Source organism: Shewanella sp. GutCb (assembly GCF_002836135.1).
Lineage (GTDB): Bacteria > Pseudomonadota > Gammaproteobacteria > Enterobacterales > Shewanellaceae > Shewanella.
Map to the genome: position 1 here is coordinate 57,672 of NZ_PJBL01000022.1, position 57,671 is coordinate 115,342.

The window sequence follows — 57,671 nt, forward strand, 5'->3', positions numbered from 1 at the left end:
GAGCCGTCAGATTTACAGTCTGATCCCTTTGGCCACTCGGGAACCCCTCCACATTTTTCTTACTTTCATTCTGTCCACAATATTGGCCTACTGTGGTTAACTCTTAACTCTTTAAAGTAAAGTGGTGGAGGGAGAAGGATTCGAACCTTCGAAGGCTGAGCCGTCAGATTTACAGTCTGATCCCTTTGGCCACTCGGGAACCCCTCCACATTTTACTTTAATCTTACCCACAATATTGGCCTACTGCGGTTAACACTTAACACTTAACACTTAACACAAATCGTAAATAGAAATGGTGGAGGGAGAAGGATTCGAACCTTCGAAGGCTGAGCCGTCAGATTTACAGTCTGATCCCTTTGGCCACTCGGGAACCCCTCCACGAATATCTTTCTACTAACTAATTGTGCGCAAATGGTGGAGGGAGAAGGATTCGAACCTTCGAAGGCTGAGCCGTCAGATTTACAGTCTGATCCCTTTGGCCACTCGGGAACCCCTCCTCAATTGCGGCGGCAATAGTAGTCAGATTTTTTTCCTGTGTAAAGCTTAAATTTGAAATAATGTCTAAAGTATTTGGTTAAGTGGTCGATTAACTATCAACAGGTTGTTTTGTAGGTTTTTTTTTATGCTAATCGAGTGTTATGCAAGCAGTTAACCCTTTAGTTAATGAATTACAGTTAGGCTCACGTCTTAACAGTGCTGTCGAGTCGAATCGTCGTGGTGAGTTTGCTTTATTGCTTTCTTTGCTATCTGCCGATGCTAGCGATATGGCACAGTTCCAAACACCTGAGTTTAAACAGGTAGATTTACGCGCTAAATTCAACTTAGGCGAAAGCCAGCCGTTGATAAACCTACTTAACAGTGACACCCACATTACCAATAACAGTTCTTCATTCCAAAGTGGTGGCACAACTTCCTTTAGACTCGCCAATGCTATTCATGAAGAAGCGCTGGTTATTCGGCGTAAAGAACCGCTAGAGATGGAAGAGGTTATTGCAAACTGCGAGCTCAACACACGCCTTCGTTATCAAAACATACCCACAGAACAGCCCGTAAAACTGAACCATTTTGTAGATCAACTGGTTATGCAACGTCAAATGAGTGAATTAATTGCTCAAGTTTGAGAATGATCCCTTTGTCGCACGTTAAGCTGATATATAATCTGAACATATATCTTGTGTAGGAAAGAGGCTTAACATGAAAAATATTCAAAAGGCACAATCTGATCTAGTTAATGACACGTGTAATGATTGTGGTAGCTTTGTTGACGTTGGTGCAGTGATCGATGAACATGACACGGTATTAGAATTAGCGTTTTCTAGCGAAGATGCAGCTAAAGTCGTTGCAGAGAAAGCAACCAAACGTTTTGTTGATGTTGGTAGCGAAATATCAATAACGGGTAATGATGTTAATTTGGTGCTAACCTTCTCATTTAGTGCAGAAAAGATGATTTTTCAATTAGAGAATAGTTTGTAAGCAATAACGGTATGTCTTGCTGGTATCACTGTTTTTCGGTATCTTCTTTGCTATAAAAATTAGTCGCAAGTATGAAGCTAATTTCTCCGACCATTTGGTGAACCCTTTGTTTGCCTTGCTTTAGGATATCGAGTGAAGAAACATAGATACCAGAAACTTTTAGAACAGATTGTTAACTCAGAGGCAAAGCAAGTAGGCGACTTTCACGCCACGGCTAAAATGTCTACGGAGTTACTTTTTGAACAGCTCGAGGTCTCTCGAGTTGTTATTTCTGGTTTAAGTGAACTCACTAATACGTTAGAAACGGTATACACCGAACCTGCTATTGCGCTAAATGTCGCCCTCCAATCTCGCCCTCAACCATTAGCTTGCCCTATCTTTGTTGAAGAACTTAGAGTGAACAGACATGTTGCTTCCGACCACTGTGTTGAAGATTGTCGCCTTATAGAGCTCAATGGCTATTATCAGCAACACGACGTCAAAGCCGCTTTAGAAGTTGCAATAAGGATCAATGGTCACTTAGAAGGTGTATTGAGCTTAGAGCGTCATACAGGAACTCCTGCCTGGCAAGACTCAGAGATCCAATTAGCCTCTCAAGTCGCCGACCAACTCGCGCTCACATTGGCAACCCAATACTCTTATGATAAAGATGAGCGCTTAAAGCTATTTTTGTCTGCAACCGAGCAGTCTGACCAGATTATGATGGTGGTGAACCTTTCGTCAGCCTGTATCGAATACGTCAATCATGCCCATTTTGAGCTGACTCACATCCCCAAAGATCAAATCATTGGGCGTCCTGTTCAGGCGCTAGATTTTTTTAAACAGTTCCCTCAAAAAGCAGAGAGTGTGCTTGCAAAAGCACGGGCTGGAGAAAGCTCTGAAGAGGAGATGAAACTCGTTCGTCGTGATGGTTCAGATTATTGGGTTCGGCTCAGCGTAAAGCGGTTTATCTCAGAAAGAGGCAATCACTTTGCGTTAATTAATGCAGACAACTGTACCGAACAGCACCTTCATCAGAGCGAATTAGAAAGGTTGGCGTGGCGCTGTACTTTAACCGGCTTATATAATCGTACTCATTTTAGCTGCGTATTAGATAAGGCCAAAGAGGGTCACCTAGTACTCATCGATCTGCGTGGTTTCAAACGTTTTAATGATACCTATGGTCATGCTAATGGCGATTTGATGCTGATTGAAGTCGCTAGGCGAATTCGACACTTCGCCGATATTAACCATATTACAGAGATTGCGCGTATTGGCAGTGATGAGTTTGCTGTGTTAATCGCTGATTCGTGTGATGTTAACGTCATTAACGCCTTAATTGAACGTCTATATCGTCAAGTAGAGCTCCCCGTCAGTATCGGTACCGAGCAGATAGAACCCAAACCCGCCTTAGCCTCTGTTGATATCGCCTCGATTGAACAACTTTTTCCGGCACTGACTTGCGCTGATATTGCTTTGCAGTATGCAAAAAATAAGCAAGGCGATGCCATTCAAGTCTTTAACTCTGCATTACTTAATGCATTTAAAGAGGATGCTCAAATAGAGAGAGATTTAGCGGTGGCAATAAAAGGTCGCCAGTTTGAACTTTACTATCAACCGTTAAAAGATTTGCAGAAACAAACTTACATCGGTGCAGAAGCACTTATTCGATGGCATCACCCTAAAAAAGGCGTGTTGTATCCAGGTGCTTTTATTGATATTGCAGAACAAACGGGGCTTATCACCGATATAGGGGCATGGGTTTTAGAAGCGGCATGTAAACAGCTAAATTTATGGCAGCATCGTCAAATAGATATTTCAATGCACGTCAATGTCTCTGCGAGACAGTTTTTTAGCGGGACGTTGTTTGAGCAGGTTTGGGAACTAATTGGCCGTTATAAGTTGACTCCACAGAGTTTAATTCTGGAAATTACAGAGACAGAATTGATGGAAGATATTCGTTTAGCCACCAATTTATGCAATGAGTTAGCAGAGTTGGGTGTCGGTTTAGCCATAGACGATTTTGGTACAGGCTACAGTTCAATGCGGTATTTGAAACAGTTCCCCATTAGTAAGCTTAAGATCGACCGCTCATTTATCTCGGATCTAAGCGTCAGCCATGAAAGCCGAGAAATTGTTAGCGCGATTATTGCAATGGCGTCTGCGCTAAATATTTCTCTTACTGCAGAAGGTGTTGAGACAAAAGAACAGGAGCTTTTCTTAGCTGAGCACCATTGTCACCAAGCACAAGGCTTTTTATACAGCCCAGCGTTAAGAGTCTCTGAGTTTGGCGATTTTTTAGCTAAATCGACCTTGGTACATTAAGTACTCCATATTTCCACGCTGTGTGACAATATTTCATTCTAAATGTCCCCATTATTAATATCCCAATTTTGAGGAGGTTATAAGCAGCACTGCTTAAACTTCTTACCGCTACCGCAGACACACAACGCATTTCGTTTGGGATACACAGGATCTTGTTGTAGGCCCTCAGTGTAATACCAGCGACCGTCTTCTTTTATAAAATCTGAACATTCATGTATTGCATCCAGCTTGTTGTCGTCAAGAAACCAAGCTTGGAAGCTAACTTTACCTTGGTGACCCAGTTCTGAAAACGAAATAATATCTAACGTTAACCAATTAGGTTGCGGGCCATCACTTAATGCTTGCTGTGTTAAGCCCGATAGGTAGTTTTTATGGTGAGTGTCGATGAGGTAAGGAAAGTGCCCCAAATAAAAAGCACAAAAACGTGAACGCATAAGCTGTTCAGGGCTTAGTGCTGCTTTGACACCTAAATGCAGTGGTTGGCAACAGTGACTATAGGTCTTACTTGAGCAGCAAGGGCAGGGACTCTCGGGATCAATGTTCTGGTTCATCATGAGTTTTGGGTTTTATATTGCTGTTTAACGCTGAAAATTGACGTCCATAATAAAGGTTTGAAGTGGGTTTAGCATTAAAATAAAACGAGGCTTCAGCACGATTATTAGTGTCTACCGTTAAGTACCATTTGCCGTTCTCTTTCTTTTGAGACACGGTAACAAATTTCCCCGCAAATTCGCTAACAGGCTCACCGGCATCGATTGAAGGGTGAAAACGAATAAGGTAGTAGCCGATATCCGTTGCACTCGTGCCTTCAAGGTTTCTTTCGATCACTCTGAAGTCCACTTCAATTTTGGCATTTTTATGTTTGATTTTGCCAAAAAATGTTTTATAAAGCGCAACAATATTGTCTCGCCCAAGGGTAATTTCTTCGCCTTGGCTTTCAGGGATATAGCAGGCATCTTCCGAATAAATTGATTGGATCCTACTGATATCCAATTCGTCAAATGCTTCGTTAAAATGAGTATAAAGTTCGTTTAACGCTTCGTTATCATTAGCGAAAGCTAAATGCATAGCGGCGAGGTACAGACATACTGTTAACGCCAAACGATTTGCTGCTTTTTTAAACATGTATTACTTCAAAAAAATAATTCCTAGTATCACTATAATAGACACCTTAATTGAACTAAAGAATTAGATCTTTACAAGATGTGTAAAAATAGCGGTTTGTTCATTATTTAAGCCGCCAAGTCGACTCTTTGGCATATTTTTAAAGGCGATACCCAGATTACTTCAACATGCTGGCGCAATTGACGAGTTTGAACTTTGTCACTTATCAACATGCTAAATGCTGCATTTCGAGGAGTTTTGGAAATGAGTAAGATATAAAAAAGCCATTCTTCCCCTAGAGAAAAATGGCTTTTAGATACTCGGTTAAGACGAGTATGTTAACGTGACTTCAGTTTTACCAACCGCATTGACGATTAGCCGTTTTGTTTTGTTGGTCTAACCATGTTTGCAGTGGAGCAAAATAATCAAGTACGGCTTTGGCATCCATCTCTTTAGTGCCTGTCACCGCCTCCAACGCTTCTGGCCAAGGTTTGCTTTGTCCCATCTCGAGCATGGTATTAAGCTTAGCGCCGGCTTCTTTATTACCATATATACTGCAACGGTGAACTGGTCCGGTATCGCCTGCAATTTCACAGAGTGATTTATGGAACTGGAATTGAAGTATATGGGCTAAGAAATAGCGTGTGTAAGGCACATTTCCTGGCACGTGGTATTTAGCGCCGGGGTCAAAGTCGTTTTCAGTGCGCGCGATAGGCGCTTTTACACCTTGATATTTTTCGCGTAAATCCCACCACGCTTGGTTATATTGCTCAGGTGTGATCTCACCACTAAATACTTTCCAACGCCATTGATCGATCATTAATCCGAATGGCAGAAAAGCAACTTTATCTAACGCTTGCTTTAGGAGTAAACCGATATCCTTTGATGCATCAGGGACTTCGTCGAGCAGACCAATTTGTTTTAAATAATTTGGTGTGATCGACAGCGCTATCGTGTCACCGATTGCTTCATGGAAGCCATCGTTTGCGCTATTTTTAAAGATAAATGGCTGTTCTTTGTAAGCGCGCTGATAGAAATTGTGTCCCAGCTCATGGTGAATGACCGTAAAGTCTTCGGCTGTTTTTTGAATACACATTTTTATGCGTAAATCGTCGAGGTTATCCAGATCCCAGGCTGAGGCATGGCAAACAACGTCACGATCTTCAGGTTGAACAAAGAGAGAACGTTCCCAAAAGGTATCGGGTAACGCATCAAAGCCTAACGAGGTAAAAAAGCTTTCGGCTTGTTTTACCATCTTTACTTCATCGTAATTATGTTTTGCGAGTAGCTCTGTGACGTTGTAGCCAGGATCTGCATCTTGTGGTGCAACTTGATCATAAACATTGCCCCAACTTTGTGCCCACATGTTACCTAAAAGGTGAGCGGGTATTGGGCCAGATGCTGGCGCTACAGATTCCCCATACTGTTCGTTTAACTCACCACGGACATAACAATGCAAAGAGTCATAAAGTGGCTTAACTTGCCCCCAAAGTCGGTCTAACTCATTTGAAAACGCGTCAGGCTTCATATCATATTGGCTGCGCCATAATTCAGAAAGATTTGCATAACCAAGATCTTGTGCACCTTCGTTTGCAAGTTCCACTTCTCTTTCAAACAGAGGACGCATTGGTTTTGCTATTTCACGCCAGCCTTGCCAAACTTCAAGTAACTCAGCAGGGTCTTTTGACTCAGCCATAATCGCCGATAGCTCCGGCTGGGTTAAACAGCGTCCATCTTCAAAGCAATATTTCCCCTTACCGTATAGACCGTTCAATTCGGCACTGATGTTAGCCAGCTCAGTATTCTTTGCGGGATCTAAAGGTGCAGGGAGGACGATAGAACTACGTAAAATATTTAACTTTCTTTTATCGGCATTGTTTAGTGGTAGGTCAGCGTATTGAGCGGATTGAGTCGCAAGCTTAACAGATGTACCTGTGTACTTTTCTGAGATACTCGCTGATAGGGCTGCTGTGTCTTCGGTGATGAAGTTACTGTAAATCCACTCTGAACGATTGATCTCTATCGATAAGTCAGCCATTTGAGCTTCAGCATCTGCAATGAACTTTTGCGCTTCAATCGTTTTATCAACCGTTTGAGTGCTGACGGCTGCTGTTTCATTACATGCCGTTGCGCCGAGTGAAATGGCAATCAAAGCGGATAACTTAGAAACCTTAGTAAAGGTCATGTTCATCTGTCAAAATCCTTTGTTATTTTTGTGTTGCTTATTTTACTTATTTTGTTGCTGATTGATAGTGATGAGACTTAGATGGATAAAATAGTGTACATATGTAAGGTAAACGGGGTTTTTGTTTGACAAAAAGCAAGCGAGTGTTTAATTTAAACGAGTGTTTTAAATTGAATGACTAAAGGCAACGGAATGGCAAATCGCTCCGATACAAAAACAAGAATACTGGATGCAGCAGAAAAGCTATTTGCTGAGAGAGGGTTTTCAGAAACGTCTCTTAGATTAATAACCAGTAAAGCTGAAGTAAACCTAGCATCGGTAAACTACCATTTTGGCTCAAAAAAAGAGTTGATAAGAGCGGTTTTAGCACGTTATCTCGATGTCTTTATGCCGGCGGCGGCAGATGCTATTGTGGCAGTGCGCTCTGCAGATGCGAATGCATCGCTAGATGATATCTTTTCAAGCTTGGTTAACCCATTACTAGAGCTAAACAAATTAAGATCTGAAGGCACGACGACCTTTTTGCAACTATTAGGGCGTGGCTATATAGAAAGCCAAGGCCATTTGCGCTGGTTTATTACGACCCATTATGGCAAGTATTTGAGCCTATTTGTCAAAGCTGTTGGCGAGAGTACCCCACATATTCCTCCCGCTGAGATGTTTTGGCGCTTACACTTCACCTTAGGTACAGTCGTGTTCACTATGGCGTCAGCTGACGCATTAACCGAGATTGCAGCAGCAGATTTTGGCGAACACAATGATATAGAAGCGGTTATTCGAAAAGTTATCCCTTATCTATCGGCGGGGGTATCGGTTCCTGTGAACAAGGATGCAATGTAGAAATTATGTTTATGACGTTATTAATACTCTTTATTATCGGCGTAGTGGTCATTTTTAGTGTGAAGAACATTAGAATGCAACTGGTTACGCGGCCTGTTTTTAGTTTCTTTAAGAAAGTACTGCCTCCTTTATCTGACACCGAAAAAGAAGCAATGGAAGCGGGCGATGTTTGGTGGGAGGGGGAGCTTTTTAAAGGTAAACCTAACTGGCAAACTTTACACAGTTACGGCAAACCTACGCTAACGTCTGAAGAACACGATTTTATAAATAATCAAGTTGAAACAGCGTTATCTATGATTGACGATTATGACATCGTTACCAATAGAAAAGATCTCCCGCCAGAACTGTGGGAATACTTTAAAAAAGAGGGTTTCTTTGCCCTGATCATTCCGAAAAAATACGGTGGTCGCGCCTTTTCTGCTTATGCAAACTCAACGATTGTGAGTAAAATTGCCAGCAGAAGTGTGAGTGCCGCTGTCACTGTCATGGTGCCCAACTCATTAGGTCCTGGAGAGCTATTAACCCATTACGGTACAACCGAACAAAAGGATTTTTGGTTACCTAAACTTGCAGATGGACAAGCGATCCCTTGTTTTGCATTAACAGGACCTGAAGCTGGCAGTGATGCTGGCGCAATTCCTGATACTGGCATTGTTTGTCGTCAAGAATTTAATGGTGAAGAAACCTTAGGCTTAAAGCTCAATTGGAATAAACGCTATATAACGCTTGCTCCCGTCGCTGATGTGTTAGGGCTAGCGTTTCAAATGCATGATCCAGACGGACTGCTTGGAGAGCAAAAGCATATAGGCATTACTTGTGCATTGATCCCAACAGATCATCCCGGTGTCGAGATTGGCCGTCGTCACAACCCATTACATTTAGCCTTTATGAATGGTACTACGCAAGGAAAAGAGGTCTTTATTCCACTTGACTGGATCATTGGTGGACCGCAATACGCCGGTCGCGGCTGGCGGATGCTGGTTGAGTGTTTATCTGCTGGGCGCGGAATTTCACTGCCTGCACTGTCAACGGCTTTAGGGCATATGGCCACTAAAACGACCACTGCATACAGCGCAGTAAGGCAACAATTTGGTATGCCAATCGGTCAGTTTGAAGGTGTACAAGAAGCCTTGGCGCGGATCATTAGTAACACTTACCAGCTCGAAGCGGCCAGACGCTTAACGACTACGGGTATCGACCTTAACGTTAAGCCCTCAATTGTGACTGCAATTGCGAAATATCATATGACTGAATTGGGTCGTCAGGTTATTGATGATGCGATGGATATTCAATCGGGTAAAGGCATCCAATTAGGACCTAAAAACTATCTAGGGAATGCCTATATCGCACTTCCTATCTCTATTACTGTAGAAGGTGCCAATATTCTTACGCGTAGTTTAATGATTTTTGGTCAGGGAGCGACACGTTGCCATCCTTATGTACTGGCTGAAATGGAAGCTGCTGGTATGGAAGATAAAAGTGCAGGGCTTGAACGATTCGATGATCTATTAACGGGTCATATTGGTTACGCTGCCCGCAATGCTTTCAGTGCTTTTAGCCACGCACTGTCGGGAAGCATATTTGCAGCATCTCCAGTCAGTGGCGAAACGAAGAAGTACTATAAGAGCATGACGCGGATATCTTCTGCATTAGCAATCATGACCGATATGTCTATGTTGATGCTCGGCGGCGAACTGAAGCGTAAAGAGATGTTGAGTGCGAGAATGGGGGATGTACTCAGCCAGTTGTATTTGGCATCTGCAACGTTAAAGTTGTTTGAAGATAATGGTCGTCAGTTTGATGATTTACCCACGGTTAAGCATGTGATGGCGACAAGACTACATTTGGCTGCGAAAGCACTCGATGAAGCTATCCGTAATTTCCCTAACCGTATTGTCGCAGCACTATTACGTGTCATGATCTTCCCTCTGGGAAATCACTTTAATCAACCTGATGATAAATTATCAATTGAAGTGGTTAAATCGATGAGTACCCCAGGTCCAGCTCGCGATAGATTGACATTTTTGTGTCCTAACATTAAAGATGACAATAGTGGCATTGCTGATGTTGAGAATGCTTTTATTGCAAAGCATGAGTGCAAAGTGCTCTTTAGTCGATTAAAACAGGCTCAAAGAGAGGGAGGTTTACCGCGTAAACTTGCGCCGCAAGCGTTGTTTGATTCAGCCCTTGAGCTTGACCTCATTAATCAAGATGAGCACCTACAGCTTAGTGAGGCTAATCAATTACGGTTAGCGGCGATAAATGTTGATGACTTTGATGCATTGTAAAAGTGACGCTAGGCTATAAATCACTTGATAATGAATTAATATTTCGTTGGTAAATATGTATACGCTTTAAAATGAAAATCCGTTGAATTAAGTTCAACGGATTTTTTTATGCCAACCACACAGTACTGATACCAATTGCATTAAGTATTTGACCAATTCAGAGCTACTCACCTAGTGGGCCGACGTTTAAAGCAAATGGCAAAGCCCTTTAAGCTTTGTTGTGGGCTTTGGATATAGAATAACGATTAGCTTCAATCCTCCATCTTGCCTACAGGGCTTTGAATTCCCGCTGAATGATCAAACTTTTAATGCAATTGGTATGAATTCAAAATTAACTTGTCGATGACTAATTATCCATGACAAGTAATGCCAATGAAGAAGAGGGAAGTAGGACTAAACTAAATTGGCTATAGACTGATGCGTTAAGGGACCACACATTTAGGCTAAGATGCTGGAATTAAAACGGAATGAGAATATTAAGTGTAGATACAAAAAATGCACATCAGTAATTAGCTGACATGCATTTTATTTAAGACGCTTTAGTATGGCTCAAACGAGCAATAAACTAAGCGACAATGACAACCTTGCTGGTGTTAGTGCCACCAACGGTTTCCATTGCATCGCCTTTAGTCATCATCGCCATGTCACCACTTTTTAGGTAACCGGCAGCTGCTAACGTTTCTAGTGCTTTTTGAGCAACAAACTCAGGAGCGTAAGCCGTAGAGTCGAAATAAACAGGTTGAACACCACGGTAAAGCGCCATTGTAGCAAGAGTGACTTCGTGACGTGACAGCGCGAAAATAGGCAGCCCCGAACTGATACGAGACATCATTTGCGGTGTAGCACCAGACTCAGTCAATGCAACAATGGCTTTAATTCCACCTAGATGGTTTGCAGCGTACATTGTTGAAAGAGCAATCGTCTCTTCAATCGTAGTGAACTGTTGATCAAGTCTATGCTTTGATACCTGTACACTTGGGTGTAACTCAGCACCTAAACAAACCTCAGCCATTGCTTTTACGGTTTCTTCAGGGAAGTCACCAGCAGCGGTTTCAGCAGAAAGCATTACAGCGTCCGTACCATCAAGTACTGCGTTTGCAACGTCCATGACTTCTGCACGAGTAGGCATTGGACTTGTTATCATTGACTCCATCATTTGAGTCGCAGTAATAACAGGCTTATTAAGTTGGCGAGAGCGGCTAATCAGTTTCTTTTGAACCGCAACAAGTGCTGGATCACCAATCTCAACACCCAAATCACCACGTGCAACCATCACGACATCTGAGGCAAGGATAACATCATCCATGGCTTCATCAGAAACAACGGCTTCAGCACGCTCAACTTTAGACACTATCAGCGCGTTACTACCGGCTTCTAATGCTAAAGCACGAGCATAATCAAGGTCAGCGCCACTACGTGGAAAAGACACTGCTAGAAAATCAACTTTAATCTCTGCAGCTGTAATGATATCGCGTTTATCTTTTTCAGTTAATGCAGCAGCGGATAAACCACCACCTTGCTTGTTGATGCCTTTATTATTAGATAAAGGGCCAGCAACAGTAACAGTAGTGTGAACTTTATTACCGTCTACTTTTTCAACTCGCAGCTGAACACGACCATCATCTAGCATTAGAATGTCGCCTAAGCTGACATCATTTGGTAGCTCTTTATAATCGATACCCACTTGGTTCTCGTCGCCTTCACCTTTTTCAAGATCAGCATCTAAAGTATAAGTTTGCCCTAGGGTTACCTGTACCTTTTTGTTGTCTTTAAAAGTTGAAATGCGAATTTTAGGACCTTGTAGATCACCGAGTACGGCAACATGTACGCCAAGCTCTTTTGCAATAGCTCGCGTATCTGCTGCGCGTTTTTTGTGATCTTCAGGTGCACCGTGAGAAAAGTTTAGGCGAACAACGTTAGCACCGGCAATAATAATGCGGCGTAGGTTGTCATCACGATCAGTGGCTGGGCCCAATGTTGTTACAATCTTGGTTCTGCGGAACATGACATACTCCGTTAAGTTTTAAAAATTCTGACACTATATTAACAGACAATACCCATAAATGTAGTAAAGTTACGAACATAATGATCTATCTCAAGTTTTAAATTTTGTGACCTATTGCAACATTATGGACTAAAAAGGACAGTCAAGCATTGGCTAAACTGTCCTAAAGTATGCCGAAAGCCACTTACAGAATGGGATCTTTGTCTATTCTAGATTCTTTCAATACTTCTTTAACTCGCTTCAAGTTCTCACGGAAACGAGGACCTCGTCTCAATGTAAATCCTGTTGCTAGTACATCAATTATAACCAACTGTGCTAAACGTGAAGCCATAGGAAGGTACATATCGGTGTCTTCAGGGACTTCCATTGTGACAGGCAGTGTACAAACGGTTGAAAGTGGTGAGTTACGGGCGGTAATACCAATCACTGCTGCGCCATTCTCTCTAGCCAACTTTGCTACATCTATTAGTGACTTAGTTCTACCAGTATGTGAAATAAGTACCACTACATCGCCTTCATTACTGTTGATGCAACTCATGCGTTGCATAAGAACATCGTCGAAGCATATGACAGGAACATTAAAGCGGAAAAATTTGTTTTGAGCGTCATGAGCTACAGATGCCGATGCACCAAGACCAAAGAAGGAGATTTTTTTTGCTTGGGTAAGCACATCAACGGCTTTATTAATCGCGGTGGTATCTATGCTTTGTCTCGCGGTATCAAGCGATGCCATAGATGATTCAAATATTTTTGTGGTATATGAGTCAGGGGTATCATCTTCTTCGACGTGACGACTTACGTAGGGCGTACCATTGGCAAGGCTTTGGGCAAGGTGCAGCTTAAAGTCTGGAAAGCCTTTAGTATCAAGCCGGCGGCAAAAACGGTTTACCGTTGGTTCACTGACATCTGCCATTTTGGCCAGTGTAGCTATACTAGAATGAATTGCGGTTTGCGGTGAAGAAAGAATAACTTCCGCTACTTTACGTTCAGATTTACTAAAATGGGTAAGACTTTTTTGGACCTTTTCTAGGGTATTCATATACGTACGTCCACTCAATAGTAGTTTTATTATATCGTTATAGTCCCGTTGGTGGCTAAGCACCGGAGCTGACATTAAATTATAATGATAACAGGTACAAAGATGATAAAATTTAGTAATTTTATCACGAAAGCATATCAGAGATTGAGTCAACATGCCTAATAGACTGAGTTGAAGTTTATTATAGAATTTAGATGCAATTACTAATTTCTGTTGTTATATTACAACAAATATGTGAATACTCATCAAAAATGGTGAGACACAGGATCAAAAGGAGATTTTGACGCTATGGGCATACCAACACCAGAAGCCAAAGCTTGTGATTTTGTTCTATTTGGTACCAAGGGCGACCTCGCTAAGCGGAAGTTGCTGCCATCTCTATATCAGCTAGACAAAGCAAACTTATTAAATGTAGAGACCAAAGTACTAGGCGTTGCAAAAGATGACTTTACTCAGGAAGAGTATCGTGAATTAGTTACAACGGCATTGAAGACATTTGTAAAAGACGAGTTATGTGAAGAAACCGTAAACCGTTTTTTAGACCGCTGTCATTATATAGGAACAAACTTTACGGATTCTGAAGGGTATAAAGCATTCCATGATGTTTTAGAGCCTGAAAAAAGAGTGATGGTGAGCTATTTTGCTACGCCTCCTTCTATTTTTGGTGATATATGCCGTTGCTTAAATGAACAAAATCTTATCTTCCCTGATTCTCGCGTTGTATTAGAAAAACCTATTGGTTCAGATCTCGCCACCTCTAAAATTATAAATGACCAAGTTTCAGCCCACTTCAATGAAGATCAAGTTTATCGAATTGATCACTACTTAGGTAAAGAAACGGTTCAAAACCTGCTTGCACTGCGCTTTGCCAATTCTTTGTTCGCTTCAAAATGGGATAATCGTACGATTGACCATGTGCAATTAACCGTTGCTGAAGAAGTGGGTATTGAAGGGCGTTGGGGCTACTTTGATAAAGCGGGTCAGATGCGCGATATGATCCAGAATCATCTACTGCAGGTATTGACGCTGGTTGCTATGGACCCGCCAGTCAACCTAGATGCTGATAATATTCGTGATGAAAAAGTAAAAGTGCTTAAATCACTACGGCCGATAAATTCAGACAATATTCACGAAAATACCGTGCGTGGGCAGTATTCTAGTGGTTTCTTAAAAGGGGCTCCTGTTCCTGGCTATTTAGAAGAAGAAGGCGCAAATGTTCATTCTAATGCTGAAACCTTCGTTGCGCTTCGAGTTGATATTGATAACTGGCGTTGGGCTGGCGTGCCGTTCTATTTAAGAAGTGGCAAACGTATGCCGTTTAAGAGCTCTGAAATTGTGGTTTATTTCAAAAATCCACCGCATAACTTATACCGCTCAAACTACCGTAATTTGCCGCCAAACAAGCTTACTATCCGATTACAGCCTCATGAAGGGGTTGAGATCCAAATGCTAAATAAGGTCCCTGGCCTTGGTGAAAAGCAGCGTCTTCAGACGACCAAGCTAGATTTGAGTTTTTCTGACACCTTTAAAAATGAGCGCATTGCCGATGCATATGAGCGTTTGTTATTAGAAGCGATGTTGGGTAATCAGGCACTGTTTGTTCGTCGTGATGAAGTAGAACAAGCGTGGAGCTGGGTTGATGGCATCATCCAAGCTTGGGAAGAAACAGACGAAAAACCTAAGCCATATCCTGCGGGCACCTGGGGACCTGTTGCTTCAATCGCCCTGATTACTAAAGACGGCCGTTCTTGGGATGAGTAAGGGATAAAGATGATTAAAGAAACTGTGTTCAAATCATTCGACAGCAAAGATGCGCTTGAAGCGCAACTTGCAGACCGAATCGCCAACCAGTTACAAGAAGCTGTTGATGCCAAGGGCAAAGCGAGTTTAGTTGTTTCTGGCGGTTCGACACCTTTAAAGCTTTTTGAGTTATTAAGTAAGAAGTCTATCGATTGGAATGACGTTTATATCACGTTAGCGGATGAACGCTGGGTCGACAACGACCATAGCGACTCTAATGAGAGACTGGTTAGAAATAACTTACTTAAAAACCGTGCCGCTAGCGCCAAGTTCTGTGGTTTGAAGAATATGTACTCTACTCCAGAAGAGGGTCGAGTAATGACCATGGAGCAGTTGGCACATTTTCCAAAACCGTTTGATGTTGTAATACTCGGTATGGGAAATGACGGACATACTTGTTCTTGGTTTCCTTGCGCAGAAGCACAAGAGCTTGAAAATGCACTCACAACAAATGACTTATGTGTAGCAGTAACCCCAGGTAGTGCTCCACATGCACGTATATCGCTTTCAAAGGCAGCCATCTTGGCTAGCCGTCAAATCTATTTACATATTGTTGGTGAACAGAAACTTGATGTTTATCGACTCGCGTTAGCAAACGACGACAGCAGTGAAATGCCGATCAGAGCGGTTCTCGATCAACATAAAACACCTGTCGATGTTTACTGGAGCGCCTAAGGAGTGATTATGCACACCGTTGTACAGTCTGTTACAGACAGAATTATTGAACGAAGCAAAGATTCCCGCGCAAAGTACCTTGCGGCTTTAGATGATGCAAAAAATAGAGGCGTTCATCGTAGTGCATTGAGTTGCGGTAATTTGGCTCATGGTTTTGCGGCGTGTAATCCCGCGGATAAATCAGCGATTAAACAGCTCACAAAAGCTAATATCGGCATTATCACCTCATTTAACGACATGTTATCTGCGCATCAGCCCTATGGCGAGTATCCAGATCTGTTAAAGCAGGCTTGTAATGAAATCGGCAGTGTAGCGCAAGTCGCCGGCGGTGTACCTGCAATGTGCGATGGTGTAACGCAAGGTCAGCCCGGAATGGAGCTGAGCTTATTAAGCCGTGAAGTTATCGCAATGGGCACGGCTGTTGGTCTATCACATAATATGTTCGACGGCGCATTGTTGCTTGGTATTTGCGATAAAATCGTACCTGGGCTGCTTATTGGCGCACTCAGTTTTGGTCACCTTCCAATGCTGTTTGTACCCGCAGGACCGATGAAGTCAGGCATTCCTAATAAAGAGAAAGCCCGTATTCGCCAGCAGTATGCTCAAGGTAAAATTGATCGAGAAGCACTGCTAGATGCTGAGTCAAAGTCTTACCATAGTGCCGGTACTTGTACCTTCTATGGTACGGCAAACAGTAACCAGTTGATGCTCGAAGTTATGGGTCTGCAGTTACCCGGTTCCTCTTTTGTGAATCCTGATGATCCTTTACGTGAAGTCTTAAGTAAAACAGCAGCCAAACAGGTTTGTCGTCTGACCGAAATGGGCACGCAGTACACACCGATTGGACATATTGTATCTGAAAAATCTGTCGTTAACGGTATCGTCGCATTACTAGCAACTGGTGGTTCAACTAACTTGACGATGCATATCGTTGCTGCAGCTAGAGCTGCAGGCGTTATTGTCAATTGGGATGATTTCTCTGAACTTTCCGATGCAGTGCCATTACTGGCACGCGTTTATCCTAATGGCCATGCCGATATTAACCATTTCCACGCAGCTGGTGGCATGGCATTTCTGATTAAGGAACTGCTCGATGGCGGTCTTTTGCATGAAGATGTGCAAACGGTTGTAGGTTTTGGACTAAAGCGCTATACGCAAGAGCCGCAGATTAGAGATGGACAGCTGACGTGGGTCGATGGCCAGCGTACCAGTTTAGACGAAGAAGTATTAACCAGTTTAAATACGCCGTTCCAAGTCAATGGCGGCTTGAAGTTATTGAAAGGTAACTTAGGCCGAGCGGTTATCAAAGTATCAGCCGTGGCAGAGCAGCATCGCATTGTTGAAGCGCCAGCCATTGTGATTGATGATCAGAATAAGCTGGAAGCAATCTTTAATGCCGGTGACTTAGATAAAGACTGTGTTGTGGTAGTGAAAGGACAGGGCCCTAAAGCCATTGGTATGCCTGAACTACACAAGTTAACCCCCATACTGGGTACGCTCCAAGATCGAGGTTATAAGGTCGCTTTACTGACTGATGGCCGCATGTCTGGTGCATCGGGTAAGGTTCCTGCCGCTATTCACTTAACGCCAGAAGCGCTTGATGGAGGCTTAATTGCCAAAATCCAAAATGGTGATTTAGTCCGTGTTAACGCCACGACAGGCGAATTAAGTCTTTTAGTCGATGAAGCAGAGCTTCTCGCTAGAACCGCTGAAAAAGTTGATCTACACAAATCAAGCTATGGCATGGGACGTGAACTCTTCGGAGCGCTAAGAGCTAGCCTAAGTAGTCCTGAAACGGGTGCCCGTAGTACTAGCGCCATCGATGAAAATTATTAAAGACTAAGGAAGAGTAACGCAATGCTTGAGAATAACTGGTTAATTCAACCACAAGATATTTTTGATCGCAGCCCTATTGTTCCTGTCATGGTGATCAATAAGATTGAACATGCAGTACCATTAGCAAGAGCACTTGTTGCAGGTGGTATTAGTGTTTTAGAAGTAACTTTGCGTACTGACTGCGCATTAGAAGCGATTAGTAAAATTGCTAAAGAAGTGCCTGAAGCATTAGTCGGCGCAGGTACTATTCTAAATGAAGTTCAGTTAGCTCAAGCTGTAAAAGCTGGCGCTCAATTTGTTATCACGCCTGGTGCGACCACTGAACTGCTAAAAGCTGCAATGGCAGGTACTACACCGTTGATCCCGGGTGTAGCAAGTATCTCTGAAGTAATGGCAGGCATGGAGCTTGGATATAAGAACTTTAAGTTTTTTCCTGCAGAAGCGTCTGGCGGTGTTAATGCCCTTAAAGCATTTTCAGGCCCATTAGCGGATATTCGTTTTTGCCCAACGGGCGGTATTACCCCAAGTAGTTACAAAGACTATTTGGCGCTTAAAAATGTTGATTGTATTGGTGGCAGCTGGATAGCGCCGACTGATGCAATGGAGCAGGGCGATTGGGGCAGAATCACCGCTTTATGTAAAGAAGCCATTAGTGCGCTTTAATCTACATTAGTTTTAGCTTGCTTCAGGCGAGCTATTTTAACTAAACCCCTAAAGTAAAAAAGCTACCTATACGGTAGCTTTTTCTTTATCTGCTGTTACAACTATTTTTGTTTATCACCTGAATAAGAAAAAGGTGATTCAACTTTCCAGATTCTATAACGTACTTGGCTATTTTCAGGCAGGTATATCACTTTAGGTAATCTGCTGTCATAGCGCATCTTCAAATCCGTTGTAATAGGGAGGAACTTCTCTGTTAATGCTTGATCAAAACAAGCCATCATCGTGCTCGGACCTGCAGATATGCTCTCTACTTCATAATAGCTAAAACCCCAGCCCTGTACTGATTTTTGAATGACCTTTCCCGAAAGCCCATGCTTATTGCAATCGACCATTTTGGTTTGCCCGATTTGGATCTCTAGCATGTAGTCAGCTTCGTTCTCTAGTGTTTTAAGCGTCAGTATATGCTGGACTTGACCCTCTTTAGGCGCAGGAAACATTTTCGAGTTTTCCTGTGACACGTAATTTGAGGCTGAATAAGTTTGTGCGTTAACCATCTGCTCATTTTCTCCACTCGGGTGCTTAGGTGAAGTTGCATTAGCTGAAAAAGTACAAACAGAGAGTAGAAGACCTGATGTCAGCGTAAAAGAACGGATTTGTTTGTTAGTCAATAAGTTGAAAATCATAATATCTCCAAAAATAAATATAGGGTGTACTTGTTTGATATGTCTCTATAAACGGCATTAAAATCCAAAAGGGTTAAATATTTCCAAAATAATTTAAAACTTATTTCAATATTTAAACATAACACATTAAAACAATGACTTACTATAATGTCTCGATGTTCAATAAAGGCATTATCTGTGGTGTGAGTATTGCGATAAGCTTGAACACTAGTCCCGGTTTGGGAGTGTTGCAACGGAATCAACTGATCTTGCCATACTAAGTCTTTTGGACTTAGATCACATGATTTTTGTTTTTAGGTTGTCAGTTAAAAATAAATGAAGGATTATTGCTTTGACTTACGAACTATATGGCATTCAAATTAAGTGGCAGTCAAACTAGTTGTATATCAAACAAAATGACGTTTAAAATCAAAAGATACAGACAAGCCTTTATCTAAACACTTATCTAAGATAAACGCTTAAGGGGTGTTTGGTCGATGATTAAGAATCATTAACGCATAAAACAACTGATGACAAAACACTGATAACAAAATTAGTGACAAGACATTAATTACAAGACAACGAACGTTGCACAAAAGGTACGGGTATGATGGAAAACACAGAAAAATTACGTCAGCAATGGTCACATCAGCACAATTTTGCAGGTCACAATAATAGCGGAGAACGTAATACCGCAATCGTGCTGTTATTGACCGTGGTGACCATGTTTGCTGAGATTACAGCGGGAACAATCTACGGTTCAATGGCTTTACTTGCTGATGGTTGGCACATGGGTACCCACGCGGCCGCTTTTCTTATTACGCTGTTTGCGTACCGCTATGCACGTAAACACGCCAATTCAGCTAGCTACTCATACGGCACTGGCAAGGTGAGTGTATTGGGTGGTTTTACCAGTGCCGTCGCATTAGGCTTAGTGGCGCTTGTTATGTTGGTAGAATCGGGCGTTAGGATATTTAATCCGCAAGACATTCACTTTGATCAGGCTATTATGGTTGCGGTCATCGGCTTAATCGTCAATATAGTCAGTGTGTTTTTACTAAAAGATCATCACAGTCATGATCACGGACATAGTCATGGACACGATCATGATCATAGCCACGAGCACTCTGTTAGCCATGGTCACTCGCATGGTCATGAAGATCATAATTTAAAAGCCGCTTACTTCCATGTACTGGCCGATGCTCTGACTTCATTATTGGCAATCGGTGCGTTATTACTGGGTAAATATGTCGGACTGAACTGGCTCGACCCATTAATGGGTATCGTGGGCGCGGTGATCATCTCTCGCTGGGCTTGGGGGTTAATGAGGCAAACCGCCCCCATTTTACTTGATGCCAGCATGAAGCAAAAACAACTTACTGAAATAAAACAGATGATAGAACAAGAGGGCGATTGTTTAGTTGACCTGCATGTATGGAAAGTCAGTGCAGACCATTATGCAGCTAGCTTGATTGTTGTCAGCGAAAGTGGTGCAAATAGTGACCATTTTAAAGATAAATTGGCAAAAATTAAGGCCTTAAGTCATGTAACCGTTGAAGTGCACATGGCGAGTCAGGCACAATAAGCCTGAAACCGCTAAGGAATATTAATTAATGAAGAACCAAGACGATCATCTAAATCATGCGATTATCGAGTTTTATGAAAAGTTATCGTCTTGGGAAATGGCTGTAGTCAAAGATAATGGATTTAGCTTACCTCAAGTTCACATTGTTGAAATCCTAGGTCTTAATGGCCCTATGCGAATGAAAGAGTTGGCAGCGAAAATTGGGGTGACTACAGGCACGTTAACCGTTCAAATCGATAAAATGGTTAAAGCTGGTCTAGTGTTGCGCCGTGCTCATGAAACCGATCGACGCTCGATATTAGTTGAATTAACGGATCCAGGCCAAGTTATGTTTGAAGAGCACGACAAACTGCATATGCAGTTAACGACCGATCTTACGGTTCAATTTAGCGAAGCCGAACGAGCGCAGATGTTAGATTTTTTTAATCGTATCAATAAAGAGTTTTAATCGGCTTAAAGCACCATTTACAAACCCAAATGTTCAAAGTTAGTGCTAAACGTTCAACACTGATTGCGAGTTCTTACTATCTAGCAAGGCTAGATAATGTCGCCTTTTAGGGGGCAAAAGCGCTTCATCTATTGTTTTATGCCTCCTCTTTATCTTCCTGTGTAAAACGTTATGAACTTATAGGTTCATTCGTTGCCTATAAGTCAGTGCGCATAAATCACGCTAAATCGTATTATCTTTGAATACTCATCAATGCAAAGTAGATTCTTTTATTGAAATAAAGGGTCAAAAGCATTCATTCAACAAAGATCAAATGTTAGAATATTTTCATATGTTCACTTTTAAATAAACTTTGTTACAGTGAGGTGTAAGTTAAAGTATTCATCATAATCACGCTGACCAAGCAGAATGTGGCTCAGTATCGTAACGTTATCAATCCCAAATAAGAAGAGAGTGTCTCATTGTGTTATCTCGTTTAAAAAGCCTTAGTAGCAATCAGTTCACTGTCTTACTGGCACTTTATTATGTCTGTATTTTTAATATTCCTTTTTTCCAAATAGTTAAGCAAGGTATAGACAAGCAGGCTGATGTAAACTTTGTTTTTATTGCTACCATCCCGCTATTTCTTATTTTTGCGTTGAGCTTTATATTCAGTCTTTTTAGCCTTAAGCATGTAGCGAAGCCCTTTTTTATCGTACTAACATTGATGTCGTCGAGTGTGTTTTTTGCAGCGTTACAATACGGGGTTGTGTTTGATTACGGCATGATCGAGAACACATTTGAAACCAATTACGCCGAAGCGGCGACCTATTTGAATTGGGCTTCAGGGCTCAATTTTATGCTCACCGGCGCTATACCAGCCTTGCTCATATATAAAGCCAATATCCAATTTAAACCATTAGCCAAGGAGTTGTTACATAAACTGGTCTTTATGGTCGTGATGCTGATTGGCATTGCTGTTATTGCTGTCTTTTTCTATCAAAACTATGTCTCTTTTGGTCGAAATAATGACATTATTAAGCGCAATATCATTCCAACTTACTTTATTGGCTCTACTGCTAAGTATATTAATATTAACTACCTGCAAGAGCCTATTGAGTATAAGCAACTAGGACTAGATGCTAAAAACAGCACTGACAAAGCCAACGGGAAACCTAATTTAGTGGTGTTAGTCGTGGGCGAAACGGCTCGTGAGATGAACTACGAATACTACGGCTATGACAAACCGACCAACGCGCACACAGAAAGCCAAGGCTTGCTAGCCTTTAAAGACACTTCTTCTTGTGGAACCGCAACAGCGGTGTCATTGCCTTGTATGTTCTCGCGGATGGATAGAGAAGATTATGAGTCAAGGCAAGCCAGAGCTCAGGACAGCGCCATTGATGTCCTTAATCATGCAGGGATTGCGTTAGATTGGCTGGATAACGACAGTGGTTGTAAAGGCGTTTGTGACAATGTCGACAATATCGTTATTGATCGTAGCAGTGATCCTGAGCTTTGCAATGGACAGTACTGTTATGACCAAGTGCTACTCAACACGCTTGATAACCGTCTTGAAAATATCGAGAGTAAAGATAGCCTATTAGTACTGCACATTATTGGTTCTCATGGGCCCACTTACTATTTACGTTACCCAGCAGCACATCGCTTTTTCACGCCTGATTGCCAGCGCAGTGATATCCAAAATTGTAGCGATGAAGAACTGATGAATACCTACGATAATACTATTCTCTATACTGATTATATCGTCTCTGAAGTGGTTAAAAAGCTAGCGCAGCAAAGTGACAAGTTTGATACCGCGATGCTTTATATTAGTGATCATGGTGAGTCGTTAGGTGAAAGTGGCATGTACCTTCATGGTGCACCTTATGCCTTTGCACCTGAAGAGCAAACCAAAGTGCCATTTCTAGGATGGTTTTCGAAAAGTTTCGCCAAACAAAATCGCCTTAACCTTGCGTGTTTAGCGAAAGAAGCTGAACAGGGTGGTTATTCTCATGACAACTTATTTGACAGCTTACTGGGGTTGATGAACGTTAAATCTGATGTTTATCAAAAAGATAAAGATATATTCTCTCGCTGTCGTCAGTAAAGTTTAGTCAAAAGTGTTAAATAAATTATAAAAGAGGATGGCAACATCCTCTTTTTTGTTTATTGTATTGATATATATCAAGTTTAAAACTAGGGATGGGAATTATATGGATATGGCTCAACATTTGTCAGAGATAGAGCTGTCAGCGAGAATTTTACGGCATGCTGTTCCTAAAATGTCTGAACTGAACATCCCCGTCACCCCTAATAATTATTCAGTATGGTATGAATATTACTTAGGGATTAATTTGGATTTAAAGCGAGCGATCGATGGTTTACTCGCGAATGAAGTAAGCTTTACCGTTGATGTTAGCGATGGCTTATTTACCACTTATATCCAACAGCATTCCCCCGCAGTGATAGAAAATGTGCAGATAGAGACGCAGATGTTGATTAATAGTCTGCTGTCTAAAATTGCAGGGATGAGTCAAGGTACTGTAAAGTTTTCAACCTCGCTTAAAACGTTTGATCAAGCGCTCAAAAATAATCCAAGCCCTGAAGTATTACAGACGCTTGTGGATGACATCGCCACAGAACTTGATGACATTATCAGTGCTAATATCGCGATGGATGAAAGCCTCAATAGCATGAATCAGGAGGTGAGCGCGCTTAAAACAGAGATGCTTGACCTGCGCTCGGTTGCTATGACGGATCAACTTACTGCCCTTAATAATCGCCGTGCTTTTGACGAAGAAGTGATTAGCCATATGGACACCTTCAACCAACAAGAGTTTAAAAGCAGTTTATTGGTTGTTGATATCGACCATTTCAAAAAATTCAATGATGTACATGGCCATTTAATCGGTGACAAGGTGCTAACTTATGTGGCTCAAGCCCTAAAACAGAGCGTCAAAGGCGATGATTTTGTTGCGCGCTATGGCGGCGAAGAGTTTGTTATTTTATTGCATAATACTGGAATAGCAGAAGCCAAAATAGTTGCGGAGAACCTACGTAAAAAAATTGCCCAGCGGAATCTAACCATTGGTAAAGAGAAGAAACTTCCATTAGGTAATATTACCGTTTCAGTTGGTTGTGCATCACTGAAATTTAACGATAGCAAAGACAGTTATTTTATTCGCGCTGATGAAGCCTTGTATCGCGCTAAATCTGCAGGGCGAAACTGTGTGATAGCGGAGTCAGCAGTAGAGTAGGCTGCAGCGTCACTTTATCACTATTTATCACTATCGAAATGGGCAGCTCCGTTACTGCCCATTTGCACATTGAGTGAAGGTTGCTGTTAAGGCTTAGGTTTTAAATCCATATGCATTTTAATTAAACGCTCCTCCATATCAAAAGTGACCGTAAAGCCTAAATGTTTAGCTAGGCTCGCCATATTGCGATTTTCAAACAGGGTAAAGCCGGTCAAAACCTCAGTATCATTATCTTTATAATAGCTAATCAGCTTTTCAAGCAGTAATTTACCGAGTCCCTGTCCTTGGTGGTTACTTCTTACTGCCATCGCAAATTCAGCCTCGGTGTTATCAGGATCGATAGAGGCCCTAATCGCACCTAAGGTAATATCCTCTCCATCTTCCCCTTTGGTGGTGGCGATAAAGGCCATTTCGCGAGCGTAATCAATCTGGGTGAGTACCGCCATCTCCTCATGTGTCATTTTAGAGCGAACACCAAAATAGCGTTTATATCTATCTTCATCAGACAATGAGTTATCAAACGCCAAATGTTTAGGTTCATCCTCCGGCAAAATAGGCCGTAACATCACTTGCTGGCCGTTTTTAAGCGTCGCTAGTTGCTCAAGCTCTTTAGGGTACGGAGAGATAGCTAAACGGCCTGCATTGTCTACTGGCTCTTTATGCAGTTGGATATTCACATCCAATAGCGTGATTGATGTGCCCGCACATAAAACAGGATTTAGATCTAACGAGGCTATCTCTGGACAATCGATAATCAGATGCGATATTTGCGTTAACATTACGCAAAGGGCATTCATATTGAGCCCAAGGGGTAGATGTCTATCTTTAAGCTTTTTAGTTTTGAGTGCTTGGATCACCATATAACGAGCCAAGGTCATGTTTAATGGCGGCAAGGCAACGGCGGCATCCTTTGTTGGGTCCCACTCAGAGCCACCTTCACCGAGTAATATCGCGGGACCAAATACTGGATCATTCGCCACAGCGACCCTAATCTCTTGTGCTCCGGCTGTTAACGCCATTTTTTGTACTATAAGTCCTTCAACTCTGGCGTCAGGATTAAGCGATATCACTCGTTCAATCATTGATTTTGCGGCATGCTTAACTTCTTGATCGGAAGTCAGGTTTAACATCACCCCGTGTACGTCAGATTTATGATGGATATCAGGAGACTGCACTTTTAACGCGATAGGGTAGCCAGCTTGATTGGCTAAGGCAACTGCTTGTTCAGGGCTACTGGCAAACCAAGTATCAATCGTTTTAAGACCATAGGCGTTTAAAATACTGCGTGATTCATGTGTTTCTAAAATGGTTTTACCTTGGCTTAAAGCGTGTTGCAGTCTTTCACGCGCCACTTCGGTATTGGCTGGAATATTATCGGGGATCGATAGTGGCACTTCTTGCAGCAATTTTTGGTTACGGCGGTATTCAACCATGTGCATAAAGGCGCCGACGGCGCCTTCTGGCGTGCGATAAGTTGGGATCCCAGAACGGGAGAAGTGTTTGCGCGCAGCATAAGCTGAATCTTCACCGCTCCAGTTGGTTAAGATATTGACTCTATTTTTATTGGGATGTTTTGCGATCGTATTAGCAATCTCTTCTGCTATCTGAACACTTTCGCCTAATGCTGAAGGCGAGTGCAAGATTAATATAGCATCCAAGTTATCGCTATGCATCATGATCTCAAGTGATTTTGCATACCTTTGTGCATCGGAATCCCCGCCAATATCGACGGGATTTTGTCCTGACCAACTTTTTGGTAACAGTGCATTTAATCTTTGATGAATATCGGCAGATAACAGCGGTAACTTGCCGCCGCTTAACATTAACACATCAAGAGCAAGTACCGCGGGGCCACCACCATTACTGATGATCCCAAGACGCTCACCTTGCAAGGGCGCTGAGTGCGCTAACGTTTCTACCGCGGCAAAGAGTTCGATTAAGTCATTTACGCGCAGCATACCAGCGCGCCTGAAAGCAGCCTCGTACACCGCATCATTGCCAGGGATCCCACCAGTATGCAGTTGAGCGGCGTTGGTGCCTTCAGCGCTTCTCCCGGATTTAATCACTAGAATAGGCTTATTTCTGGAAGCTGCTCTAGCTGCAGACAAAAAATGACGCTTCTCATTAACAGAATCGATATACAGCATAATGGCGTTGGTTTTTGAATCTCGACCTAAGTAATCCAAAAGTTCATCAAAGTCGATATCATTGGCATCACCTAAAGAAATAAATGATGAAAACCCAATACCCTTATTATTAGCCCAATCCAAAACCGTGGTGCATATTGCGGCTGATTGAGACACAAACGCAATTTTTCCTGGCAGGGCACTGGTGTGCGCTAAGCTGGCGTTAAGCCCCAAGTTAGGCAGGATCATGCCAAGACTGTTGGGGCCTAAAATGCGCATGCCATAACGGTTAGCATGCTGCTGCATTTGAGTCAGTAGGCTAATACCATCTTCGGTTAACTCATCCGCCATCCCCGACGCCATCACGATAGCGACTTTACAGCCAAACTGGGCTAAGGTTTCGATAATGGCAGGTACGCGACTCGCCGCGGTACAGATGATGGCTAAATCAGGTTTAAGCGGCAAAGCTTGAATATTTGGATAAGCAAGCACCCCCATTACAGCTTCATATTTTGGCGTTACAGGCATAATAGGCCCAGAGAAACCGCCTGAGAGCAGGTTCTTCATCAACACATTACCCGCTCGTTTGGGGTCATTTGAAGCGCCAATAATCGCCACTGATTTTGGTTTAAAAAGGTTATGAAGCGTACGTTGGCTCATGCACTTATCCTATAAGTCAGTATGTTATGAGTGTACATGAGCAGATTGAATTATCCATAAGAGTTTAGTCGTGCATACCCTCTAATTTAACCTAAATTGATCATCATCAATGCGGCAAACTAGGGTTGGAAACGCGCCCTCAGTTGATTGACTGTATCAGCGGGTACCCGAGTCGATAACTGCTGTAAGCATTGCTTAGCCTGAGGGCTGTGATGACTTAGCATCAGCTCACATAAAGCATATAGGTACTGCGGATTACCACTGATCTGATAAGCTTTATCAAATGCGGCGCCCGCTTTGGCGACTGAAGCGGGCGTTATGGCAATGGCGTACACATACCAAAATCGAGCGTTATTAGGTTCAAGCTCTGTTGCTCGAATAAGGTGTTCCATAGCTTTTTCCGTTTGTTTTGCCCGTAAAAGAGCAAGGGCCATACTAAACTGGATTGCACCTGAGGTGGGTTGCGCCTTAATGCCTTTCTCGAGAGTTGTCAGTGCCAGCGTATCTTGTTCATTTGAGCGATAGAGATCGGCAAGATTGATATAGGCAGCTGCATAATTTGATTGCACTGCAATCGCGGCTTTATATTCTGTAATAGCTTGTTTTACTTTACCTTGATTAGCATAAAGATGAGCAAGGTTAGTACGAGCAAAGCCACGGTCGCCATTAAACTTTAAGATTTCAATATACTCAGCCAATGGCGCCGATAATTGCTTTTGCTGCGCAGAGGTTAGTTCAGGCCAAAACCCCGCTAATGCTCCAGCAGCTTGACTGCGCACCATAAGGACATCGTCATTAAGCAGCGGCGCCAACATACGCCATCTGTCTGCAATCGGGTACGGAGTACTGCCTTGTATTGTACCAAATCTCAATAAAGGATCGTCATGGCGAGTCGCTCTTGCAATAGCTACCACCCCGTTTCTACCAGGATATTGTTGTAAGCGCTCAAGCGCTCCAGCGCGAATAATGGCTGCTTGCTGGTGGTCTTGGGCAATATAGGAAAGTTGATCTCCAGCCGTGGGCATACGCGCTCTAGCGCCAGCAAAAGCACTGCTAAAATGTGTTGCATCGTAGGTGTTTAATGTTGGATACCAAGCGGTTGTTTTATCGACTGCCCACGCTATGTCTTTGTCTTGATGGCATTGATTACAAGCATTTGGGGTGCCTATGCGCTGAGAGTTTGCGGGTTTTGGAATGCTAAAACTATGATCTCTGCGCTTATCGATTTGCATATAGGTTGTTTGTGGCATATGGCAATTCACACATTGAGCGCCACTGCTATTGGCTTGATGCTTATGGTGCTCGTTAGTATCAAACTTAGCAGGACTATGGCATTGACTGCACAACGCATTACCTGGCAGTACCGTTTTTGTCGAATGGGGGTTATGACAGTTGCTACAAACCACACCATTGTCATGCATTTTTGACTGCAGAAACGAGCCGTAAACGTAATCTTCATCGTAGACCTGGCCATCATCATAATAAAGATCTTGGCTGATCAGGTTTAACTGATAGCGATCACCAAAATCTGTATTAACTAATGGATTACTATCGCTTATTTGCAGTCTGCGACTATGGCATTGAGCACACGTTTGTAATTGGTCACTAGGTTGTGTACCTAAGGGTTTAGCGGTGTAAATGGCCGTATTGGCTAAGTCACTTTTACCAGCATCGTCTTGTTGCCATGTCCAGTTTGACACGGGCTTGGTTAAGACTCTGTCGAAGCCTTTGGCTTGCGACGCTGACTCAGCTGTTTTATTCGCCCATGATAGATGCTTGCTTGCAGCCCCATGGCAGGCTTCACAGCCGACGTTAATCTCGGAAAAGGTCGTGTTGAAGCGATCTTTTTCGAAATCGTAGTTCTTTTTAACATTGGTTGAGTGGCAATCTGCACACATGAAGTTCCAATTTTGGCCTACATTCTGCCAGAAGAAATCATCATGTTTAGCGCTAGAGTCTGGGTATAGGTGGAACCATTTCTGCCCGCCTTTTGCGACTGGGCGGTTATCCCATGCAAAAGGGATGAGTTGCACGCGTCCATCTTCAAACTCAACCATATATTGCTGTAATGGCTCGATACCGAAGGTATAGCTTATTTTAAAATCGTTGAACTGCCCGCTGCCATCTTCGATATTGACCCAGTATTCATCACCTTGAGTAAAAAAACGGTTTTGCTTACCTTGGTAGGTGAATTGAGTACTAAAATTTGCTGCAACAGAGTGCTTATTGGCGTGTTTCATTGCCATATCGTGATCAGAACCGCTCCAATCTTTAAAAGCTTGCTGATGACACTGCTCGCATTCAAATGAACCGACAAACTCAGCTGCAATGATGTGCCGAGTGGCAAATATACTCATCAACATAAATGTTAGTAATGCCCAGCGTTGAAACGCACTTTGTCTTAGCTTTTTTCTTGGCAAACTTTTGATAATCAGTTCCTTTTGGTATCAAATAATCACTCGAGCCTTATTTGACTTTACACTTAAACAAGATCTTGAGAAAGGGCATAAACACCACATCTATTCGTTTTGAGTTATTTTTTACAGCTTTTGCGGTTATCTAATATTGGCAGGGATAAGCAATGATTCATAATCACTAATGGTATAAACAGCATTGATGCTTGGCAGTGTTTGATGCCGTTAATTGCTATTGCTCGCTAATAGCGCGGAGCGTAGACAAAAAGTTATCGTGGCTTTGAAGCGTCCATAAGCGCTAGCTCTCGTGATCCTATCTCTATTTGTTACCGCTTAAATCATATCGGCTGGTTACTTTGCGTATTGTAATCTGTGCGTTAATCCACATAGCGGCAGACAAAACTATGACCGAATGTTAAAAACCGCTACAGTTCTACGCAATCTTAGTCTTTTGATGGCAGATACTTTTTGGCATCAATTTCCTCTGTAATACAGATAAATAGCACGATAAAGGCAGTTTAGTATGCGCATAGAAGATCTAAAGTTATTTACGATTGTGGTTAAGCTCGGCAGTTTTACTGCGGCAGCTAATGCTTTAGATCTGCCGCGAGCCAACGTCAGTCGACGAATAGGCGAATTGGAACGAGCACTCAATGCGCAACTCTTTTTCAGAACCACCCGACAACTGAGATTGACTCAACATGGTGAGGCTTATTATCACGAGTTATTAACGGTGCTTGAAGGCTTTGAGCAAGCTAAAAATAAGCTCCTCGACATCGATGACAAACCCGTTGGAAAAGTGAAAGTGGGTTTTTTACCTGAAAGCGATGAAGCTTTGCAGCCTGCATTGGCAAAGTTTCAGCTGTTATATCCACATATTGAACTGGATCTGCGGATCACCAATAACTATGTCACCGATATCTATTCTCAAGCGCTCGACTTTGTTCTTCATGCCGGTAAAATTCAAGACTCGGGCTTTATCGCTCGACGTTTGCTCAGTCTTGGACGGGCAATATATGCGAGCCCTGAGTATATCCAAGACAAAGGCGAGCCCAAGTCGTTAGCAGAACTGGCACAGCATCAAGCCATCTGTTATCGCTGGCCTGATGGAACACTAGATGATAACTGGGATTTAATTACTGATACCGTTAAAGTTAATTGTCGCTTTAGTTGTAACCATATGGGCTTTGTACGGCGAGCCATTGTTGGCGGGCAGGGCATGGGTTTTATGCCCCCGCTATTTGCATTGGCGGCAATTGAAAGCAAAAACTTAGTACGGATCTTACCTGAGTATGAATCTAAGAAAGAAGATGTTTGGCTTATCTACCCTGATAGAAAAGGGATGAGCTTGCCGACTCGGCTATTGATTGATTTTTTATTACAAGAAATACCACAACGTGCGAATTTGTAATGAAATTCGTGACAGTGTAGTGCAGGAAAGACTGATTATCTTGCAAAGTTAAACACATACACTCTCTCCCAATAGTTCTATTGGGAGAAAATAATGAACCACCCGACGTCGAAAATCGTAAAGTTTGCTGTAGCACCACTTGCATTAGTGATCACTTCAGCCTGCAGCCAGGCTCCAGCTTCTGTGCACATAGATATGTTAAAGCCTGAACGACCTGTTCAAGTGATGACACTGGACAATACACAGCAAGCCAGTATTAAACAATTTTCAGGCGTGCTTGAAGCGACGCAAACTGCAAATTTAGCCTTCAAAGTTTCGGGTACCATCGAAGCTATTCTGGTCAAAACCGGTGATATTGTCGAAAAAGGCCAAGTATTGGCAAGGCTCGAACCTCATGATTACCAAGTCAATGTGGTTGAGTTACAAGCTCGCCTAGCCGAAGCAAATGCCGCTCACCACCTCGCAAAAGTTGAACTCGACCGAGTCGAACAAGCCATCGCTGATGATGCTATTTCTAAAGTTAATCTAGATAGAGCCCAAAGCGGCTTTCAGCGTAGCTTAGCCATGGTCGATGTTGTGACGCAGAACCTGCAAAAATCCCAAGATGCTCTCGATTATACTGAGCTTAAAGCCCCCTTCAGCGGCGTTATAGGTGCAAAGTTTCAACAAACATTCGAACAAACGGCCTCAGGCGCAGCGGTCTTTTCCCTGCATCAACCTAACGAGTTAAAAGCCATTATCGATGTGCCTGAAAATTTGATGGGTCAGTTGATGCTGTCTCAGCAAGCATCGGTTAGCTGGCATGGAGAGGAAGGGCTTACGTCAATACTTAGCGCAATGGACACCTTGCCCGATCCGATTAAACAGACTTATAACGTTGAATTTGTCATCGAACAGCCAACAGATGCGTTGCCAGGTAAAGCGGTTAATGTCGCGGTGAATTTCAACAATGAACAGGTCAATTACTGCGTACCTTACGCGGCGCTGATCCAAGATAAAGCAGGAAAAAGTGTTTATGTCATTAAAGATACAACGGTTATTGAAACCGCCGTTACAGTGCAATCCCTACAGAGTAACAGTGTTTGTTTAAGCGGAGACTTACATGTGGGTGACGCTATTGTGACAGCCGGTGTTAATTATCTTCAACCCAATCAAACGGTCACCAAAACCGTTGTTAAAGCTTTTAGCTATTAGGAATTATGATGAATTTGGCTGAATTTGCGATTAAACAGCGTCTGTTTGTGCTGTTCTTTAGCGTATTATGTGTGATTGTCGGTATCATTTCCTATTTTGAGCTGGGTAAGCTGGAAGACCCTACTTTTACGGTTAAAAGCGCAGTAGTCGTGACGCTTTATCCCGGTGCTTCTGCAAAAGAAGTTGAGTTACAAGTTACTGATAAAATTGAGACTAAGCTACAAGAAATGGGCTCAGTGTGGAAGCTGCGCTCTTTGTCTCGTCCTGGTAGTTCGATGATTTTTGTCGATTTAAAAGAAACGACTAATTCTGATGAGTTACCACAGGAGTGGGATTTACTGAGACGCAAGGTCAATGACGTTAAGCTTACTTTACCTGTTACCGCGCAAGTCAGCATAGTGCAAGATGAGTTCTCAGAAGTGTACGGCATGTTATTCAGTGTCTATGGCGAGAACGCTCAGCCTGAAGCGTTACGTCAATACGCAAAAGAGCTACAACGTCGAATTAAGACCGTTGATGGCATTAAGAAAGTCCAGCTTCACGGGGTCCAAAGTCAGGCGGTTTATATTGACCTTCCTGATGCGCGATTAGCCCAGTACGGGATCTCTTCTGCACAGGTGATTAATCAGTTAGCAACCCAGAACTTAACCTATAACAGCGGTAGCTTTGCAGCTGACAATGAGCGTATTCGTGTTGACCAAAGTAGCGCCTTTAAGTCCATTGATGATATTAAAGCGCTCACAATTAAAGGAGGGTTCGGCGACTACAGCACGGGACTGTTAAGATTGGGAGATATTGCCGATGTCAGCTTAGGTTACCAAGCCCCCGCAATGACTTTGAGTCGTTTCAATGGTAAGCAAGCCGTTACACTGGCCGTGAGTCCGGTTTCTGGAATTAATGTCGTTAGCTTGGGTGAAAGCTTAACCCAGATCATTGCTGAATATCAGCAAGAGCTGCCGATAGGCATTGAAATTGGCACTATTGCTTTTCAGCCAGACGAAGTGCAAAAGTCTGTAGAAGATTTTGTGGTGAACCTACTTGAGAGTGTCACAATTGTATTTGTTGTGCTGCTTATTTTTATGGGCTTTAAAAGCGCAACCATTGTTGGTGGCAGCTTAGTTTTTACCATCTTGTTAACCCTCATTTATATGTACCTTGCAGGGGTCGACCTTCAACGCGTCTCGTTAGGAACCTTTATTTTGGCACTGGGCATGCTAGTCGATAACGCGATTGTTATCACCGACCTGTTCGTGGTGAAGTTAAATAAGGGGATTGATCGCACTAAAGCTGCAGTTGATTCAGTCAAAGAGACATCTAAACCCTTATTTGCAGCCACAATTATTGCCATCATGGGCTCTAGCCCTGTCTTGTTTTCGCAAACTGATTCGGGTGAATTTGCTGGTTCAGTATTCGTTATTATGTGTTCCTCACTGCTATTTTCGTGGCTTGTGGCAGTCACACTCACACCGCTATTGTGCTGGTTATGGATAAAGCCAAGCACGAAAAAGGTAGATGCTAACGCCAAACCAAGTCGTTACCAATTATCGGTTAACTGGACGGTGATGAATCCAGTCAAAGCGATTTCTATGGTCGTGCCGTTGTTATTGGTGACAGCGTTGGCAGCCTCTTATGTCGCTATCAATTTTATTCCTAGCTCTGACCGCCCTATGGTCTTCTTAGATTACTGGTTACCCAATGGTGCTAAGATAGAAAGCACTTCAGCTGACATGAAGAAAATTGAAGGCTGGTTGATAAAACAACCCGAAGTGGCGGTTATCTCGAGTTACGTAGGGGCAAGTGCACCAAGATTCTCAGTCACAGTAGAACCAGAACCTTTTGATACGAGTTATGGGCAAATCGTGATTAATGTAGTTGATTACGAGGCTATTGAGTCGCTCACCAAACGGGGTGATATATGGCTGGCAAATAACTTTCCGGGCTCTGAGCCTCGCTTTAGAAACCTAAAGCTGGCGACTAAAGATAAATACAGTGTTGAAGCACGTTTCTCTGGCCCTGATCCACAGGTCCTGCATAGATTGTCGGCTGAAGCTCAAGTTATCATGCAGGCAAACAGTAATACCAAGTATGTTCGTGATGACTGGCGTCAGCTGAGTAAAGTGATTAAACCAGTGGTAAACCAGGAGCAGGCTCGCCGAGCAGGTATCAATCGCACCGATATTTCCCTTGCGATTAAGCGAGCCACAGAGGGCGTCACTGTGGGTACATTGAATCAGGGGGATCAGCTAATTCCTATTAGTTTCAGAAGCGCAAATGCTGATCTAAGTAGCTTAGAAACCTTACCTGTTCGTTCATTGCTAGGCGTTAACAGTGTGCCGTTAGGGCAGGTGGTTGATAGCTTTGAGCTGAAGAGCGAAGAGAGCATTATCTGGCGCCGCAATCGTGTGCCAACAATTACAGCCCAAGCGGATGTGTTTGATGCGACGCCTGCTGTAGTGCGTAATCAGATAAAAGATCAAATTGAAGCCATTAAGCTCCCAGCGGGCTATGCATTTAATTGGGGCGGTGAATACTACGATGAAAACCGAACTATCACCGACACGTTAAGCCAGTTACCTAAGGCGCTACTGATGATGGTGGTGATTATGGTGGCGATGTTTAATGGCTTTAAGCAGCCTGCAATCATTTTAATCACTCTGCCATTAGCGGCTATAGGTGTGACTTGGACCTTACTCTTGCTAGACAAACCCTTTGGCTTTATGGCGTTGATTGGTGCCATTACGCTATCGGGCATGATTATTAAAAATGGCATTGTACTGATGGACCAAATTGAGCTTGAACGGGCTAATAACAAGCCATTACAAGAAGCAGTAAAAGCGGCAACCCTTAATCGTACGATGGCGATCTCTATGGGTGCACTGACAACAGCATTAGGGATGATCCCACTATTAAGCGATAGATTGTTTGACCAAATGGCAGCAACAATTATTGGCGGATTAGCAGCGGCGACAGTGTTATCACTGTTTATTATGCCGGCCTTCTACTGCCTGTTTTATCGCAACTGCGATGATAAGGCAGAAGCAACTGACCCAATATTTTCTAGTGCCGCTATGGAGCAAAAATAATATGAATCTCTATAAAATTGCGCCGTTAGCGATTGCTATGATCATGACTGGTTGCGCAGTAGGACCTGATTATCAGGCGCCGACCACTAACTTAGACAGCGAATATTTGTATCAAGATACAGCTGGGACGGTTGCTGGTGAGCGAAGCGCGGCTAATACCGATGCATGGTGGACGCAGTTTAATGATCCTATTTTGAATCAGTTGGTCATTGATGCGCAAAATCAAGCGATCCCGCTAAAGATCGCAGCGCAACGCATCAGAATGGCGCAGTCTTATCAAAGTGCGATTGAGTCATTTAAAGTGCCTACGGTTAATCTGGGCGCGGGTTTTGGTAACTATCAGATCAGTGATAATGACCCTTTACTGGGGGGCGCGATAACCGCGACTAACCCTGTTAGTGGTGAAGAGTTGGGCTTGGTTGATGATAACAATAGCGCTTTCTTTGCGGGAGCGACCATTGCGTGGGAGGCGGATCTCTTTGGCAGAATAGACCGGCTAGCAAATGCCGCCGCTATCCGCAAAGAACAGATGATCATTATGCGTGAAGGCTTAACAGCACTGATTACTTCTGATGTGATCCATAATTACCTGCAAATGCGTGGCGCTCAAGAACGTAAGCAGATCGCACTGCACACGGTTGAAGATCAACAGAAGACGCTCAAATTAGTGCAATTAATGGTTAAGAGCGGTTATGGATCAAAACTTGATGAAGCACGTGCTAAAGCCATGTTAGCAGTGACAAAATCTGTTGTGCCACAACTTAATATTGCTGAAAATGCCCATAAACAGCGCTTAGCCATCTTGCTAGGTGAAACGCCAAAACAGGGTGAACAACGCTTTAGTCAACCTATGCCACTGCCTAATTTTGATGGCGTTATCCCAACAGGCTTGCCATCTGACTTACTTAACCGCAGACCGGATATCAGGATTGCCGAGCGCGAGATGGCAGCGCTTAATGAAGAGCGCGCTGCAGCCATCGCCGCTCAATATCCAAAAGTATTCTTAACGGGTGCTCCTGGTGTTTTGGCAAAAGACTTTGACGACTTGTTTAGCAGTGACTCCATAGCATGGGCCGGTAGCATAGGTGTGAGTTGGAATGTTTTTGATGGTGGTCGAGGTGATGCCATTGTTGAAATGCAAGAGGCACGGTTCGATTCCAGTGTTCTCAGCTATCAACATGCAGTGATTGCCGCTTTTGGTGAGGTTGAAACCTTATTGCAGGGCTACGGCTATAGCCAGCAATATGTGCAACTCGTCAGCGAAGCAGAAGCTGAGACCACTAATGCGGTCAATAAAGCCAAATCACTGTACAAAGCGGGACTCAGTGGCTATTTGTCTATTTTGGACGCGCAGCGTCAAGAAAATATGATTAAAGACCGTGTGGTTGCTGCAAAATTACAAACTGCGCATATGACCATTGGCCTCCATAAAGCCCTTGGGGGTAACTGGCAGGTTGAGAATGCTCCTGCTCACTAATCTTTATTTTTAGTCAATCTATATAAGCAGCACTCAGTGCTGCTTTTTTTATTAAAAACGAGACACTAAAGCTGCAACTAGCCTAGGGAGTGTGGTTCTTTGACGGTTGTTTTTACCGCAGTTTATTGGCAGTTTTGACAAGGCGGAGGCTATGTCGTTTAGTCATTCTCCACAAATAACCTACAACACAGTCAAAATAATCAAGAAGCGCGACCTTGCGTTATCTATAAAGGATATTGTCGACACTTGTTGACTTCATGCTAGTGCCTATATTTGTCCCCACAATGCAAATGTGACTCGTGAAATTAAAACCAATAAAGAGCAGTTCTGAGTCTATTTGATAATACTCTAAATCTTGAGGTTTAATCTGTAACTTTAATATAACCTCATGAATCTAAACATTACTGTAGTGATTTTAAAGACTGATCATTTAAAGTTCGCTCCTTGTTATGCTGCTATTGAGTGCTAAAAATTAGAGATTCTTACTGTCAGTTAAATTTGCCATATTTATGTGGGTGAACAAAAGTTGTCCATTATGCTTTACTCTACTTTGTCGACAATTTAGGGCTAAAGTGTTGACTAGGTCACATAATGACGCTAAATTGTCGACAATCCTTTTAGCAGAACTCAACGATGGTTTATGACATTTTTCACCGAACAGCCAGTAACGTCAGCAGATAAGACCTTTTTTCAGCTACGTAAAGATATCGTAGAAGGGGCTATATTGGCGGGTTCTAAGTTAAGTGAAACCGAGTTGTCGACAAAGTATGCCGTTAGTCGAGCGGTGATCCGTGAAGCGATTAACCGTTTAGAGGCAAGCCATTTAGTTGAGCGCAAAGCCAACGTTGGTGCAAGAGTGGTGACATTAACACCTGAAGGTTTGATTGAGCTTTATCAGGTCCGTGAGTCACTCGAAGGCATGGCGGCACGCTTAGCGGCACAAAATATGACAGATGGCGAAATCACCGATCTGCAATCGCTGCTCAATTCTCATTTTGAAAAAGTGCAATCGGGCCAGTCTTATTATCAAGAAGCGGGTGATGTCGATTTCCATTATCGCATTATTGTTGGTAGCAAAAACAAACACCTTATTTCGATGCTGACGGATGGTATTTATCATCTTGTACGCATGTATCGCGTTCAGTTGGGAATGAGTGGACCGCGTGTGACCACCGCTTTTGATGAACATAAACACATAGTACAAGCGATTTGTAACCGAGATGCGGAGCTCGCTGAAATGCTAATGCGTCGTCATATCTTGTATTCAAAATCGAGTATTGAGAGCAAGCTTTTGAGCTAAATAGCTCAACGAATAGTGAAACCGTTAGATCATAAAAACGTAATCAATAGACCGTTAAGTCATCATTATCATCTTCACAGGGCCCAGCTTGTATAAGCTATTTATACAAGTCGTTTAAACAAGCTGTGTGAGCAACAAAGAAAGGAACAGCACATGAGCGCAGGTAAGAAGTTTCGCGAGGCACTAGTTGCCAATAGTCCGCTACAAATTGTCGGTACCATTAATGCTTATTCAGCAATGATGGCGAAAAAAATTGGTCACCAAGCTATTTACTTATCTGGTGGCGGCGTTGCAAACGCATCGTACGGCTTACCTGATTTGGGCATGACATCCCTAAACGATGTGATTGTTGATGTGCAGCGTATTACTTCTGCATGTGATCTGCCGTTGTTAGTTGATATCGATACTGGCTGGGGCGGCGCGTTCAATATCGCCAAAACGGTTCGCGATATGGAAAAAGCCGGTGCAGCTGCTGTGCATATGGAAGATCAAGTTGCGCAAAAACGCTGTGGTCATCGTCCAAATAAAGAGATTGTGTCAACAGAAGAGATGGTCGACCGTATTAAAGCGGCTGTCGATGCTCGTACCGATCCAGATTTCTTCATTATGGCCCGTACAGATTCATTCGGACAAGAAGGACTTGAAGCGGCCATTGCACGTGCTAAAGCTTATGTTGCTGCTGGCGCCGATGGTATTTTCGCGGAAGCGGTTAAAACCGAAGAACATTACCGCGCCTTTGCTGACGCGCTGGATGTGCCTATTCTCGCCAATATCACTGAATTTGGCCAAACCGAGCTGTGGAACAAAGAGCAGTTAGGTGAGTGGGGCGCGTCTATGGTGCTTTATCCATTAAGTGCGTTTAGAGCAATGAACAAAGCAGCGGAAATGGTTTATACCTCGATTCTAGACCACGGCGACCAAAAGGCGGTGGTTGATTCTATGCAAACGCGTATGGATCTTTACGACTACCTTGGTTATCACGACTATGAGCAAAAGCTAGATAGTTTATTTGCTGAAGGTAAAAACCTTTAAGCAAGCATCAACACGCTCGACAGCAGTACCTTACAAAACAAATCTAAAGCGCGATGAAATTGCGTTTTAGAATAAAAATATAAATACCCGCAGTCGTCATTTGACGGGTAACAAAAAATAGAAGGAAGATAGAAATGGCTGATACTAAAAAGGTAGATAAGAAGTTAGCGGGTGCAGGACTACGTGGTCAAAGTGCAGGTGAGACAACGCTTTGTACCGTGGGTAAATCAGGTTCAGGTCTAACCTATTGTGGTTATGATATATCTGACTTGGCAGATAACGCGACATTTGAAGAGGTCGCTTACTTGCTTTTTAATGGCGAACTGCCAAACCAAACTCAGCTGGATCACTACAAAACAGCGCTTTTTGCACAGCGCGATCTGCCACAAGCATTAAAAGAGGTGCTGCAACGCATTCCAGCTGATGCTCATCCAATGGATGTGATGCGCACCGGTTGTTCTTTCTTAGGTAACTTAGAACCAGAGAATGACTTTAGCGAGCAAACTACCTCGGCAAACCGCTTATTAGCCGCGTTTCCGGCCATCATGTGTTACTGGTACAAATTCTCTCACGACGGTGTAGAGATAGATTGTGTTACCGATGAAGCGTCTATAGGCGGTCATTTCTTACACCTGCTTAATGGCAAAGCGCCATCAGAGCAGCATCGCCGTGTTATGGATGTATCACTGATTCTTTATGCAGAGCATGAGTTTAACGCATCAACCTTTACCGCCCGCGTTTGTGCATCAACGCTATCAGATATGTACTCGTGCATTACGGGTGCTATCGGTACGTTACGTGGTCCACTGCATGGTGGCGCAAACGAAGCGGCAATGGATATGATCCAAAAGTTCAGCTCTCCAAGCGACGCCAAAGAGCAAATGGCGGGCATGCTTGCACGTAAAGAGAAGATAATGGGTTTTGGACATGCCATCTACAGTACCTCTGATCCACGTAATGTGATTATCAAATCTTGGTCTGAGAAGCTGGCTCACGAGTCTGGTGATACTTCACTTTATGATATCTCTGTCGCGTGTGAAGAGTTTATGTGGGACAGCAAGAAACTATTTTGTAACGCTGACTTCTTCCATGCGTCGGCTTATCACTTTATGGGCATTCCAACTAAGTTGTTTACCCCTATATTTGTCTGTTCACGTCTTACGGGCTGGGCGGCACACGTTATGGAACAGCGTACTAATAATCGCATTATTCGTCCAAGTGCAGATTACACCGGTAGCGATCCGCGTAAGGTTTCTCCGATAAGTGAAAGATAATCAATAGAAATTAGTAGTGGCAATTTATTCTATTGTCACTACTTAAAAAACTATTGATTTTAATCGGTTTTATTCTATCTAATAATTTCAATGCAAAGCGGGCTCACTTCGTAAAAGAAGTGACCGTAAATGAATAAGACCCCACCCAACGTGATGTCATGCTTTTTAAGTGGAACGCCTTATGAATACAACCTACCGTAAACCGTTACCTGGTACTGAATTAGATTTTTTTGATACCGAGGCTGCAGTTAATGCGATTAGCCCAGATGCTTATCGTAAGCTGCCATATTGTTCTCGTGTTTATGCCGAGAACTTAGTGCGTCGCTGCAACCCAGAAACGCTAACTGACTGTTTAAAGCAGATCATTGAGCGCAAAAGTGATTTAGACTTCCCTTGGTATCCTGCTCGAGTAGTGTGTCACGATATTCTAGGCCAAACTGCCTTGGTTGATTTAGCAGGTCTGCGTGATGCTATTGCAGATAGGGGCGGGGATCCTTCAAAAGTAAATCCAGTGGTACCAACACAGCTGATAGTCGACCATTCGTTGGCTGTAGAGCACGCCGGTTTTGAGAAAGACGCGTTTGAGAAAAACCGCGCTATTGAAGATCGACGTAATGAAGATCGCTTTCATTTTATTAACTGGACCAAAACGGCCTTTAAGAACATTGATGTGATCCAGCCAGGTAACGGCATCATGCATCAAATCAACTTAGAGAAGATGTCTCCCGTGGTGCAGGCTCGAGAAGGTGTGGCGTTTCCGGACACCTTAGTGGGTACCGACAGCCATACACCTCATGTTGATGCACTGGGTGTTATTGCCATTGGTGTTGGCGGTCTTGAAGCTGAAAGTGTCATGCTTGGCCGACCATCTTATATGCGTCTGCCAGATATTGTGGGTGTTGAGCTGGTGGGTAAGCGCCAAGATGGCATTACGGCAACTGATATTGTGCTCGCTATTACTGAATTTTTACGCAATGAAAAAGTCGTTTCTACTTACCTTGAGTTTTATGGTGAAGGCGCTGCAAACCTAACGTTGGGCGACCGAGCAACCATCTCAAACATGACGCCAGAGTTTGGTGCAACAGCGGCGATGTTTTATATCGATGATAAGACCATCGATTACCTTAAACTCACAGGCCGTGAAGACAAGCAAGTTAAGCTCGTTGAAACCTATGCAAAACGTGCAGGCCTATGGGCTGATACATTAACTGAGGTTGAGTACGAGCGGGTACTGCGTTTTGACCTGTCCAGTGTCGGGCGTAATATTGCAGGTCCATCTAACCCTCATCGCCGAGTATCAACCAAGGATCTTGCCGAAAAAGGCATTAGTGGCGTAGTTGAAAATGAAGAGGGCTTAATGCCTGATGGCGCCTGCATTATTGCGGCGATCACCAGCTGTACTAACACATCAAACCCCCGCAACGTGATTGCCGCAGGACTTATTGCTCGCAACGCGAATGCTAAAGGGTTAACCCGTAAACCATGGGTAAAAACCTCACTCGCTCCAGGTTCAAAAGCGGTACAGCTTTATCTTGAAGATGCCAATCTGCTAACAGAACTTGAAGCATTAGGCTTTGGTATTGTCGGTTTTGCCTGCACAACGTGTAACGGCATGAGCGGCGCACTGGACCCAGTGATTCAGCAAGAAGTGATTGAACGCGATTTGTACACCACTGCGGTACTGTCTGGTAACCGTAACTTCGATGGCCGAATTCATCCATACGCCAAACAAGCGTTTTTAGCATCACCACCACTCGTCGTCGCTTACGCGATTGCGGGAACAATCCGTTTTGATATCGAAAAAGATGTGCTGGGTACCGACGCGGATGGTAATGCCATTATGCTAAAAGATCTGTGGCCATCCGATGAAGAGATTGATGCGGTCATTGCTCAAAGTGTTAAACCTGAGCAGTTCCGCAAAGTCTACGAACCCATGTTCGATATTAAAGTTGAATACGGCTCTGAAAACGATCCACAGTACGATTGGCGTCCACAGAGTACCTATATTCGCCGTCCTCCTTACTGGGACGGAGCACTAGCCGGTGAGCGCACAATGAAAGGCATGCGTCCATTAGCGGTACTTGGCGATAATATTACCACTGACCATTTGTCACCTTCGAATGCGATTATGCTCGACAGTGCAGCAGGGGCATATTTAGATAAAATGGGCCTACCTGAAGTTGACTTTAACTCGTATGCAACTCATCGCGGCGATCATTTAACCGCGCAACGTGCCACCTTTGCCAACCCTAAGTTATTTAATGAAATGGTCACTAAGCTTGGCAAAACCGGTGAAGTTGAAGTGAAGCAGGGCTCTTTTGCACGTATCGAGCCAGAAGGCACTGAATCGCGTATGTGGGAAGCGATTGAGACCTATATGGAGCGTAAGCAGCCGTTGATCATTATTGCGGGTGCAGACTATGGCCAAGGTTCAAGCCGTGACTGGGCAGCAAAAGGTGTTCGTCTTGCGGGTGTTGAAGTGATTGTCGCCGAAGGATTTGAGCGTATTCACCGCACTAACCTTGTAGGTATGGGGGTATTGCCGCTTGAATTTACTAATAATGAAAACCGTCATACTCATCAAATCGATGGAACAGAAACCTATGATGTGATGGGTGATCGCACGCCTGGCGCTGCACTGACCGTGATTATGACGCGCAGCAATGGTGAGAGCGTTGAAATAGCCGTTAAGTGCCGCTTGGATACCGCCGAAGAGGTGTCTATCTATGAAGCTGGCGGTATTTTACAACGCTTCGCCAATGACTTTTTAGAGTCTTCAGTCGCGTAGACTTTATATTTTGCAACGCAGATGAGATCCCGCAAGTAAATGCTTGTAGGCTCTGCAGCGACATCCCCGTCGCCGCAGCTCATCTTCGCGGCAATAACGCCATTGACTCAGTGCATCGACTGCCCGCGCAGGGTTTACTTGCTCTGACGGTGTTATGTTAGCGCATAAGAACCTAAGCTCACGGTTCTTGTGACGGCGCCGCGATCTGTTGTACCCAATATTAGCAATCTAACGGTAATCCTTATGACGCGTAACACAGTACATTTACCCCAGATTAAAGTACCAGCAACCTATATGCGTGGCGGCACCAGTAAAGGTGTATTTTTTAATTTAACTGATCTGCCACTAGCAGCGCAGGTGGCAGGTCCCGCTCGTGATTCACTGCTACTTCGAGTGATCGGTAGCCCAGATCCTTACGGCAAGCAAACCGACGGTATGGGTGGGGCAACCTCAAGTACCAGTAAAACGGTGATTGTGGCAAGCAGTACTCAGCCCGATCATGATGTCGATTACCTTTTCGGACAAGTCGCTATTGATAAGGCTTTTGTCGATTGGAGTGGTAACTGCGGTAATTTATCTGCCGCGGTTGGCTCGTTTGCCATTAGCTGCGGACTTGTTGATAGCAGCCGTATTCCTGAAAATGGGATTGCAGTGGTTAGAATTTGGCAAAAAAACATCAGTAAAACCATTATTGCCCATGTGCCTATCACCAATGGTGAAGTGCAAGAAACCGGTGACTTTGAACTTGATGGTGTCACATTCCCAGCCGCTGAAGTGCAGGTCGAGTTTATGGACCCCGCCGATGGCGAAGGAGCTATGTTCCCCACTGGCAATCTAATCGATGACTTAATCGTACCGACTGACGTTGTCGCTGCTGGGGTGTTAAAAGCCACCATGATTAACGCAGGCATTCCTACCGTGTTTGTTAACGCACAAGATCTTGGTTATAGCGGTGCCGAATTGCAAGAGGCGATAAACAGTGACGCTAACGCGTTAACGATGTTTGAAACCATACGCGCTTATGGCGCCGTGCAAATGGGGCTTATTAGCCATATAGATGAAGCTGCTGGTCGGCAACATACCCCAAAAGTGGCCATCGTCGCCGCGCCTATTAATTACACGTCTTCAAGTGGCAAGGCTATCGCTAAAGGCGATATCGACCTTAACGTGCGCGCCTTATCTATGGGCAAGTTACATCACGCAATGATGGGCACTGCTGCAGTAGCCATTGGCACCGCAGCCGCAATTCCTGGCACGCTGGTAAGTATTGCTGCCGGTAACGTTGAACGTGAGTCTGTGCTATTTGGCCATCCATCTGGCACCTTAAAAGTGGGTGCTCAAGCAAAACGAGTTGATGGTCAATGGAAGGTGAACAAAGCAGTTATGAGCCGCAGCGCTCGAATACTGATGGAAGGTTGGGTGAGGGTGCCAAGCGATACTGTTTAAACATAACGGTAACCTAGCTGGTTAATCTAAACATAAGAAGCAGAACACCAATGTACGTGTTCTGCTTGTTATGCTAAAAATCACTTTCTTCAGTCCAGTCTTTTAGCTTTTCTAATATCTCTAACGCGGTGCGACCAAACTCGGTTATCTCATAAGTGACAGCAATAGGGCGAGTACAAATCACCTCTCTGATAACCAGTCCTTGGCTCTCTAGCTCTTTAAGACGTTGATCAACCATTTTCTTACTGGCACCTCCTAACATGCGTGACAGCTCATTGAATCGTACTGGCCCATCTTTTAAATGCCACAAAATAGACGCTTTCCACTTGCCGCCTAAAATGCGCATTCCTCGCTCGATAAGGCAAGGCTGCTCGCAGTTTTGAATATTTATTTTTTCATCTTTAGTCATTGTATTTAAAGTCTTATTTATCATGTCGCAATCAAATTTACAGTGGTTACTAAAAGTATACTGGTTGCTTTAATTCTCCACTCTAGCAAAATATGCCCTAAGAACCAAAGATAAATTGCTCTGCATCACGATAAGTGAATGCCTTTTTAAGGAAGCAAATAGATGACAATGCTAATATCTTACGATCCAATCGATCAAAAACCACTCGGCGAAGTTCCCGTCACCACGATTGAACGTATGCCAGACTTGGTTAGCCAAGCAAAAAAAGCACAGAAAACGTGGGCTAAGTTATCGTTAATAGAACGCCAGAAAAAAGTGGTTCAAGCTTATCAGAATCTTGCAAAAGTGCAGGAGTCGCTGGCGCTATTAATCAGCAAAGAGATGGGAAAGGATTACCGCAGAGCAGGTTATGAGGCGGCAGGTACAGTGCAAAATGCTGATTACTTTTGCCAAGAAATTGTTGCAGCGTTGCAGCCCGAATCTTTGGGGCATGGCGCTGAGCTGCAATATAAGCCTTTGGGCGTGGTCGCTGTTATCTCACCGTGGAATTATCCGCTGGCGATGGCGAATAACTTGCTACTGCCTGCGCTCATGGCGGGTAATAGCGTGATATTAAAACCATCAGAAGAAACCCCCTTGGTGGCCGACTTGTTCGTTAACACACTTAACGAAGTATTGCCGGTCGGCGTATTGCAAGTCGCTCACGGTGGGGCTGACACCGGTAAGGCGTTAGTCAATGCCGATATTAATATGGTGGCTTTCACCGGTTCGCTTGATGCGGGCAAACACATAATGGCGTCGGCGGCATCGTCTCTTAAAAGACTCGTGATGGAGCTTGGCGGTAACGATCCTATGATCGTCATGGCAACGGCTGATATTGATAAAGCGGTGCAGTATGCCGTGGCAAGTTCATTTGAGAATGCAGGACAGATGTGTACGTCGACTGAACGGGTCTATGTCGATGCGCGAGTTGCCGATGAGTTTGAGCAAAAGGTGGTGGCGCTTGCTCGCCGCTACCGAGTGGGCGCTTGGGATCAAACTGGCGTTAATATAGGGCCGATTGTTAATCATAAGCAGCATCAGGGCATTATCTCACAGCTTAAAGATGCCGAGCAGAAAGGTGCAAAATTCCTTTTAGGCCAAGCGCATTATGAAACGCCTTTTGTACAGCCAACGGTTGTTACAAATATCACCCCTGATATGCAGTTAGAGACGCATGAAACCTTTGGCCCTATTGTTGCCATCAGTCGTTTCAATCATATATCTGAAGCCATTGAACGCGCAAATGCGAGCCCTTATGGACTTGGTGCAGCGGTATTTGGCGGCGTTGGCGCTGCAGATGTTGCAGAGCAGATGGAGGCTGGCATGGTGGGCGTAAATCAAGGTGCTGGTGGAGCAGGGCCTTGGGTCGGTGCTAAGCAAAGTGGCTTTGGTTTTCATGGCACGGCGGCTGGCCACCGACAATTTGCTCAAGTAAGAGTGCTCAGTAAATAGAATCACTCGGTGCAGCACCTTATGTCGTTAATAGCGTCAGTAACCATCACATAAAATTAAATACAGTTGAGTCGAATATGAGACAAGAAAATAAGCCAGAATCGTTCTTTGTTGCCGCGTTTGAGCCGGGCGCTGAGCATCCAGCATTACCAGCATGGGGCAACAGCACACTCAATCCTGCCAAGCTAAGCAGTGATTTTGATATTAGCCAAGTAGAGCGCCGGGAACTTGCCGACGTACCCGGCGCTTTTCAGTTGTTAAACGTGCTGTCTAAAGATGAATGCAAAAGATTAATTGAGATAAGTGAGCAACTTGAGTTTTTACCAGATGCAGCAGTGTCGTTACCCCGAAGTGTTCGCCATAACGATAGCTTAACTTGGATTGTTGACCCAAAAACCGATGGCACTATTTGGCAACGTATTGCTCATTTGATGGATGATAGACAGGGTATTTTTAACGGCGATAAAGCATTAGGTATTAATGCACGTTTTCGTTTTTATCGTTATAGCCAAGATGATTATTTTAAACCGCACTCCGATGGTTCTTGGCCTGGCAGCCGAATTATAGATAACCAGTTAATCGCCAATGCCTACCCAGATCGTTTTAGTCAAATGACCTTCTTAATTCTCCTTAGCGAAGACTTTGAAGGCGGTGAAACTCGTTTTTTGGTGAACGCAAACGATGCCACTAAACCCGCAAAAGCAGGCGATGAGGTTGTTAATGTCGATGTCAGAACACCCGCTGGTGGAGTATTGTGTTTTCCACACGGAATGCATCCTATGCACTGTATTCATAGCTCTGTTGCGATCACTAAAGGTGTTAAATACATCATCCGCACCGATGTTTTGTTAGCAGTGTAAAAGATTCATCGCTTGGTTTAGGTTTCATTGGTCCTAACGATTAGTCTTTCTACTAAGAAGGACTAAAGTTTACTCACTAACCAAATACGAATGGAATGGCATTGAAGGTGGAGGTTTGCTCTGCCTGCTAACACATCAAGTGCTAATCATGCTAATTTCTAATTTGCTCTAGTTGAGGTAAAATAGCCGATTATTCGATTTGATGACGCGCATGACCATTAATATTAAAAATATACCAGAAAAGGAAGTCACCTGTTCAAACTGTCAGGCTTGCTGCTGCCGTTTAGAGGTGTTTCTTCTGACTGATACTGGTGTTCCTGAAGAGTATATTGCTGTTGATAATTGGGGCGGCGAAACGATGTTTCGTTTAGAGGATGGGTGGTGTGCAGCATTAGATCGGGAGACACTGATGTGCTCTATTTATGAAAATCGCCCTTGGGTTTGTCGAGAATTCGAAATGGCTTCTTATGAATGTCTCGTAGAAAGAGAAGGGATGCTGTAGCGATATTTATGACCTTGAGAAATCTAGTTTGATTTGTCAGTAAGCTAGCTACTTTAGGTCTTTATATGTTGATAATGACGGTTTGATTAAAGCGGTTATAGCGTTATATCGGCTCTAAAAATAATGGCCATCGTGTAATCTCGACGGCCATAATGCTGCTTACATCGCTGACGATTTTGGTGCAGCTTTTTTAGCAGCCTTAGCGGCTTTCTTTTCTTTTGCATTTAAAAGCGGCTGTTTTTTAACTGCCTTTTTACTGTCTTGTCCTTTACTCATAATACTTTCCACCTTTTTACGTGATACACCCAAAGCCAGTTTGAACCAGCCTAAGGATTGAAGTAATCAGTGACTTTTAGTATAAAAGCCAATTCAATCAATAACTGCTTCAGTATGGCCTTATAGCAGGACAATTGATAGGCCTAGCGCATCTGAAATTCTTTAACTCAGTGGGATCTATCGATGGACGCTGCTTCTTTGACCAAGCGACCGTTTTATACTCAAGTGACTTAAATATATTGGTTTCAGATCTTCGCCTCGCTAAGCGAGGAAGCCTATTTTTTCGTACTCCTTATTGATAAGTATAAATATCAAATTGAATATCGAGTACTATTATTCGAAGAAGAGCTTCACGGACGGTAATAACCTTGAAGATACTGGCGTAAATCACAACCTAAATCGCTGTCACTTCTCGATATACTGCATGGTAAATGGTAAATGGTAAACATTTGGAGCTCTTTCTGTCTAATTTGGGTTATAGATTGTTTTAAGAGAGATACCTTATAAGAGGTTATTGTTAATGTTTGAAGCTACTTTATAAGCTTTACCATGGCTGTTGCGCAGAAATTTGATTGTTTCTTCACATCACTGGTCTGTTGGTTCTTTGCTAGCAGATTTAAATTTGGCCAAGTCGCTATCTAGCAACTCGAGAGTCTCCTTTGTCATTATCATTTCGCTAATACCAGCTTTGATAAGACTCTCATAGACAGTCCTACGATAGCGATTTCTATATGCATCTCATTTTTCAGCTTAGAAAGTAGTGCAAATCATTAAATTTCAATTCCAATAACGACTTCTGGCTTAAGTTTATTCGGAGTTGCTGAAGTTGAAAATAGACAGTTAATTAAATTAGCGTGTACAACTCTCTTATTACATAAAATCCAATTCTCAATGCGTCAATGGTGAGGGTCGTTCACTGTTTCCTTATTTGATTTTAAGCCGGCTATGCCTGATGCGAAGGCTTGCATGTGTTGTAAAACCATTGATATGAACCCTATGTTCTTCATTTACTGTATTTTGAGTTATTTACCACTTCCCCTTAACTTCGAATGCCGGCAGACCCCTCTTCGTGGCAAAGGTTAGTCTATAAATACTGACTGCCAAGATAGTCTCTTTTCCAAATCTGCTCGTTAATTTTCAAATTACACAGCAGGTATAAGCCTTAAGAGCTATAACTTTATTAGAATGAATTTTATGCAAGGTGTTGAATTACAGCTGAGTTTAGTTTTTTTAACTATTATTCTTGCTTTAAATCTTCATCTATTCTAATTGCAGTTAGGGATTGTGTTTATGTTTGAAACCTCACTATTTGGTAGTCTTTATATTACCCCATTTTTTGTTACATTCTTTTGGGGTTCCGTTTTTTGGTTATCAGCTCGACGCTCTCGATTTTTTCATGTCACAGCTATTCCTCCTGAACTCAGTGGCTACGTAGCAGTATCAACTTGGATCCTGACGATTACTTTGGTGCACTTTGGTCGTTTAACCTTATTAGGCTGGCAATCATGAAAATAGACAGAGCGCTTATTCTTACTATTATTCTTGTTTTGGCATCGATTGCATTTAGTTACTATCTTTGGGTGTTTTATATGGTTTCTCCGTGGACGCGAGATGCTCGTGTTCACGCCGATATTTCCCATGTAGCCAGCCAAATAACGGGAAAGGTAAAAAGAATCCATATAAAAACAGATGAGCAGGTGAATAAAGACCAACTGCTGTTTGAGTTAGAAGGAACAGATCAACAGATTGCTTTAGATAAAGCGATAGCATCTCTTGAAAGAGGTCAATTTCAGCTAAAGCTACTGCAAGACGAAAAACAGCGTTTACAAGGGATCCCGGGTAACCTTGTGTCAGAAGATGATAGAGATAAAGCTAATACCTCTGTTAAAGAGCAGCAAGCTCAAATCAAAGTGTTAACCGCTGATCTATCTCAAGCTAAACTTAATCTCGAACGTACAAAAATCTATGCTCCTCATGCTGGGTACATATCAGATTTGGATTTTACGCGAGGGCAGGTGGTAACACCTGGTCAGCAAGTTATGGCGCTCATTGACCTTAATAGCTTTTCCATCAAGGCATATTTTGAAGAAACGCGGATCAAAGAACTAGCGCCTGGACAGAAGGCCAAAATACGCTTGATGGGACGAGACGATATTGTGCTTAAAGGTACAGTGGTTAGCATTGCTAGAGGTATAAACAATAACAACACGACTAAAGGTAGCCAGCAGTTACCTGATGTACAACAGACATTCCCTTGGATAAGACTTGCTCAGCGCGTACCAGTAACGATTGTTTTTGACGACCAACAGCAAGTCCAAGAGCTGCATCTATTCTCGGGTTCTACAGCCTCAGTCGTTATTGAATAATGGCAGAAGCATCGAATAAGCCCTCCAGTTGGCGTTGGCTAATCCCCGATTTTAATAATGCCGAAATTATGGCTGGCATTAGAATGGGGTTGGCACTGTCGGGTTGTACTTTAACGGCAATGTATTTGGATTTAGAAAGCCCTGGTTGGGCTACGACAACAGCGTTAATGGTCACATTGGTGGGGAGTTTTGGCGGCATTATAGATAAGGGTATCTCACGTTTTAAAGGGACATTACTCGCCGTACCTTTAGGCATATTTTCCTATAATTACTTGATAAATGACCCTTGGCTTTTTTCTTTTGGAGTCGCATTTATTACAGCTGCACTCATTTTACCTTCGTTACTGCGTAAGAATAATGAGCGCTACATATTTAATGTTACTTGCTCAACGTTTATCTTAATCGCTATTTACGGATTGTTGGTCACCGATCCTCAAGATATGTTGCAAACCATTGCCAATAGAGTCTCTGAAGTGAGCTTAGGGATACTCTTTTCATTTTTAGCCACTATGGGGACTAAACCTAAATATGAGGCTAAGAAGCTCTACCTTCAATTGGATAAACTCAACGATATAAGTCGTGATTCATTGAAGAAAGGCAAGTATCAATTAGATATTTTGCAAGCGTTGGAGGCATTAGCTGCTGCTTCTATTGAGTCGGTAAAAATAGGTTATCACGCCAACCATTTGGAACTCTCATTATCGAAACTGCTTATAGCGACAGAGTTATCAGATGCAGCAAATAACGTATCGTTGTCAGAGCAATCGCAAACGCTACTCGACGGTAAAATAGACAAGTTCATTAAAGATTATCACTTTGCATACAAGCTATTAATGTCTAGCCGTAAACTGCCTAGAACGAGTAACCGAAGGCTGAACAGCTTGTCGCCGACAAATTGGCAAATAGTGGCTATTGCTGCATCTAGAGTATTTTGGGTCATTTTTATATCCCTCCTTTACTGGTATTTTACTTCCTTTCAAAGTGCTCCTTCAGCATTGATGTTGGGCTGTATTTTCGTTTCCATTTTTTCCACACAAATCGGATTTACAAAGCAGCTAAGAAAATTTCTAATTGCGACAATTATGGGTTCAGGGTTAGGTTTTTTATTTGCTAACCAATTGCTATTGGCCATTCCGATTTGGCAGTGGTTATTTTGTGTTGTGTTTGGGGCGGGTTTTGTTAGTGGAGTATTGCTCACGAGAGCTGGCCCACAAACACCCACCATTATTTTTTCAACGGTCTTTTTCTTATCTGCATTAGGGCTTAATAATCTTGCAAACTTTGATCCTATCACCAGTTTTAATAATGCACTGGTTCATATCATTACAGTATTACAACTATGGCTCGGTTTTATGCTAATTCCTGAACCCAGCAACGAGTATGTTGCACGGCTAACGGTAAAGTCGATACAAAAAAACACTAGAAAAGCCATCGAGTATCGTATCAAAAAGGCATCAAAGTACTTTATTTTACAAATGCAGCGACGCTTGCAAATCAGCCAATTAAAGGGCTTCAACATAGGCCGAGAAAAACAGGTTCTTTGTAATATTGAAACGACCAAAGGGTTATTGGCACTACGTGCTAACGAGAAACTCGTTGAGTTCGATCTCAATATGGCTGCTTTATTAGAACAATATGATAGCTCTGAGGAGGCTAGCCGATATTTGCGTCAGCTAAATAATTCAGAGAGTAGGCCTGAGAATAGTGATTTAGAGGCACTAATTGCATTGGTGGTTTGTTTTTACGAACTTAATCAATGGCAGTATCAAGAGGATTTGCCAGCTTCACATTGAGACTCAAGGTGATAAAAAAGTAGCTTATCTAAAGCTGTTAATGGGCATATTTTATCCTAGTGTACCGGTTGGTGATACTGAGAGCGCTAAAACTGACCGTGAGCACTATCGTTCTAACACTTAACGAGCCTAATTAAGCAAATTACGTAATTAACCCAAGACTATTGCCTCAAAAACACCGATAATTCTCACCATTAAGGCACGCTAGCCGATTGACAACGCACGACTCTGGACACTATTCAATGGAAATCAAAGTTAACTTTCTCGACAACCTCAGACTTGAAGCAAAGTTTGATGACTTTACCGTCACTGCAGATCAGCCTATTCGTTACAAAGGCGACGGTTCAGCCCCTAGCCCTTTTGACTATTTCTTAGCTTCGTCAGCGCTATGCGCCGCCTATTTTATCAAGGTGTACTGTAAGGCTAGAGATATTCCAACGGAAAACATCAGACTGTCGCAAAACAACATTGTTGACCCTGAAGATCGCTATAACCAAATATTTCAAATCCAAGTTGAGCTACCAGCAGATATTTCAGAGAAAGACAGAACGGGGATTCTTCGTTCGATCGACCGCTGTACTGTAAAAAAGGTTGTTCAGACGGGGCCTGAGTTTAAAATCGAAACGGTTGAAAACCTCGACGAAGACGCTAACGCGATGTTGATGGGACAAGCCGATGGCGATGCTAGCACCTACATCTTAGGTAAAGACTTGCCGCTTGAGCAAACGATTACCAATATGACCAGCATGCTAGCTGATTTAGGGATGAAGATAGAAATATCGTCATGGCGTAATATTGTGCCTAATGTTTGGTCTTTGCACATCCGTGATGCTGCATCTCCAATGTGTTTTACCAACGGTAAGGGCGCAACGAAAGAGAGTGCACTTTGTTCAGCTCTGGGCGAGTTTATTGAACGCTTAAACTGTAATTTCTTTTATAACGATCAATTCTTCGGTGAAGAGATCGCCAACAGTGAGTTTGTTCATTACCCGAATGAAAAATGGTTTGCGTTAGAAGAGGATGACTCACTACCTGCAGGCATTTTGGACCAGCATTGTTTAGACATTTACAATCCAGACGAAGAGCTGGCGGGTTCTAATCTTATCGACACTAACTCAGGTATGACTGAACGTGGCATTTGTTCTATCCCTTATGTGCGTCACTCTGATGGTGAAACGGTTTACTTTCCGTCTAACCTAATTGAAAACTTATTTTTAAGTAACGGCATGAGCGCGGGTAATAACCTAGCTGAAGCGAAGGTGCAATGCTTATCAGAAATATTTGAGCGCGCCGTTAAAAGACAAATCATTGAGCAAGAAATCGTTCTGCCAGATGTCCCTATGGCGGTACTTGAAAAGTACCCAAGTATTTTAGCGGGTATTCAAGGCTTAGAAGAACGCGGATTCCCTGTTGTAGTAAAAGACGCCTCACTGGGTGGCCAATTTCCTGTTATGTGTGTCACCTTGATGAACCCAAGAACGGGCGGTGTATTTGCCTCTTTTGGTGCACACCCAAGTTTTGAAGTCGCCGTTGAGCGTAGTTTGACTGAGCTACTACAAGGTCGTAGCTTTGAGGGCTTAAACGATGTCCCTAAGCCGACGTTCGATAGCATGACAGTGACTGAACCTGAGAACTTTGTTGAGCACTTTATCGATTCTACCGGTGTTATTTCATGGCGCTTCTTCAGCAGCAAGCATGACTATGATTTTTGTGAGTGGGATTTCTCAGGCACCAATGAAGAAGAATCTCAGAGCCTCTTTGGCATATTAGCTGATATTGGCAAAGAAGCTTATATAGCTGAGTTTGATCAGTTAGGCGCGTCAGTGTGCCGTATACTCGTGCCGGATTACTCAGAAGTTTATCCCGTCGAAGATTTGATTTGGGACAACACCAATAAGTCGCTGCATTATCGCGAAGATATCTTAAATCTTCATTCTCTAGATGATGACCAACTGGCAGGCTTAGTTGAGCGACTCGAAGAGAGTCAACTCGATAACCAAACGGATATTCCGACATTAATTGGCATTGTGTTTGACGAGAACACTGTTTGGGGCCAGCTCACTATCATCGAGCTTAAAATCCTTATCTATCTAGCAATGGGCGAGTTAGAAAATGCGATGGAGCTTGTCGCTGAATTCCTACAGTACAACGACAATACCGTAGAGCGTGGTTTGTTCTATCAAGCGGTTAATGCAGTCCTTGAAGTCACCATGGACGACGAACTCGAGCTCGAACACTTTATTGGTAACTTCAATAGAATGTTTGGTAAAGAGAACATGCAAAACGTAGTCGGTTCTGTTACCGGTGAAGTGAAGTTCTTTGGCCTGACGCAGACCAGCATGAAGCTTGAAGGCATAGAGCCACACTTAAGATTGATTGAAAGCTATAAGAAATTGCATCAAGCGCGTAAAGACAAAGCAGCAAGTTAATTCTATTATTGCAGTAGCTTTTGCTCTTTAGATATATAGCCCATCAATTGATGGGCTTTTTATTGCCTGCACGGTGGTTAAAAGGGAGGAGGGTGGCTCAGTTATGCCCCAAAACGAGTTTACGTCAGCAATTCGTCCAATACAGCACAGACCTCTTTGCAATATTTTTTCTCATCAGTCGGAAAGTACAGTGTTAGTGTTTTTATACAGTATTATTGGCTTTGTGCGGATAATCATCAAATTATGCGCAATCAGTTCGCGGTTTGCTATTGAGTGAAAAGAAAAAGAGGCGTAAATTCAGTAAGATGTAAGTGTGCGTTCATGAAAAGTTCAGATAACCGGAAAGCAAAGTGTGCGACTCACTTTTCTCCCTAGGTGTATTGGTTACAATCTTCAGCGTAAATGTTTAATAAGCTGTTATTAATGTTTTTTTCAGACTTTTTACTGTGCACGCTTTCTCAACATGGTTTGGCAAAACGCGCAAGCCGTATATACAAATGTTAGCATTCACAAGGAAATCACGTGGACAAGTTACTCGAATATATAGCTAAAGAATGGGGGGTTGTTTCTCAAGCCCCATTTGCCTTCCTAATTCTAGGTGCAATTATGTTTGGCTTGGCCTATCTTGCCGCTAAGTGGAGATATACAGCAGTTGTTGAACAAACTAAGTCTGCCAATGAAACATTAAAAGAACGACTACATTTGAAAAGTGAACAAGCTGAATCTTACAAAGATCGTGCTTTAAAGTATGATGAAAAGGTACATTCTGTTGTTGATTCAGATGAAGTGGCACTGAAAGATAAAACACTTGAAGTTGTTAAGAATCTTCGTGAATACATAGAGAGGTATAAGCGTGAAGATCAAGTAAACATGATGGAACGCCACACATCATCAGGGCAACAATCTGAAGAACAACGTAATATTGAATGGAATAAACAAACAAATAACATGATGCGTCTTAGCAGTGAAATGAACGCCGAGTATGATCGTCGTTTCAGAGTAGACACTATGCTTCTAAGAGATGAACTTCGATCTAGGTTGCCTGATTATGCTCCTCAAGATAGGCATCGTGATTCTGCATACGAACATCCAACTAATTATTTTGGTTTTAATGATGTTGCAAGTGATCTTGAGCGCATGGCCAAAATGCTAACAAGCTAATTAACAAGGACAAAAAACAGTTTGCTGTTTCGTTCCTCAACATTTTAGCAAACTATTTTTAGCCTGTTATTAGGGCGTTATGTTCCTGAGCTACCTGTAGATTCATCAGAATATGGAGATTAAAAAATAGATGGCATCATTCAATTTAAATTACCCTCATCAAGATGAGGGTCAAAAAATGCTAACCATTGAGTCTGGTGAAATAATGTTTATGGTTGGTCCCAATGGGACTGGTAAATCAACATTAATGCATACATTTACCACTCAAAACACAGGTAATGTCCGGAGAATAACTGCACATAGACAAGTTTGGTTTAATTCAGACTCTGTTGATATTACACCTGCTTCAAGGCTACAAACTGAACGGCAAATGGTAAACAATGATCAGCAGGAGCAATCAAGATGGAAAGATGATTATGCTCATCAACGTTCTCAAGCTACCATTTTTGATTTGATAGATTCGGAGAATATAGAAGCAAGGAAAATAGCTGAAGCGGCAAGAGATGGACGAATGGAAGATGTTGCAGAGCTTGCATTACTTCAAGCTCCTGTGGCAACCATGAATGATATATTGAGAATTTCAAATTTACACTTCAAAATATCAATTGACAGCGCGAGTAAATTAATTGCGATTAGAGAAGGCTATCCTCCTTTCAGTATCGCGCAATTATCTGATGGAGAAAGGAATGCTCTTCTCATCATTTCCAATGTTTTAACGGCTAAGGAAAGTACTTTAATATTACTCGATGAGCCAGAAAGGCATTTGCATCGCTCTATTGTATCGCCTTTGATAAGTACATTACTGTCGTATAGAGGTGACTGTGCTTTTGTTATCTCAACTCATGATGTATCTCTCCCGCACGATCAGGAAAAAAGTTCTGCTTTGCTACTAAGGAAATACAATCATCAGCCTAAATCATGGAATGTAGATTTTATTCCATCTGTTGAAGGAATGGATGAAGAAGTTGCAAAATCAGTTTTGGGTTCACGAAGAACTCTACTTTTTGTTGAAGGACAAGTATCCAGCTTAGATATTCAACTCTATCAAATACTTTACCCTACAATAACAATAAAACCTTTGGGTAGTTGCGTGGATGTTGAGCGAGTAGTCAAAGGAATAAGGGAGTCAGGAGAGAGCCATTGGGTAACAGCAATTGGAATAATTGATCGTGACAATAGATCGGATGATGAGTGTCGTCAGTTATGTAGCGAGGGGATTATTCCTTTAGATCAATACTCGATAGAGTCACTCTATTACCACCCGCTAGTTATCAAAACTATTTTACGTAGAGTCTCGACAGTAAATGATATTGACCCTGATGTAATCTACGAAGAAATCATTGAAGCAGTGATAAATTCAATAGCACCACACAAAACTCGAATGGCAGCAAGGCTTGTACAAAGAAAAGTCAAAGATAACCTTTCTCGCCAAGCTCCAGATTATCGAGCAATAATGGCGGGAAATGTAAATATTGAATTTTCAACGGCAACTATATTTAGCGAAGAGTTGCAGTTGATAGACTCATTACTGGAAGCAAGAAATATTGTAGGTCTAATTTCCAGATACCCAATCCGAGAAACCCCTGCGTTAGAAGGAATTTCTCGAGGTGCTCTTTTTGCTTCCAAAGAAAAATATGAGCAAGCTGTAAGAAAAATGGTTATTGAGGATGTAGCCGCCTTTGATATGTTAAGGGAATTACTTTCACCTGTTACTGAAAGGGTAATGGAAACATAACAAGCGCCTGCAATCTGACCTCCAGCTACTGTCACTTTTTGTGCAGAAAACGCACAAAAGGCGCCAGTAGCCTCCGGCAGTTGAGACGGGCGTTATGTCATTCAAATGGAGTAACTGATTTTGGCAATGAAAAAACTTACACTTCCCCAAGGTAATTCAACTGAAGTAATTGAGATAGACCAAAGTGTTATCGTTATTGGTGCAAATGGTTCAGGAAAAACAAGGTTGGGAGTGTGGATAATCAATAACGCTCAAAATAAAGATCTAGTCCATAGGATTTCTGCACAAAAATCTC

The 57,671-nt window shown here is 42.9% G+C and carries 41 protein-coding genes and 4 tRNA genes (2 of these 45 cut by a window edge); 32 read left to right on the forward strand and 13 right to left on the reverse strand.

What is annotated here, in order from left to right:
- The 4 genes from CXF86_RS13415 to CXF86_RS13430 all read right to left on the reverse strand — a co-directional run.
- Positions 1–50 (reverse strand) — tRNA-Tyr (locus CXF86_RS13415) (it extends 35 nt beyond the left edge of the window).
- Positions 51–122: 72 nt separating this feature from the next.
- Positions 123–207 (reverse strand) — tRNA-Tyr (locus tag CXF86_RS13420).
- An 86-nt stretch (positions 208–293) separates the two neighbouring features.
- Positions 294–378: transfer RNA gene (locus CXF86_RS13425), tRNA-Tyr, on the reverse strand.
- A 34-nt stretch (positions 379–412) separates the two neighbouring features.
- Positions 413–497, reverse strand: a tRNA-Tyr gene (locus tag CXF86_RS13430).
- A 141-nt stretch (positions 498–638) separates the two neighbouring features.
- On the opposite strand from CXF86_RS13430, the gene CXF86_RS13435 reads away from it, so the two are divergent.
- From CXF86_RS13435 to CXF86_RS13445, 3 genes are all read left to right on the forward strand, one after another.
- Positions 639–1,121 carry a VC2046/SO_2500 family protein gene (locus tag CXF86_RS13435; RefSeq protein ID WP_102039206.1) on the forward strand — a complete coding sequence of 161 codons (483 nt, stop codon included), beginning with the start codon at positions 639–641 and terminating at the stop codon, positions 1,119–1,121.
- A 73-nt stretch (positions 1,122–1,194) separates the two neighbouring features.
- Positions 1,195–1,473 carry a DUF406 family protein gene (locus tag CXF86_RS13440; protein WP_102039207.1) on the forward strand — a complete coding sequence of 93 codons (279 nt, stop codon included), beginning with the start codon at positions 1,195–1,197 and terminating at the stop codon, positions 1,471–1,473.
- A 132-nt stretch (positions 1,474–1,605) separates the two neighbouring features.
- Entirely contained in the window at positions 1,606–3,777 is a 2,172-nt protein-coding gene (locus CXF86_RS13445) for a putative bifunctional diguanylate cyclase/phosphodiesterase (RefSeq protein ID WP_101092063.1), read from the forward strand.
- Positions 3,778–3,854: 77 nt separating this feature from the next.
- Here CXF86_RS13445 and CXF86_RS13450 read toward each other — a convergent pair whose 3' ends face one another.
- From CXF86_RS13450 to CXF86_RS13460, 3 genes are all read right to left on the reverse strand, one after another.
- Positions 3,855–4,316 (reverse strand): YchJ family protein, encoded by a 462-nt coding sequence (locus CXF86_RS13450; protein WP_374702339.1) that lies wholly within the window; start codon positions 4,314–4,316, stop codon positions 3,855–3,857.
- Complete coding sequence (locus CXF86_RS13455) at positions 4,312–4,902, reverse strand: YybH family protein (RefSeq protein WP_102039208.1); 591 nt, start codon at positions 4,900–4,902, stop codon at positions 4,312–4,314. Before CXF86_RS13455 ends, CXF86_RS13450 begins: the two co-directional genes overlap by 5 nt.
- Positions 4,903–5,236: 334 nt before the next feature.
- A complete protein-coding gene (locus tag CXF86_RS13460) occupies positions 5,237–7,072 on the reverse strand; it encodes a M2 family metallopeptidase (protein ID WP_102039209.1) in 1,836 nt (611 codons plus the stop codon).
- A 186-nt stretch (positions 7,073–7,258) separates the two neighbouring features.
- Between CXF86_RS13460 and CXF86_RS13465 the strand changes: the two genes are divergently transcribed.
- Complete coding sequence (locus tag CXF86_RS13465) at positions 7,259–7,906, forward strand: TetR family transcriptional repressor PsrA (protein ID WP_101092067.1); 648 nt, start codon at positions 7,259–7,261, stop codon at positions 7,904–7,906.
- 11 nt (positions 7,907–7,917) lie between these two features.
- Complete coding sequence (locus tag CXF86_RS13470; RefSeq protein ID WP_102039226.1) at positions 7,918–10,194, forward strand: acyl-CoA dehydrogenase; 2,277 nt, start codon at positions 7,918–7,920, stop codon at positions 10,192–10,194.
- Between the two features lie 565 nt (positions 10,195–10,759).
- On the opposite strand, the gene pyk is transcribed toward CXF86_RS13470, so the two are convergent.
- Both pyk and CXF86_RS13480 read right to left on the reverse strand, forming a co-directional pair.
- The gene (gene pyk, locus CXF86_RS13475; RefSeq protein ID WP_101092068.1) at positions 10,760–12,199 is read right to left on the reverse strand and encodes a pyruvate kinase; all 1,440 of its coding nucleotides are present in this window, start codon (positions 12,197–12,199) and stop codon (positions 10,760–10,762) included.
- Positions 12,200–12,383: 184 nt separating this feature from the next.
- Positions 12,384–13,238: a MurR/RpiR family transcriptional regulator gene (locus CXF86_RS13480; RefSeq protein ID WP_101092069.1), complete on the reverse strand. Its 855-nt coding sequence runs from the start codon at positions 13,236–13,238 to the stop codon at positions 12,384–12,386.
- Between the two features lie 288 nt (positions 13,239–13,526).
- Between CXF86_RS13480 and zwf the strand changes: the two genes are divergently transcribed.
- From zwf to CXF86_RS13500, 4 genes are read left to right on the forward strand one after another with little or no spacing between them, the layout of a single operon-like run.
- Positions 13,527–14,999: a glucose-6-phosphate dehydrogenase gene (gene zwf, locus CXF86_RS13485; RefSeq protein ID WP_101092070.1), complete on the forward strand. Its 1,473-nt coding sequence runs from the start codon at positions 13,527–13,529 to the stop codon at positions 14,997–14,999.
- Positions 15,000–15,008: 9 nt separating this feature from the next.
- On the forward strand, positions 15,009–15,713 hold the full coding sequence (gene pgl, locus CXF86_RS13490) for a 6-phosphogluconolactonase (protein ID WP_101092071.1): 705 nt from the start codon (positions 15,009–15,011) through the stop codon (positions 15,711–15,713).
- A 9-nt stretch (positions 15,714–15,722) separates the two neighbouring features.
- Positions 15,723–17,549, forward strand: a complete 1,827-nt coding sequence (gene edd, locus CXF86_RS13495; RefSeq protein ID WP_101092072.1) for a phosphogluconate dehydratase — start codon at positions 15,723–15,725, stop codon at positions 17,547–17,549.
- Positions 17,550–17,570: 21 nt separating this feature from the next.
- Positions 17,571–18,212 (forward strand): bifunctional 4-hydroxy-2-oxoglutarate aldolase/2-dehydro-3-deoxy-phosphogluconate aldolase, encoded by a 642-nt coding sequence (locus CXF86_RS13500; RefSeq protein WP_101092073.1) that lies wholly within the window; start codon positions 17,571–17,573, stop codon positions 18,210–18,212.
- A 101-nt stretch (positions 18,213–18,313) separates the two neighbouring features.
- On the opposite strand, the gene eco is transcribed toward CXF86_RS13500, so the two are convergent.
- Positions 18,314–18,895 carry a serine protease inhibitor ecotin gene (eco, locus tag CXF86_RS13505; RefSeq protein ID WP_101092074.1) on the reverse strand — a complete coding sequence of 194 codons (582 nt, stop codon included), beginning with the start codon at positions 18,893–18,895 and terminating at the stop codon, positions 18,314–18,316.
- 589 nt (positions 18,896–19,484) lie between these two features.
- Between eco and dmeF the strand changes: the two genes are divergently transcribed.
- From dmeF to CXF86_RS13525, 4 genes are all read left to right on the forward strand, one after another.
- Positions 19,485–20,459 (forward strand): CDF family Co(II)/Ni(II) efflux transporter DmeF, encoded by a 975-nt coding sequence (gene dmeF / locus CXF86_RS13510; RefSeq protein WP_102039210.1) that lies wholly within the window; start codon positions 19,485–19,487, stop codon positions 20,457–20,459.
- A gap of 28 nt (positions 20,460–20,487) precedes the next feature.
- Complete coding sequence (locus CXF86_RS13515; protein WP_101092076.1) at positions 20,488–20,907, forward strand: MarR family winged helix-turn-helix transcriptional regulator; 420 nt, start codon at positions 20,488–20,490, stop codon at positions 20,905–20,907.
- A 463-nt stretch (positions 20,908–21,370) separates the two neighbouring features.
- Positions 21,371–22,996 carry a phosphoethanolamine transferase gene (locus CXF86_RS13520; protein ID WP_101092077.1) on the forward strand — a complete coding sequence of 542 codons (1,626 nt, stop codon included), beginning with the start codon at positions 21,371–21,373 and terminating at the stop codon, positions 22,994–22,996.
- Between the two features lie 106 nt (positions 22,997–23,102).
- Complete coding sequence (locus CXF86_RS13525) at positions 23,103–24,146, forward strand: GGDEF domain-containing protein (protein ID WP_101092078.1); 1,044 nt, start codon at positions 23,103–23,105, stop codon at positions 24,144–24,146.
- 86 nt (positions 24,147–24,232) lie between these two features.
- On the opposite strand, the gene CXF86_RS13530 is transcribed toward CXF86_RS13525, so the two are convergent.
- Positions 24,233–26,932 carry a bifunctional acetate--CoA ligase family protein/GNAT family N-acetyltransferase gene (locus CXF86_RS13530; RefSeq protein ID WP_102039211.1) on the reverse strand — a complete coding sequence of 900 codons (2,700 nt, stop codon included), beginning with the start codon at positions 26,930–26,932 and terminating at the stop codon, positions 24,233–24,235.
- Positions 26,933–27,051: 119 nt separating this feature from the next.
- The gene (locus CXF86_RS13535) at positions 27,052–29,295 is read right to left on the reverse strand and encodes a tetratricopeptide repeat protein (protein ID WP_219622737.1); all 2,244 of its coding nucleotides are present in this window, start codon (positions 29,293–29,295) and stop codon (positions 27,052–27,054) included.
- Positions 29,296–29,869: 574 nt separating this feature from the next.
- On the opposite strand from CXF86_RS13535, the gene CXF86_RS13540 reads away from it, so the two are divergent.
- The 9 genes from CXF86_RS13540 (at position 29,870) to prpF (ending at position 44,351) form a co-directional block, all read left to right on the forward strand.
- Positions 29,870–30,757: a LysR family transcriptional regulator gene (locus CXF86_RS13540; RefSeq protein WP_102039212.1), complete on the forward strand. Its 888-nt coding sequence runs from the start codon at positions 29,870–29,872 to the stop codon at positions 30,755–30,757.
- A gap of 93 nt (positions 30,758–30,850) precedes the next feature.
- A complete protein-coding gene (locus CXF86_RS13545) occupies positions 30,851–31,951 on the forward strand; it encodes an efflux RND transporter periplasmic adaptor subunit (protein ID WP_101092081.1) in 1,101 nt (366 codons plus the stop codon).
- A gap of 8 nt (positions 31,952–31,959) precedes the next feature.
- Positions 31,960–35,034, forward strand: coding sequence for an efflux RND transporter permease subunit (locus tag CXF86_RS13550; protein WP_180961066.1), 3,075 nt, complete (start codon positions 31,960–31,962; stop codon positions 35,032–35,034).
- A gap of 1 nt (position 35,035) precedes the next feature.
- Positions 35,036–36,511 carry an efflux transporter outer membrane subunit gene (locus CXF86_RS13555; RefSeq protein ID WP_102039214.1) on the forward strand — a complete coding sequence of 492 codons (1,476 nt, stop codon included), beginning with the start codon at positions 35,036–35,038 and terminating at the stop codon, positions 36,509–36,511.
- Between the two features lie 640 nt (positions 36,512–37,151).
- Complete coding sequence (locus CXF86_RS13560) at positions 37,152–37,811, forward strand: GntR family transcriptional regulator (protein ID WP_101092084.1); 660 nt, start codon at positions 37,152–37,154, stop codon at positions 37,809–37,811.
- 153 nt (positions 37,812–37,964) lie between these two features.
- Positions 37,965–38,843, forward strand: coding sequence for a methylisocitrate lyase (gene prpB / locus CXF86_RS13565; protein ID WP_101092085.1), 879 nt, complete (start codon positions 37,965–37,967; stop codon positions 38,841–38,843).
- A gap of 134 nt (positions 38,844–38,977) precedes the next feature.
- Positions 38,978–40,117, forward strand: a complete 1,140-nt coding sequence (gene prpC, locus CXF86_RS13570; protein ID WP_102039215.1) for a bifunctional 2-methylcitrate synthase/citrate synthase — start codon at positions 38,978–38,980, stop codon at positions 40,115–40,117.
- Positions 40,118–40,298: 181 nt separating this feature from the next.
- A complete protein-coding gene (gene acnD, locus CXF86_RS13575) occupies positions 40,299–42,905 on the forward strand; it encodes a Fe/S-dependent 2-methylisocitrate dehydratase AcnD (RefSeq protein WP_102039216.1) in 2,607 nt (868 codons plus the stop codon).
- Positions 42,906–43,148: 243 nt separating this feature from the next.
- Positions 43,149–44,351 (forward strand): 2-methylaconitate cis-trans isomerase PrpF, encoded by a 1,203-nt coding sequence (gene prpF / locus CXF86_RS13580; protein ID WP_102039217.1) that lies wholly within the window; start codon positions 43,149–43,151, stop codon positions 44,349–44,351.
- Between the two features lie 73 nt (positions 44,352–44,424).
- Here prpF and CXF86_RS13585 read toward each other — a convergent pair whose 3' ends face one another.
- Positions 44,425–44,781: a winged helix-turn-helix transcriptional regulator gene (locus tag CXF86_RS13585; RefSeq protein ID WP_374702340.1), complete on the reverse strand. Its 357-nt coding sequence runs from the start codon at positions 44,779–44,781 to the stop codon at positions 44,425–44,427.
- A gap of 141 nt (positions 44,782–44,922) precedes the next feature.
- Between CXF86_RS13585 and CXF86_RS13590 the strand changes: the two genes are divergently transcribed.
- The 10 genes from CXF86_RS13590 to CXF86_RS13635 form a co-directional block, all read left to right on the forward strand.
- Positions 44,923–46,254: an aldehyde dehydrogenase family protein gene (locus CXF86_RS13590; protein WP_102039218.1), complete on the forward strand. Its 1,332-nt coding sequence runs from the start codon at positions 44,923–44,925 to the stop codon at positions 46,252–46,254.
- A gap of 77 nt (positions 46,255–46,331) precedes the next feature.
- A complete protein-coding gene (locus CXF86_RS13595; RefSeq protein ID WP_101092091.1) occupies positions 46,332–47,114 on the forward strand; it encodes a 2OG-Fe(II) oxygenase family protein in 783 nt (260 codons plus the stop codon).
- Positions 47,115–47,325: 211 nt separating this feature from the next.
- On the forward strand, positions 47,326–47,616 hold the full coding sequence (locus CXF86_RS13600; protein WP_101092092.1) for a YkgJ family cysteine cluster protein: 291 nt from the start codon (positions 47,326–47,328) through the stop codon (positions 47,614–47,616).
- A 1,566-nt stretch (positions 47,617–49,182) separates the two neighbouring features.
- Positions 49,183–49,401 (forward strand): hypothetical protein, encoded by a 219-nt coding sequence (locus CXF86_RS13605; RefSeq protein ID WP_102039219.1) that lies wholly within the window; start codon positions 49,183–49,185, stop codon positions 49,399–49,401.
- Positions 49,398–50,258 carry an efflux RND transporter periplasmic adaptor subunit gene (locus CXF86_RS13610; protein WP_102039220.1) on the forward strand — a complete coding sequence of 287 codons (861 nt, stop codon included), beginning with the start codon at positions 49,398–49,400 and terminating at the stop codon, positions 50,256–50,258. The genes CXF86_RS13605 and CXF86_RS13610 overlap by 4 nt, the downstream gene beginning before the upstream one ends.
- Positions 50,258–52,051: an FUSC family protein gene (locus CXF86_RS13615; protein WP_102039221.1), complete on the forward strand. Its 1,794-nt coding sequence runs from the start codon at positions 50,258–50,260 to the stop codon at positions 52,049–52,051. Before CXF86_RS13610 ends, CXF86_RS13615 begins: the two co-directional genes overlap by 1 nt.
- 242 nt (positions 52,052–52,293) lie before the next feature.
- Complete coding sequence (locus tag CXF86_RS13620) at positions 52,294–54,480, forward strand: OsmC domain/YcaO domain-containing protein (protein ID WP_101092093.1); 2,187 nt, start codon at positions 52,294–52,296, stop codon at positions 54,478–54,480.
- A gap of 522 nt (positions 54,481–55,002) precedes the next feature.
- The gene (locus tag CXF86_RS13625; protein WP_102039222.1) at positions 55,003–55,641 is read left to right on the forward strand and encodes a hypothetical protein; all 639 of its coding nucleotides are present in this window, start codon (positions 55,003–55,005) and stop codon (positions 55,639–55,641) included.
- A gap of 130 nt (positions 55,642–55,771) precedes the next feature.
- On the forward strand, positions 55,772–57,376 hold the full coding sequence (locus tag CXF86_RS13630; RefSeq protein ID WP_102039223.1) for an AAA family ATPase: 1,605 nt from the start codon (positions 55,772–55,774) through the stop codon (positions 57,374–57,376).
- 126 nt (positions 57,377–57,502) lie between these two features.
- On the forward strand, positions 57,503–57,671 hold the 5' end (the start) of the coding sequence (locus tag CXF86_RS13635) for a DUF4435 domain-containing protein (RefSeq protein WP_257985355.1). Its footprint extends 1,406 nt past the window's final position; the window shows 169 of its 1,575 coding nt (coding positions 1–169); the start codon lies at positions 57,503–57,505; its stop codon lies off the right edge, out of view.

Coding starts and splice junctions, on each gene's coding strand:
- CXF86_RS13550 (WP_180961066.1), top strand. CDS start 31,960: ATGAATTTGGCTGAATTTGCGATTAAACAGCGTCTGTTTGTGCTGTTC.
- prpB (WP_101092085.1), top strand. CDS start 37,965: ATGAGCGCAGGTAAGAAGTTTCGCGAGGCACTAGTTGCCAATAGTCCG.
- CXF86_RS13455 (WP_102039208.1), bottom strand. CDS start 4,902: ATGTTTAAAAAAGCAGCAAATCGTTTGGCGTTAACAGTATGTCTGTAC.
- CXF86_RS13595 (WP_101092091.1), top strand. CDS start 46,332: ATGAGACAAGAAAATAAGCCAGAATCGTTCTTTGTTGCCGCGTTTGAG.
- pyk (WP_101092068.1), bottom strand. CDS start 12,199: ATGTTCCGCAGAACCAAGATTGTAACAACATTGGGCCCAGCCACTGAT.
- zwf (WP_101092070.1), top strand. CDS start 13,527: ATGGGCATACCAACACCAGAAGCCAAAGCTTGTGATTTTGTTCTATTT.
- CXF86_RS13465 (WP_101092067.1), top strand. CDS start 7,259: ATGGCAAATCGCTCCGATACAAAAACAAGAATACTGGATGCAGCAGAA.
- CXF86_RS13560 (WP_101092084.1), top strand. CDS start 37,152: ATGACATTTTTCACCGAACAGCCAGTAACGTCAGCAGATAAGACCTTT.
- CXF86_RS13630 (WP_102039223.1), top strand. CDS start 55,772: ATGGCATCATTCAATTTAAATTACCCTCATCAAGATGAGGGTCAAAAA.
- CXF86_RS13515 (WP_101092076.1), top strand. CDS start 20,488: ATGAAGAACCAAGACGATCATCTAAATCATGCGATTATCGAGTTTTAT.
- CXF86_RS13615 (WP_102039221.1), top strand. CDS start 50,258: ATGGCAGAAGCATCGAATAAGCCCTCCAGTTGGCGTTGGCTAATCCCC.
- prpF (WP_102039217.1), top strand. CDS start 43,149: ATGACGCGTAACACAGTACATTTACCCCAGATTAAAGTACCAGCAACC.
- eco (WP_101092074.1), bottom strand. CDS start 18,895: ATGATTTTCAACTTATTGACTAACAAACAAATCCGTTCTTTTACGCTG.
- CXF86_RS13605 (WP_102039219.1), top strand. CDS start 49,183: ATGTTTGAAACCTCACTATTTGGTAGTCTTTATATTACCCCATTTTTT.
- CXF86_RS13525 (WP_101092078.1), top strand. CDS start 23,103: ATGGATATGGCTCAACATTTGTCAGAGATAGAGCTGTCAGCGAGAATT.
- CXF86_RS13600 (WP_101092092.1), top strand. CDS start 47,326: ATGACCATTAATATTAAAAATATACCAGAAAAGGAAGTCACCTGTTCA.
- CXF86_RS13440 (WP_102039207.1), top strand. CDS start 1,195: ATGAAAAATATTCAAAAGGCACAATCTGATCTAGTTAATGACACGTGT.
- CXF86_RS13540 (WP_102039212.1), top strand. CDS start 29,870: ATGCGCATAGAAGATCTAAAGTTATTTACGATTGTGGTTAAGCTCGGC.
- CXF86_RS13535 (WP_219622737.1), bottom strand. CDS start 29,295: ATGTTGATGAGTATATTTGCCACTCGGCACATCATTGCAGCTGAGTTT.
- prpC (WP_102039215.1), top strand. CDS start 38,978: ATGGCTGATACTAAAAAGGTAGATAAGAAGTTAGCGGGTGCAGGACTA.
- dmeF (WP_102039210.1), top strand. CDS start 19,485: ATGGAAAACACAGAAAAATTACGTCAGCAATGGTCACATCAGCACAAT.
- CXF86_RS13530 (WP_102039211.1), bottom strand. CDS start 26,932: ATGAGCCAACGTACGCTTCATAACCTTTTTAAACCAAAATCAGTGGCG.
- CXF86_RS13620 (WP_101092093.1), top strand. CDS start 52,294: ATGGAAATCAAAGTTAACTTTCTCGACAACCTCAGACTTGAAGCAAAG.
- pgl (WP_101092071.1), top strand. CDS start 15,009: ATGATTAAAGAAACTGTGTTCAAATCATTCGACAGCAAAGATGCGCTT.
- CXF86_RS13435 (WP_102039206.1), top strand. CDS start 639: ATGCAAGCAGTTAACCCTTTAGTTAATGAATTACAGTTAGGCTCACGT.
- CXF86_RS13500 (WP_101092073.1), top strand. CDS start 17,571: ATGCTTGAGAATAACTGGTTAATTCAACCACAAGATATTTTTGATCGC.
- CXF86_RS13545 (WP_101092081.1), top strand. CDS start 30,851: ATGAACCACCCGACGTCGAAAATCGTAAAGTTTGCTGTAGCACCACTT.
- edd (WP_101092072.1), top strand. CDS start 15,723: ATGCACACCGTTGTACAGTCTGTTACAGACAGAATTATTGAACGAAGC.
- CXF86_RS13470 (WP_102039226.1), top strand. CDS start 7,918: ATGACGTTATTAATACTCTTTATTATCGGCGTAGTGGTCATTTTTAGT.
- CXF86_RS13555 (WP_102039214.1), top strand. CDS start 35,036: ATGAATCTCTATAAAATTGCGCCGTTAGCGATTGCTATGATCATGACT.
- CXF86_RS13610 (WP_102039220.1), top strand. CDS start 49,398: ATGAAAATAGACAGAGCGCTTATTCTTACTATTATTCTTGTTTTGGCA.
- CXF86_RS13480 (WP_101092069.1), bottom strand. CDS start 13,238: ATGAATACCCTAGAAAAGGTCCAAAAAAGTCTTACCCATTTTAGTAAA.
- CXF86_RS13460 (WP_102039209.1), bottom strand. CDS start 7,072: ATGAACATGACCTTTACTAAGGTTTCTAAGTTATCCGCTTTGATTGCC.
- CXF86_RS13590 (WP_102039218.1), top strand. CDS start 44,923: ATGACAATGCTAATATCTTACGATCCAATCGATCAAAAACCACTCGGC.
- acnD (WP_102039216.1), top strand. CDS start 40,299: ATGAATACAACCTACCGTAAACCGTTACCTGGTACTGAATTAGATTTT.